This window comes from Methylobacterium sp. GXS13, from assembly GCF_001455965.1.
In the GTDB taxonomy this organism is placed as follows: domain Bacteria; phylum Pseudomonadota; class Alphaproteobacteria; order Rhizobiales; family Beijerinckiaceae; genus Methylobacterium.
Window position 1 is genome coordinate 106711 of the sequence record NZ_LKKO01000001.1, and the last position, 55220, is coordinate 161930.

Annotated in this window: 55 protein-coding genes, 1 tRNA gene and 1 pseudogene (2 of these 57 only partly in view); 33 read left to right on the forward strand and 24 right to left on the reverse strand. The window is 67.2% G+C overall.

Annotated elements, in window-relative coordinates; genetic code table 11:
- Positions 1 to 89: the 5' end (the start) of a universal stress protein gene (locus AO398_RS00630; protein WP_058190081.1), read on the reverse strand. Its footprint begins 727 nt before the window's first position; only the first 89 of its 816 coding nucleotides appear in the window; its start codon is at positions 87 to 89; its stop codon lies off the left edge, out of view.
- A gap of 165 nt (positions 90 to 254) precedes the next feature.
- Between AO398_RS00630 and AO398_RS00635 the strand changes: the two genes are divergently transcribed.
- From AO398_RS00635 to AO398_RS00665, 7 genes are all read left to right on the forward strand, one after another.
- Positions 255 to 1124, forward strand: a complete 870-nt coding sequence (locus AO398_RS00635; RefSeq protein ID WP_058190082.1) for a PRC-barrel domain-containing protein — start codon at positions 255 to 257, stop codon at positions 1122 to 1124.
- Positions 1125 to 1186: 62 nt separating this feature from the next.
- A complete protein-coding gene (locus AO398_RS00640; protein WP_058190083.1) occupies positions 1187 to 1756 on the forward strand; it encodes a hypothetical protein in 570 nt (189 codons plus the stop codon).
- 46 nt (positions 1757 to 1802) lie between these two features.
- Entirely contained in the window at positions 1803 to 2048 is a 246-nt protein-coding gene (locus AO398_RS00645) for a hypothetical protein (RefSeq protein WP_152997364.1), read from the forward strand.
- Positions 2049 to 2095: 47 nt separating this feature from the next.
- Positions 2096 to 2284, forward strand: coding sequence for a hypothetical protein (locus AO398_RS00650; protein ID WP_058190085.1), 189 nt, complete (start codon positions 2096 to 2098; stop codon positions 2282 to 2284).
- The gene (locus AO398_RS00655) at positions 2281 to 3861 is read left to right on the forward strand and encodes a PAS domain S-box protein (RefSeq protein ID WP_348272341.1); all 1581 of its coding nucleotides are present in this window, start codon (positions 2281 to 2283) and stop codon (positions 3859 to 3861) included. Before AO398_RS00650 ends, AO398_RS00655 begins: the two co-directional genes overlap by 4 nt.
- A gap of 116 nt (positions 3862 to 3977) precedes the next feature.
- A complete protein-coding gene (locus tag AO398_RS00660) occupies positions 3978 to 4199 on the forward strand; it encodes a hypothetical protein (protein ID WP_058190086.1) in 222 nt (73 codons plus the stop codon).
- Positions 4200 to 4364: 165 nt separating this feature from the next.
- On the forward strand, positions 4365 to 4532 hold the full coding sequence (locus tag AO398_RS00665) for a hypothetical protein (RefSeq protein WP_244498622.1): 168 nt from the start codon (positions 4365 to 4367) through the stop codon (positions 4530 to 4532).
- Positions 4533 to 4919: 387 nt separating this feature from the next.
- Here AO398_RS00665 and AO398_RS00670 read toward each other — a convergent pair whose 3' ends face one another.
- Together AO398_RS00670 and AO398_RS29230 are read right to left on the reverse strand one after the other, a co-directional pair.
- The gene (locus AO398_RS00670; protein WP_058190088.1) at positions 4920 to 6947 is read right to left on the reverse strand and encodes a hypothetical protein; all 2028 of its coding nucleotides are present in this window, start codon (positions 6945 to 6947) and stop codon (positions 4920 to 4922) included.
- 700 nt (positions 6948 to 7647) lie between these two features.
- Positions 7648 to 7758, reverse strand: a pseudogene (locus tag AO398_RS29230) (transcriptional regulator); the annotation flags it as partial.
- Between the two features lie 126 nt (positions 7759 to 7884).
- Here AO398_RS29230 and AO398_RS00675 point away from each other — a divergent pair.
- Positions 7885 to 8217: an NIPSNAP family protein gene (locus AO398_RS00675; protein ID WP_058190089.1), complete on the forward strand. Its 333-nt coding sequence runs from the start codon at positions 7885 to 7887 to the stop codon at positions 8215 to 8217.
- Positions 8218 to 8962: 745 nt separating this feature from the next.
- The gene (locus AO398_RS00680) at positions 8963 to 9487 is read left to right on the forward strand and encodes a hypothetical protein (RefSeq protein ID WP_058190090.1); all 525 of its coding nucleotides are present in this window, start codon (positions 8963 to 8965) and stop codon (positions 9485 to 9487) included.
- A gap of 396 nt (positions 9488 to 9883) precedes the next feature.
- On the opposite strand, the gene AO398_RS00685 is transcribed toward AO398_RS00680, so the two are convergent.
- Complete coding sequence (locus AO398_RS00685) at positions 9884 to 10084, reverse strand: hypothetical protein (protein ID WP_058190091.1); 201 nt, start codon at positions 10082 to 10084, stop codon at positions 9884 to 9886.
- 252 nt (positions 10085 to 10336) lie between these two features.
- On the opposite strand from AO398_RS00685, the gene AO398_RS00690 reads away from it, so the two are divergent.
- From AO398_RS00690 to AO398_RS00700, 3 genes are all read left to right on the forward strand, one after another.
- Positions 10337 to 10579: a hypothetical protein gene (locus AO398_RS00690; RefSeq protein WP_058190092.1), complete on the forward strand. Its 243-nt coding sequence runs from the start codon at positions 10337 to 10339 to the stop codon at positions 10577 to 10579.
- A 28-nt stretch (positions 10580 to 10607) separates the two neighbouring features.
- A complete protein-coding gene (locus AO398_RS00695) occupies positions 10608 to 10823 on the forward strand; it encodes a hypothetical protein (RefSeq protein WP_058190093.1) in 216 nt (71 codons plus the stop codon).
- A gap of 84 nt (positions 10824 to 10907) precedes the next feature.
- Positions 10908 to 12188, forward strand: a complete 1281-nt coding sequence (locus AO398_RS00700; RefSeq protein ID WP_058190094.1) for an O-acetylhomoserine aminocarboxypropyltransferase — start codon at positions 10908 to 10910, stop codon at positions 12186 to 12188.
- A 66-nt stretch (positions 12189 to 12254) separates the two neighbouring features.
- On the opposite strand, the gene AO398_RS00705 is transcribed toward AO398_RS00700, so the two are convergent.
- Positions 12255 to 12767: a hypothetical protein gene (locus AO398_RS00705; RefSeq protein ID WP_058190095.1), complete on the reverse strand. Its 513-nt coding sequence runs from the start codon at positions 12765 to 12767 to the stop codon at positions 12255 to 12257.
- Positions 12768 to 12771: 4 nt separating this feature from the next.
- Positions 12772 to 14559, reverse strand: a complete 1788-nt coding sequence (locus tag AO398_RS00710; protein ID WP_058190096.1) for an acyl-CoA dehydrogenase C-terminal domain-containing protein — start codon at positions 14557 to 14559, stop codon at positions 12772 to 12774.
- Between the two features lie 292 nt (positions 14560 to 14851).
- On the opposite strand from AO398_RS00710, the gene AO398_RS00715 reads away from it, so the two are divergent.
- Together AO398_RS00715 and AO398_RS00720 are read left to right on the forward strand one after the other, a co-directional pair.
- A complete protein-coding gene (locus tag AO398_RS00715) occupies positions 14852 to 18070 on the forward strand; it encodes an SEL1-like repeat protein (RefSeq protein ID WP_058190097.1) in 3219 nt (1072 codons plus the stop codon).
- A gap of 188 nt (positions 18071 to 18258) precedes the next feature.
- On the forward strand, positions 18259 to 18696 hold the full coding sequence (locus AO398_RS00720; RefSeq protein WP_058190098.1) for a DUF3429 domain-containing protein: 438 nt from the start codon (positions 18259 to 18261) through the stop codon (positions 18694 to 18696).
- A 163-nt stretch (positions 18697 to 18859) separates the two neighbouring features.
- Here AO398_RS00720 and AO398_RS00725 read toward each other — a convergent pair whose 3' ends face one another.
- Positions 18860 to 19090, reverse strand: a complete 231-nt coding sequence (locus AO398_RS00725; RefSeq protein WP_058190099.1) for a hypothetical protein — start codon at positions 19088 to 19090, stop codon at positions 18860 to 18862.
- A gap of 133 nt (positions 19091 to 19223) precedes the next feature.
- Between AO398_RS00725 and AO398_RS00730 the strand changes: the two genes are divergently transcribed.
- From AO398_RS00730 to AO398_RS00745, 4 genes are all read left to right on the forward strand, one after another.
- Positions 19224 to 19985 carry an autoinducer binding domain-containing protein gene (locus AO398_RS00730; protein ID WP_244498623.1) on the forward strand — a complete coding sequence of 254 codons (762 nt, stop codon included), beginning with the start codon at positions 19224 to 19226 and terminating at the stop codon, positions 19983 to 19985.
- A gap of 123 nt (positions 19986 to 20108) precedes the next feature.
- The gene (locus AO398_RS00735) at positions 20109 to 20732 is read left to right on the forward strand and encodes an acyl-homoserine-lactone synthase (protein WP_058190100.1); all 624 of its coding nucleotides are present in this window, start codon (positions 20109 to 20111) and stop codon (positions 20730 to 20732) included.
- Between the two features lie 14 nt (positions 20733 to 20746).
- Positions 20747 to 20914 (forward strand): hypothetical protein, encoded by a 168-nt coding sequence (locus AO398_RS00740; RefSeq protein ID WP_243956283.1) that lies wholly within the window; start codon positions 20747 to 20749, stop codon positions 20912 to 20914.
- A 286-nt stretch (positions 20915 to 21200) separates the two neighbouring features.
- Entirely contained in the window at positions 21201 to 22172 is a 972-nt protein-coding gene (locus AO398_RS00745; RefSeq protein ID WP_058190102.1) for an EamA family transporter, read from the forward strand.
- A gap of 22 nt (positions 22173 to 22194) precedes the next feature.
- Here the strand turns inward: AO398_RS00745 and AO398_RS00750 are convergent, their stop codons facing one another.
- Positions 22195 to 23409 carry an NADP-dependent isocitrate dehydrogenase gene (locus tag AO398_RS00750; protein ID WP_058190103.1) on the reverse strand — a complete coding sequence of 405 codons (1215 nt, stop codon included), beginning with the start codon at positions 23407 to 23409 and terminating at the stop codon, positions 22195 to 22197.
- A 197-nt stretch (positions 23410 to 23606) separates the two neighbouring features.
- Here AO398_RS00750 and AO398_RS00755 point away from each other — a divergent pair, with 197 nt between their 5' ends.
- Positions 23607 to 24380 carry an RNA methyltransferase gene (locus AO398_RS00755; protein ID WP_082643071.1) on the forward strand — a complete coding sequence of 258 codons (774 nt, stop codon included), beginning with the start codon at positions 23607 to 23609 and terminating at the stop codon, positions 24378 to 24380.
- Here the strand turns inward: AO398_RS00755 and AO398_RS00760 are convergent, their stop codons facing one another.
- Positions 24381 to 24563, reverse strand: a complete 183-nt coding sequence (locus AO398_RS00760) for a hypothetical protein (RefSeq protein ID WP_058190552.1) — start codon at positions 24561 to 24563, stop codon at positions 24381 to 24383.
- 110 nt (positions 24564 to 24673) lie between these two features.
- Here AO398_RS00760 and ccmA point away from each other — a divergent pair, with 110 nt between their 5' ends.
- Positions 24674 to 25309, forward strand: a complete 636-nt coding sequence (gene ccmA / locus AO398_RS00765; protein ID WP_058190104.1) for a heme ABC exporter ATP-binding protein CcmA — start codon at positions 24674 to 24676, stop codon at positions 25307 to 25309.
- On the forward strand, positions 25306 to 25974 hold the full coding sequence (gene ccmB, locus AO398_RS00770) for a heme exporter protein CcmB (protein WP_058190553.1): 669 nt from the start codon (positions 25306 to 25308) through the stop codon (positions 25972 to 25974). Before ccmA ends, ccmB begins: the two co-directional genes overlap by 4 nt.
- A 481-nt stretch (positions 25975 to 26455) precedes the next feature.
- Here the strand turns inward: ccmB and AO398_RS28005 are convergent, their stop codons facing one another.
- On the reverse strand, positions 26456 to 26836 hold the full coding sequence (locus tag AO398_RS28005) for a hypothetical protein (protein ID WP_152997366.1): 381 nt from the start codon (positions 26834 to 26836) through the stop codon (positions 26456 to 26458).
- Positions 26837 to 27525: 689 nt separating this feature from the next.
- Positions 27526 to 28299 (reverse strand): hypothetical protein, encoded by a 774-nt coding sequence (locus AO398_RS28010; RefSeq protein WP_152997367.1) that lies wholly within the window; start codon positions 28297 to 28299, stop codon positions 27526 to 27528.
- A gap of 275 nt (positions 28300 to 28574) precedes the next feature.
- Here AO398_RS28010 and rpsT point away from each other — a divergent pair, with 275 nt between their 5' ends.
- The 4 genes from rpsT (at position 28575) to AO398_RS00790 (ending at position 32920) form a co-directional block, all read left to right on the forward strand.
- Complete coding sequence (gene rpsT, locus AO398_RS00775) at positions 28575 to 28841, forward strand: 30S ribosomal protein S20 (RefSeq protein ID WP_058190105.1); 267 nt, start codon at positions 28575 to 28577, stop codon at positions 28839 to 28841.
- Between the two features lie 532 nt (positions 28842 to 29373).
- A complete protein-coding gene (gene dnaA / locus AO398_RS00780; protein ID WP_058190106.1) occupies positions 29374 to 30870 on the forward strand; it encodes a chromosomal replication initiator protein DnaA in 1497 nt (498 codons plus the stop codon).
- A 210-nt stretch (positions 30871 to 31080) separates the two neighbouring features.
- Complete coding sequence (locus tag AO398_RS00785; RefSeq protein WP_058190107.1) at positions 31081 to 32289, forward strand: acetyl-CoA C-acetyltransferase; 1209 nt, start codon at positions 31081 to 31083, stop codon at positions 32287 to 32289.
- Between the two features lie 121 nt (positions 32290 to 32410).
- Positions 32411 to 32920 (forward strand): hypothetical protein, encoded by a 510-nt coding sequence (locus AO398_RS00790; protein ID WP_058190108.1) that lies wholly within the window; start codon positions 32411 to 32413, stop codon positions 32918 to 32920.
- 33 nt (positions 32921 to 32953) lie between these two features.
- Here the strand turns inward: AO398_RS00790 and AO398_RS00795 are convergent, their stop codons facing one another.
- Positions 32954 to 33733 (reverse strand): EAL domain-containing protein, encoded by a 780-nt coding sequence (locus tag AO398_RS00795; protein ID WP_058190109.1) that lies wholly within the window; start codon positions 33731 to 33733, stop codon positions 32954 to 32956.
- Positions 33734 to 33846: 113 nt separating this feature from the next.
- Between AO398_RS00795 and AO398_RS00800 the strand changes: the two genes are divergently transcribed.
- Positions 33847 to 36045, forward strand: a complete 2199-nt coding sequence (locus AO398_RS00800; RefSeq protein WP_058190110.1) for a 3-hydroxyacyl-CoA dehydrogenase NAD-binding domain-containing protein — start codon at positions 33847 to 33849, stop codon at positions 36043 to 36045.
- Between the two features lie 21 nt (positions 36046 to 36066).
- On the opposite strand, the gene AO398_RS00805 is transcribed toward AO398_RS00800, so the two are convergent.
- The gene (locus AO398_RS00805; protein ID WP_058190111.1) at positions 36067 to 37041 is read right to left on the reverse strand and encodes a LysR substrate-binding domain-containing protein; all 975 of its coding nucleotides are present in this window, start codon (positions 37039 to 37041) and stop codon (positions 36067 to 36069) included.
- On the opposite strand from AO398_RS00805, the gene AO398_RS00810 reads away from it, so the two are divergent.
- Both AO398_RS00810 and AO398_RS00815 read left to right on the forward strand, forming a co-directional pair.
- Entirely contained in the window at positions 37025 to 38116 is a 1092-nt protein-coding gene (locus AO398_RS00810; protein WP_244498625.1) for an amino acid ABC transporter substrate-binding protein, read from the forward strand. The genes AO398_RS00805 and AO398_RS00810 overlap by 17 nt on opposite strands.
- Positions 38113 to 39198, forward strand: a complete 1086-nt coding sequence (locus AO398_RS00815; protein WP_348272342.1) for a GntG family PLP-dependent aldolase — start codon at positions 38113 to 38115, stop codon at positions 39196 to 39198. Before AO398_RS00810 ends, AO398_RS00815 begins: the two co-directional genes overlap by 4 nt.
- A gap of 6 nt (positions 39199 to 39204) precedes the next feature.
- On the opposite strand, the gene AO398_RS00820 is transcribed toward AO398_RS00815, so the two are convergent.
- From AO398_RS00820 to AO398_RS00830, 3 genes are all read right to left on the reverse strand, one after another.
- Complete coding sequence (locus tag AO398_RS00820) at positions 39205 to 40065, reverse strand: 3'-5' exonuclease (RefSeq protein WP_058190112.1); 861 nt, start codon at positions 40063 to 40065, stop codon at positions 39205 to 39207.
- Between the two features lie 70 nt (positions 40066 to 40135).
- Positions 40136 to 42565, reverse strand: coding sequence for an NAD-dependent DNA ligase LigA (gene ligA, locus AO398_RS00825; RefSeq protein WP_058190113.1), 2430 nt, complete (start codon positions 42563 to 42565; stop codon positions 40136 to 40138).
- A 65-nt stretch (positions 42566 to 42630) separates the two neighbouring features.
- Complete coding sequence (locus tag AO398_RS00830) at positions 42631 to 43845, reverse strand: MFS transporter (RefSeq protein ID WP_244498626.1); 1215 nt, start codon at positions 43843 to 43845, stop codon at positions 42631 to 42633.
- A 196-nt stretch (positions 43846 to 44041) separates the two neighbouring features.
- Here AO398_RS00830 and AO398_RS00835 point away from each other — a divergent pair, with 196 nt between their 5' ends.
- From AO398_RS00835 to AO398_RS00845, 3 genes are all read left to right on the forward strand, one after another.
- Entirely contained in the window at positions 44042 to 44734 is a 693-nt protein-coding gene (locus AO398_RS00835) for a 4'-phosphopantetheinyl transferase superfamily protein (protein ID WP_058190115.1), read from the forward strand.
- A 79-nt stretch (positions 44735 to 44813) separates the two neighbouring features.
- Positions 44814 to 44890, forward strand: a tRNA-Pro gene (locus AO398_RS00840).
- Positions 44891 to 45084: 194 nt separating this feature from the next.
- The gene (locus AO398_RS00845; protein WP_058190116.1) at positions 45085 to 46140 is read left to right on the forward strand and encodes a hypothetical protein; all 1056 of its coding nucleotides are present in this window, start codon (positions 45085 to 45087) and stop codon (positions 46138 to 46140) included.
- Between the two features lie 7 nt (positions 46141 to 46147).
- Here AO398_RS00845 and tgt read toward each other — a convergent pair whose 3' ends face one another.
- Both tgt and queA read right to left on the reverse strand, forming a co-directional pair.
- A complete protein-coding gene (gene tgt, locus AO398_RS00850; RefSeq protein WP_152997385.1) occupies positions 46148 to 47287 on the reverse strand; it encodes a tRNA guanosine(34) transglycosylase Tgt in 1140 nt (379 codons plus the stop codon).
- 11 nt (positions 47288 to 47298) lie between these two features.
- On the reverse strand, positions 47299 to 48363 hold the full coding sequence (gene queA, locus AO398_RS00855; protein WP_058190118.1) for a tRNA preQ1(34) S-adenosylmethionine ribosyltransferase-isomerase QueA: 1065 nt from the start codon (positions 48361 to 48363) through the stop codon (positions 47299 to 47301).
- A 97-nt stretch (positions 48364 to 48460) separates the two neighbouring features.
- Between queA and AO398_RS00860 the strand changes: the two genes are divergently transcribed.
- The gene (locus tag AO398_RS00860; protein ID WP_058190119.1) at positions 48461 to 48709 is read left to right on the forward strand and encodes a hypothetical protein; all 249 of its coding nucleotides are present in this window, start codon (positions 48461 to 48463) and stop codon (positions 48707 to 48709) included.
- Between the two features lie 323 nt (positions 48710 to 49032).
- Positions 49033 to 49920 (forward strand): cation diffusion facilitator family transporter, encoded by an 888-nt coding sequence (locus AO398_RS00865; RefSeq protein ID WP_058190120.1) that lies wholly within the window; start codon positions 49033 to 49035, stop codon positions 49918 to 49920.
- A gap of 60 nt (positions 49921 to 49980) precedes the next feature.
- On the opposite strand, the gene AO398_RS00870 is transcribed toward AO398_RS00865, so the two are convergent.
- The 6 genes from AO398_RS00870 to AO398_RS00895 all read right to left on the reverse strand — a co-directional run.
- Complete coding sequence (locus tag AO398_RS00870; protein WP_058190121.1) at positions 49981 to 51237, reverse strand: SfnB family sulfur acquisition oxidoreductase; 1257 nt, start codon at positions 51235 to 51237, stop codon at positions 49981 to 49983.
- Between the two features lie 49 nt (positions 51238 to 51286).
- Positions 51287 to 52402, reverse strand: a complete 1116-nt coding sequence (sfnG, locus tag AO398_RS00875; protein ID WP_058190556.1) for a dimethylsulfone monooxygenase SfnG — start codon at positions 52400 to 52402, stop codon at positions 51287 to 51289.
- Positions 52403 to 52607: 205 nt separating this feature from the next.
- Positions 52608 to 53378, reverse strand: a complete 771-nt coding sequence (locus AO398_RS00880) for an SURF1 family protein (protein ID WP_058190122.1) — start codon at positions 53376 to 53378, stop codon at positions 52608 to 52610.
- Positions 53375 to 53749, reverse strand: a complete 375-nt coding sequence (locus AO398_RS00885) for a DUF983 domain-containing protein (protein WP_058190123.1) — start codon at positions 53747 to 53749, stop codon at positions 53375 to 53377. The genes AO398_RS00880 and AO398_RS00885 overlap by 4 nt, the downstream gene beginning before the upstream one ends.
- Positions 53750 to 53899: 150 nt before the next feature.
- The gene (locus AO398_RS00890; protein WP_058190124.1) at positions 53900 to 54760 is read right to left on the reverse strand and encodes a cytochrome c oxidase subunit 3; all 861 of its coding nucleotides are present in this window, start codon (positions 54758 to 54760) and stop codon (positions 53900 to 53902) included.
- 142 nt (positions 54761 to 54902) lie between these two features.
- Positions 54903 to 55220 carry the 3' portion of a cytochrome c oxidase assembly protein gene (locus AO398_RS00895; RefSeq protein WP_058190125.1) on the reverse strand. The gene runs 294 nt beyond the window's last position, so the window shows 318 of its 612 coding nt (coding positions 295-612); its start codon lies off the right edge, out of view; its stop codon occupies positions 54903 to 54905.

Consider the following 55220-nt stretch of genomic DNA (forward strand, 5'->3'; position numbering starts at 1 on the left):
AACCGCCCGGCGAGGGAGGCCGCGAGCTGGATGCGGTCCGCCGCGGCGGGTCCGAGGTCCACGGAGACCATGATGCTGGCCACGTTCATGTCGGCACTCCGTCCTTGAGCCTTGGGATCGATGGCCGGAAGGAAGCACGGACGATGGTGGGTCGGCCTTGATCCAGAACAAAGTATCGAGGCGGCGGAGCGGTCAGACAGGAGGGGTGGACGGGGCGCACAGCCTTTGGGTGCCCGCCATCCCGGAAACCGATCATGCAACGGCCTGCCAGATCCATCGCCCTCGGGGCGGTCCTTTCGCTCTCCCTGATGGCCCCGCTCCGGGCCGCAGAGGAGCCGCAGGCCGGCCCCATGGCGGAGACGGAGGCCAAGCCGGCCCAGGCCTGCCTCGACCACCTCAAGGCGTTCGATGCCCGGATGGAGAAGGACGGCTACTGGCTCGGCGGGTCGGGCTACGGCTACGGCTATCCCCTCGGCGGCTACTGGTTCGGCGGCATGGCCGGGAACAACGGCATGGCGATGGGCGCCGCGTCCGCGATGATGGGGTACGCGAACGCCCGCCCCGGATACGAGGTCCGCGTGCTCCTCTCCGCCGCCGACATCCTGGCGCGTCACGGCAGGCAGCAGCCGTGCGAGGACGTGCTGGTCCAGATCCAGGCCAGCTACGACCAGTACAAGACCGGCATGCAGGGCCGTGACCTCCGGGTCGCGAACGCCCTGGGCTTCCGCAAGCAGGAGCTTTCGCTGGCGCAGCCGGTCGTGGGCCGGGCCGCCGCCTTCCGGTCGGACGACCTGCTCGGGAGCGAGGTGCGCACACCGGGCAACGTGGCACTCGGCAGCGTCGACGATATCGTCATGGGGGCCGAGGGCGGCGGGATCGCCTACCTCGTCGTCGCGCGCGGCGGCGTCTTCGGCCTCGGGGAGCGCCACGTCGCGGTCCCGTGGGACCGGTTCAAGGTCTCGCCCAACCTGAACATCCTCGTCCTCGACACGAGCAAGGACGCCATGGACCAGGCCCCCCGCATCGTCGAGGGCCGGTTCGTGAAGGCGGAGCCGTTCGCCCTGCAGACGGCGAAAGCGGACGCCTATTGGGGCGCCGCCTCCAAGACCCCGCAGGTCGATTGAGCTCGACCCCCTCGGCAGGCTCGCCCTGCCTCCCATCACCCAGCACACGATCGGATCCCACCATGCGTACGATGACGGCCCTGACGGCGACGTTCCTCGCCCTGACGACGATGACCACGGCCATGGCGCAAGCGCCGATGGCACCCTCCACGGATGCCGCGGCGACGATGCGGGAGGCCGGGCGCGAGGCGAACGAGGCCGCCGATGCGGCCCGCGAGGCGGCCCGGCTCGCGATGCAGGCCTCGAAGGCGGCGGTGAAGGGCGCCCCGAAGCAATCCGCCGACATGATCGGGAAGCTCGTCACGGACGCTGCGGAAGCCGCCAACCGGGCCGAGGCCAAGATCGCCGACGCCAACCGGGCCGCGGGCATGGCGGCCAACGCGTCGATGCTTAAGGCCGCCGATTCCGCGCGCAAGTCGGTCGCGGCGACGCAAGCTGCGGTGGAGAAATCGCAGGATGCCGCCGAGGCATCGCTCCGTTCGAACATGGCGGCCGTGCGCCGGGCCGCATCGGGTGCCCGCGCCGCCATCGCCAGGGCCGCCACGGCCACCGCAAACGCTGCCCGTGCCGCCCGCGAGGCCGCCAGGACCACCTGGGACCGCGACATGGCCCAGAACCAAGTCCGCGGCTGACGACGGCCGGACGCGGCTTCCGAACACCCCCTCAGGGAGAACGACCATGGCTATGAGCGAGATGGCACGGGCGTGCGAGGAGGCCGCGCACCAGCACGACCGGGCCGCCGCCCATTACCGGCATTCGGCCAAGCACCTTTCGAAGGGCGAGCATGCCGCCGCCGCGAAGGAGCGGGACCTCGCGCTCGACCACTCCGAGAAGGCCCGGATCGACGAGGTCGGCCTGCGCCCCGATGGGGTGGCCGACGACGGTCGGACCAAATCCGAGGCGGCCTGGCATTTCATGGGCTGACGGTTCCGCACCCCAGCCTTCCCGCGACCAGCGACAAGGAATTCCCCATGGCGAACCCGATGTTCCCGGAGCGACCCGATCCGACGTTTCCCGATCCGTCGCCGGCGCATCCGCCCAGTCCCGACCAGAGCCCGCTTCCAGAGCCGCGTGGCGTGCCGGACTACGGCCCCGAGGAGATGCCGCCGTCGAACGAGCCACTCGGCATCCCAGGTGGCGCTCCGCCGGAGATCGGATGACCGCCGACACCGAGGCTCCCCTGGCGCGGGGGCCGCCATCGACGTGCGAGTACGAGGCATCCTGCGCCCACGCCATCGAGACGTCGCTCGGCATCCAGGGCCTCGGCATGCATCGCGAGCACGACCGGATCGTCACGGAACTCGCCCGCACGGTCGATGGGGCGGACCCCTTCGCCGCTGCGGTGCGCGCCTCTCAGATGGCGATGGTGATCACCGACCCGCGCCAGCACGACAATCCCATCGTCTTCGCCAACGACGCGTTCTGCGCCCTCACCGGCTACGCCCGGGACGAGGTCCTCGGGCGGAACTGCCGGTTCCTACAGGAGCCGGAGACGGATCGCGTCGAGATCGGCCGCCTCCGCGAAGCGATTGCCGAGGGCGTCCCGGTCGAGGTCCGGTTGCTGAACCGGCGCAAGGACGGCGGGCTGTTCTGGAACAGGCTATTCGTCTCCCCGGTGTTCCAGGGCGACGACCTCGCCTTCTTCGTGGCCTCCCAGTTCGACGCCACGTCGGAGACGGCGCGGCTCGAACACTTGGAGACCGACCGCGAGGCATTGGAGCGGGAGGTCGAAAGGCGGACCCGCGACTTGTCGACGAGCGAGGAGCGCCTTCGCTTCGTGCTGGAGGCCGGACGACTTGGTTCGTGGAGCCTGGACCTTCACGACATGCGGTTCGCCGCATCCGAGACCTTCAAGGTCGTCCTCGGGCTCGACCCGGACGATTCTTTGGGCCGCACGGCCTACGAGGCCCTGATCCACGCGGACGACCGTGCGCGGCGGGACGAGGCGGTCGCCGCCTGCATCGCGGGGCACGGCGACTACGACATCGAGTATCGCATCGTGACGCCTGCAGGCGAGGTCCGGTGGCTCAAGTTCCGCGGAAGGCCGTTCTACGGCGACGACGGGGTGCCGTTCCGCCTCGCAGGCATCGCCCTCGACGTGACCGACCGCAAGCATGCGGAAGCACATCGGGCACTGTTGGCCAACGAGCTCAACCACCGCGTCAAGAACACCTTGGCGACCGTCCAGGCCATCGTCGTCCAGACCCTTCGGGCGAACCTCTCCCCTACCGAAACCCGGGACGTCATCCAGGGCCGCATCCACTCCCTGGCGGTGGCGAGCGACGTGCTGACCCGCGAGAAATGGGACGGTGCGACGCTGGCCGAGGTCGCAACGACCGCCCTGGCGCAGTTCCGGGCCGACGGCGACCGGCGTATCAAGGTCGGGGGGCCGGAGGTCATGCTGACGCCACGGCAGGCCCTGGCCTTCTCGATGGCCTTCCACGAGCTCGCAACCAATGCGGTGAAGTACGGCGCGCTGACCAACGGGGTCGGCCGCATCCTGCTCGATTGGGATGTCCTTGCCGGCTCTCCCTTCCGGGCCTTGCGCCTGACCTGGCAGGAGTTCGACGGGCCTCCGGTGAACCCGCCGACGCGGCGGGGCTTCGGCTCGCGCATGATCGAGCGGGCCCTGGCGGACGAGCTCGAAGGCCGTGCCGAGATCGACTACCGGCCCGATGGCATCATCTTCACCGCCCCGGCCCGTCTCCCGGAGGCCCCCGCAGGGTTAAGGGACTGACGCGACCCGGCTTGGGGGACGATGGCCGCTGCGGTCCTTGATCCAGCGCAAGGCGCGACCGCTCCGAAACGTGCATCCCGACCGGAGAATTTCCACCGCCCCCAAAAGGACACGACGTGATCATCGGCGAGACCATCGACGCCCTGACGGCGCAGCACAGACGGCTGCAGGAGATCCTGAGAGGGTTCGACGACGGCATCTGGTGGAACTCGGACGCCCTGGCGCAGCTCGACGTTGGCCGGATGAGCGCGCAGGTCGACCGTATTGGCGTGGCCCTCGACGAGATCGAGCGTCTCGCCACCGAGATCGGAAGACCGCGAACAGACCTGCCGTTCTGACCGGTCGGGTCCATCGGTTTTGATCCAGGTCAAGGCGCCCTTGGACGGGCTGGCGTCATATTCCCGCCGCCCCCCGAATACCGTGGGCATCAGGTAACTGACCAAATGCCGGATATCCGCGTATCGAAAGCCCTATGGCCTACAGGCTTGCTTCCCGAGGGTATCTTGGAGCGCTGGCTCGTCGAGGACGGGGCCGTGGTTCGCGAGGGCGAGGCATTGGCGGCGGCGCGGATCGGCAATGCCCTTCACGACATTGTCTCGTCCGCCTCGGGCCATCTGGCATGGATGGCGCCCGCGGGCGGGTTGATCGATCCGGGATGCATCATCGCGTAGGTCGACGCTGGATGACATGACCGCGGACGCCCTCGGTCTCCCGAGCGCGAACTTAAAACCGGAGCTTCTCGGACGCCCACGTCCAGTCCGTCTCGTCGGTCCCTATCGGCTGGGCTTGGGTAGTCTTTGTCGAGCATCGTGCGCCGGCGCGGGGCGGGAACCGGGGACTTCGGGCGTCCGACATTAGACGCTGTAGAGGCCCAAAACGTTGAAGCCGCTGCAGCATTGCTTGCGCCTAGCCATGTCGGGAGGCTGCCACAGGGCGCGTGTCCCGGTCGGCGCCACGCGGTGCCCTGACGTGACGACGCCCGCCCCGGCGGACCGGGATGGGCGTGTGGATGTGCTGCATCCGGCCCTGCTACAGGCGTATAGATCCTACCGCCTCCCCTAGGCAGCTACAAGACGGTGCCGAAGGCCGCCGCCGCCAGACGCTTCGCGGTAGAGTTCTACCTCGCGCTGGAGATACAGAGGCGGCAGCGGAACGGGCCTGGCAACCGCCCTGCGAGCCTCAGGGACGTCACGGCGCCCCCGACGCCTCGAACCACGGCGAGACAGCTGATGGGCCGCCTGAGCCGCCCTGGCGAGCTCCTCGCAGGCAGCGTCGACAAGCGCGCGATCCCCATCGGCGGGACGCCCCGACTGCAGGTCGCAGAACTCCTCGAACGGTTGCTCGATGCGGCCCTGGTCGACGACCGTCCACCACCACGTGGCCGTCGCCGTCTCGATGGTGGCGTGGAATGGTGTCGCCGAGATCACCCTGACTGTTCTGGCCTGGACCGCCGTGGGCTGTTCGGCAGGCTGCAGGGCGGCGGTGGGGGCAATGGCAGGGGGAGACCCTTCTGGGACTATAGAAGGCCGTGACACGAATGACGGGATTTCGACTGCCTCCACCTGGATGGCCTCCGGCGGCGCGTCCACCGTTTCGAGGGTGGCGATTCCGTCCGGGTGGGCGTCTGCCTCGGCGATCGCCCGCTCGACGCGGGACACGTTGCAATCGAGTTGTCGTGCGCACTCGGCGACCGTCAGCCCCGCGATGCGCATCCACCACGCCTGCCGGCCCATAAAGAGTCGGGCTTCGGCCTTCTCGTCGCGCGTCTTGCGGTCCGGGGAACGCAGGGCGCGGCTGCGGCGCTGGCGCTCTGCCGGCGTCAGCGCGGGCAGGCCTGCGGGGCGGAGAATCCGCAGGCCGATCTCCCGAGCCTCCTCGTCCGTGACGATGAGCTTCTCGGCGATCGTTGCTGGGTGGTAGTCATAGAAGGCGGGGCGAATGTCGCCCTCCCAATCGACGGTCTCGCCGGAGAGGTGCGCGAGCATCCCTCGCTCGACGCCTGACAACGTGCCCGCGAGTTCCCTGACGGGCTGCCCGACGAGCGGGCCAAGGTACTCGGCCCAGGACTGCGCGTCGCCACCCTCAGTCTGTGACAGCGCCACCGCCATCGCGAGGTACCACCAATCCCGTTTCTTATGCTCCTTGAACCAGGCGAACCCACGGTGCTCCAGAACCGCCATCAGGTCTTTGCGGATCAGCACCCACTTCGATCCGTACGCGCGGCGCGGACGCGACGCGCGAGGAGCCTGGATGGCGTTCGGGTTGGCCTCGCGCGCTGCCTTGCGTTCCTGGCGCAGTGCCCGGAGTTGGGCGCGCGTCAGGGGCAGTGCCGCATCGCATAGGCCGTTGAAGTCGACGGCGTGGATGTCGCCGATCGAGGCCGGCCACGCACAGCGCGCCATACGGCCGTTCTTCGAATTGATGCTGCCCCAAAGGCGCAGGACGCGGGCCGGATCGGAGGCGGCACGGTCGAGGCCGAGGTTCTTGAGGGTTCGCCACAGAGGCAGCATCCTCTCGGTCCAAGCCACTTCGTAGGCGTCCGGCTCGCGGCGCCCGCGGCGTGCGAACGGGTTGCCAGCGTCGTCGAGCTGGGGCCCGCGCAGCGCCTTCATCAATGCGCGCCACCGCTTCATGGCCAGCGCATTGAGGCCGCGCACGGTCCAGACGACGTGGCAGCCTGACCCCGAGTCCGTGATGTACGACGGGACCGGCAGGCCGGCGGCCGCGATGACGTAAAGGACGATCACGATGACCTCGTCCAACTCGTTCTCGGCGAATGGCAGCGGCTGGCCATGGCGGTCCACACCGCGGAAATCGAGGTCCCACCACGCACTGCAGACGGCCTCGACGCAGCCGGTATGGCGGCGGAAGCTGAAGCGATGCTGGGAGAGATACTGCGGGTCGGCGGCGGCGAGGTGCTCTCGCAGGGCGCGGCTGGAGTTCGCGACCATGCCCTCGATCCAACCCGCTGCGGTCTCGGATGCGAACGCGATGCGCCCTCGCGCGCCGAAACAGTGCGCGACGCCGATGTGCCAGAGCATCAGCGCGAGTCGGTCGGATGGGGACGGAAGGGGGGTGTCGGGCACGTGTAGCAGGATCCGCGGTGATGTCTCCAGAACAGCACTCCCGTCGACCTGAGCAGCAGACCATATTCGCAGGTTACCTACAAACGGTAGGGCTTGCGACGAACTGCTGAGGCCTCCCCACCCTCGGAAGCCACCAACCCGACCCCGGGACGTCCCGCCCCGAACGGAGGCGCCGCATGCCGATCGGCACGTCATGCCGGCGAATCGGTGGACGTGCGCGGGAGGCTCTCCATATCCTCCGAGCGTCACCTCGATCAGGACACGCACCGCCGCGCAGGCTCGGCCCTTTTGACGAGGGATGGCGAAGCGCGATGCGGACGACGGCTTGGACTGGCGCGGATGGTGCGCCGGCCCTGCTCAATAAGCAGTTAGGGTATAGACTTCTCCCGAGCGCGAGGCTGACGTCCATTTATCTCCTTCCTGGGACCTACCAGCCGCTACTACTCGGCGACTGCCGGCTGGAAGCTTGTCGGACTTCGATCTTTCTCTTGATGAACCTAGTCGTCGCCAAGACCCGCCGGCGGGTCCTTGCCATGCTTGGTCGCGGGTCACGATCCCCGCCGCGTTGGATCGCACTATGCGGGCCTCGTCCAGCCTGGCGTGCTTCCTGTGATGACGCGAGGCTTCGTCGGCAGAGGCTCGGGACGAGGAGGCACAGGGTTCGGCTTGCGGGGGCTCAGCGGCGTGGTCCCCATCATCCGAGCTCGGTTGCTGTCAGCGCCCGCCCGTCGATCAGGGCTGACAGGATGTTGGCGCACCTAGGATCACCGACGAGCGCACCGATTTTGGAGAGCGGATGACCGGACGACATTGGCCGATCCTACACCAGCTCCGAACTTAGCGCATCGCACGATGCTTCGGCCGGGACCAAAGCGTTCGCGGCTGACATGCGGCTGCGTCAGGTTCAGATTCCAGGCGAATGAGATGGAGAACGCGCATGCACACGCTCTGCCTACGCCACACCATCGGCCCGAACCGGATCGATGCTTTTCGCATCTATGTCGAGGATCAGACACCGGTAATGTGTGACTACGGCAGCCGCTTCGTCCGCTACTACCATTCGACCGACTTCGCGAGCCCGACGAACGTAGGCTACGGGCTGATCGAGTTCGAGACGCTTGCCCAGTACGAGCGCTACCGAGAGGTGCTGGCCGCCGCCCCAACGCATCGACGCCACGCCGCCGCGCTCACTGAGAACGGGGCGCTACTTGCCATCGACCAGTCGTTCATCCGGCACCGCGACTACGCCGAAGGATCGGCGTCGGCGTAAGGGGGGCCATGACGCGCTGACGATGTGACACATAAATTCATAAGTTTGTACCATGGCTTGAGTTTCGCACACCGTCCCCTGGCGAAACCTCAGCTCGACGTTAGACCCGGCGCGGGATCCATCACCCCGGTCGATGATCGAAACGTGCCGTGCCCGTGCGTAACAGGCCTAAAACGACGTGCCTTTACGACACGGCCTGTGTTTTCCGGTCGAGGCCGAAGGGACGGAACGGCGTCCCGCGCGCGACTCACAGACCGTGGACCCGACGTCCTCGGGGTTGCAGACGGCGCGCCGCCAGGGCTGACACGCGCCTCGGTCAGACGGACCAGGATGTCCCAGGTGCCCTCCGGTGCACCGCTCGGAAGTTCGGCCATTCCTCGCCTCCCTTCGTAACCAAGGCCCGACGTTAACTCTCCCGTGACCCGCCGTCCTTGATCCAGCGCAAGGCCGTGCCGGACAGCGATGGCACCCTGCCCCGGCAGGAGAGGCACCGGGATGACGCCAGCCGCGACCATGACCGATCCGCTACCCGTGCGGGACGCGGCAAAGGTGCCGGGATGGAGGGCGATCCTGCCGGCGCTCCCGCTCGCGGGCTTAGCATCGACATCGAGGACTGACATCCATGGCGTCGGGGCGGTCCCTGGCGCGATGCTGAACGACGTTCGCCTTGCCCTTCGGGCGCGTGGTTGGGCCCGGTACTACGCTTGGTACAATCAGAACGCGGACCCTCTGTAGGATCCTACCGATGCCTTGGATGGTCCGACTGCGCGCCCACGATGGCGGAGAGATCCTGGAGAGGGCGAGCTTCGGCTCGCCGTCCGCTGCCATGGACGCTTACAGGCTCCTGCTCCGCCGCGAGGACCTCATCGGCGAGCCGCTCACGGCCGTGTTCAAGCCGCCCCGCGGAGCGACCGGGAGCGACGGGAACACCTCTAACTGGTTCTCCCGGTTCGACCGCGAGCTCGGGCAAGGTCGAATCGGGCCGGACGACCCGCGTCTCGACCCGTTCGCCAATTCCAACGACGCCTACGGCGCGGTGAACAGCCCGGCGCCGAAGCCGCCGGCGCCCGTGGACTGGGAGGCGGACGGGCGCCCCTTCGCGGAGGTCCTCAAGGACTGGGCCCGGACCCGGGGCGGCCGGAACGCGGCGGCGGCCGTTCGGCGCGTGGGGCGCAAGACGTTCGACGGCTGGTGCGGCGGCCGGGGTGCGGCACAGGAGGCCATGGCCCGTCGCCTGATGACCCTGGCGGACCGCTCAGGCAGTCGGTGAGCCCGGGTCCGGAATGGGGCCGTAACCCCCCGAAACGGGGCCGATTGGGCTCGAACGGGATCGAACGGGGATGCACGGTTTCGCGCTAAACCGTTGGAGGGGTCGGCGGTCCCCTGGGACCGCCGACCCCGCGCCCTGCGTTGCCAAGGTTGGGGTCGAGGGTTCGAATCCCTTCGCCCGCTCCAGTTTTCCTTCCCAACCGGATCTTCGCAAAACGCCCGCATGGGCGTTTTTTGCTTTTCGGACTACCGAGTCTCGGTATCAAACGCCTTCGGTCCGTGACCCGGAACGGGCCGACTGCCTATTCTTCGACGCTTTCGGGGATCGGGATCCTGGCCAACCGAAATCCGGCGCCGAATTGCCTTTCTCTGCGAAGAGCCCGCGGCGGCTGCGGGCTCAGCCGCGTGTGCCGTCTGCGAAATGTTCACGGATCCAGCACTCCCCGGAGATCCGGGCACCGTTCTGCGTGACGAAGGCGTAGGGCGAGTGCTCGACCACCGCGCCGCCACCGGCCCGGATGATCCAGCGGTAGCACCGCGGATCGCTCGCGCAGGGAATGACTTCGACGCTGTGGGCGGGTATCAGACCAATCGACATGGCCTGTTAACGTGCCACACAGGATTTCCGCTCCAAGGCACTGCGCCGCACGGTTACTTAAGTGTGCAATCGCACGCTCGTACAAATTGCATCGACTGTTCGGGGACGACGAAGATCTGAGCGCCGCATCGGTTCGACCAGATGGTCGCACCCGGATGCGACCCGCCATTTCCTGACGTGGCTCAAAGACTTGCAAGACCGCCTCCGATCTCTTTCGTGGGTGAATCCCGACTCCGCAGCAGAGGACACGGCATGCCGATCAACGCGCTCAACGACCGCAAGAAGCTGTCAAGCGATTTCAACGAGGCCAACGACGCATTCATCGACGAGGTGCTGAAAGCCCTCCAGGCCGGGCAGATTCCGATGGATCTGGCCCGCGCCTACCTCGCGCATCCGGTCGCGATGATGCACACGGATGGTGCCCAGGCGGTAGCCAACTACTTCGACCGGATGCTTGCGCAGCGGCCGAACATCGACTGGATGCCCGGCGATTGATCGGCTCGGGCCGAGAAAGGGATAGCGGATGACCGTCGACGAGGTCGAAGACCTGAAGCGCGCGCGCGGCGCCTTGGCGCGACAGAGGAACGCCATCGCCAAGCGGCTGGGCGGCCTCGACGTCGCCCCGATTTCCATGGCCGAGGATCTAACCCGGACCCTGCTGGCGATCGAGGCCGTCGACCGCGCCCTGGTCGATGCCGGGCAGCCCCACGTCGATATCGGTGCGTCGCACGACGACTAGCCGGAGGGCGCCCGGCGCCCGCCACGACCTTGCGCACCGCTCCCGGGCGGGCATACAGGCGGAACGGTGCGAGGAGACCCGACCATGACCGACCGCCTGCCCGGCTTCAACACCCTGGCGATCCATGCCGGCGCCGCCCCAGACGCAGCTACAGGCGCGCGGGCGACCCCGATCTACCAGACCACGAGCTTCGTGTTCGACGATGTCGACCACGCCGCCTCGCTGTTCGGGCTCCAGGCCTTCGGCAACATCTACTCGCGGATCACCAACCCGACCAACGCCGTGCTGGAAGAGCGCATTGCGGCGCTCGAAGGTGGCACGGCGGCACTCGCCGTGGCCTCAGGCCACGCCGCCGAGTTCCTGACCATGCACGCTTTGATGCAGCCGGGGGACGAGTTCGTCGCCTCCAACAAGCTGTATGGCGGCTCGATCAACCAGTTCAACCACTCGTACAAGAACTTCGGCTGGTCGGTGGCCTGGGCCGACAACGACGACCCGGCCTCGTTCGAGGCCGCGATCACGCCGCGCACCAAGGCGATTTTTTGCGAGTCCATCGCCAATCCCGGCGGGGTCATCACCGATATCGCGGCGCTTTCGCAGGTCGCCAAAAAGCACAACATCCCGCTGGTCGTCGACAACACCATGGCGACGCCATACCTGATCCGGCCGTTCGAGCACGGAGCCGACATCGTCGTGCACTCGGCTACCAAGTTCCTGGGCGGCCACGGCAATTCGATCGGCGGCCTGATCGTCGACGGCGGCTCGTTCCAATGGGCGGGCGACGCGCGCTATCCGATGATGAGCCAGCCCCGGCCGGAATATTCCGGCATGGTGCTTGCCGAGACCTTCGGCAATTTTGGGTTCGCCATCGCGTGCCGGGTGCTCGGCCTGCGCGATCTCGGACCATCCCTGTCGCCGTTCAACGCTTTCCTGATTCTCAACGGCATCGAGACCCTGCCGCTGCGGATGCAGCGCCATTCCGACAACGCCCTGGTGGTGGCCAAGCATCTGGCGCAACACGACGCCGTGGCCTGGGTGAGCTATCCGGGCCTGGAGACCGATCGCTACCACGCGCTGGCGAAGCGCTACACGCCCAACGGCGCCGGCGCGGTCTTCACCTTCGGGCTGAAGGGCGGCTACGAGGCCGGCGTGAAGCTCGTCTCCAACCTGCAACTGTTCTCGCATCTCGCCAATATCGGCGACACCCGCTCGCTGGTGATCCACCCGGCCTCGACCACGCACCGCCAGCTCACCGACGCCCAGAAAACCGCCGCCGGGGCGGGGCCGGAGGTTGTGCGGCTGTCGATCGGGCTTGAGGATCCGGCGGATCTGATCGAAGATCTGGACGGCGCGCTGAGAGCGTGAAGCGGCGTCCGAAACCCGAGAACCTCGCCGTAGGGCTGAAAGTCCTTCGGCTACGGTAGCTTGCCGTCAGTGCTGACGGCGCCAGGCCTCCGTTTCGCGGACGGTCTCCTCGACCTCTTCGCGATTCGAACGCCAGCGATAAGCGCTTGGCAATTCGCGATTCTCCAGGAAGGCCGACATGATCGCGACGACGTCCCGCGTCGACAGCACCTCATTCGCCCGAACGGTCACCTGATAGCCGTTCGTCTCGATACGCGCGGGCTTCGCCGCGCCCTGTCCCGGCCTCCCGGCGACGAGATGCTGAAACGGACGACGCAGGTCCATGCCGCCGTTTCCATCTCGGACATACACGCGCCGCTCCACGGTGATCCGACTCTCGCCGGTTTTGGCGTCGCGGCCGCCCGCGGCCTGAACGTAGTCTCCCCATCCGTCGGGGCAGTCTTCCTCGAGGATCATGAACCCGCATCCGGCCTGCGGGCACAGCGCCGCGGCTGTCTCGGCGATATCCTCCGGGCGAGGCGCCCGGATCTTGAAATCTCCTTCGGCGGTAAGAATGAAGCGGCGTGCGCTGCCGACCATCCCGTCAGAACGCCTCATCCGCCAGCGCCATCGTGCTCTCCGCCCCGGCCTTGATCCGTGCCAGCCGCAGGCTCGTCTCCGGCAGCATCCGCTCCATGAAGAACCGGCCGGTGGTGAGCTTGGCCGACCAGCGCGGCGAGACTTCCTCGGCGTTCCGGGCGTGGGCTGCCTTGGCGATCCGCGCCCACATGTAGCCGAGCGCCACGAGGCCGAAGAGGTGCATGAAGTCGGTGGCGCCCGCGCCGGCATTGTCGGGCTTCGAGAACGCGTTCTGCATCAGCCACATCACGGCGCCCTGCAGGTCGTTCAGCCCGGCCTGAAGCGGCAGGGTGAACGGCGCCATCGCTGGATCCTCGCCATAGTCCTTCAGGAAGGTCTGGACCTCGCTCAGGAAGGTCATCATCGCCCGGCCGCCGTCCTTGGGCAGCTTGCGGCCGATCAGGTCCATGGCCTGGATGCCGTTGGCGCCCTCGTAGATCATGGCGATGCGGGCATCGCGCACGAACTGCGACATTCCCCATTCCTCGATATAGCCGTGGCCACCGAAGAGCTGCTGCGCGTCCACCGCGTTGGCGAAGCCGCGATCGGTCAGCACGCCCTTCACCACCGGGGTGAGCAGGCCGAGATGGTCGTCGGCGGTCTGGCGCTCCTTGGCGTCCTCGGACCGGTGCAGGATGTCCGCCTGCAGGGCGGTCCAGAGCATCAGGGCGCGGGCGGCCTCGTTGAAGGCGCGGATCTGCATCAGCGTGCGGCGGACATCCGGGTGGACCAGGATCGGGTCGGCCGCCTTGTCTGGGGCCTTGGCGCCGGTCAGCGCCCGGCCCTGGAGCCGCTCCTTCGCGTAGGCCACCGCGTTCTGGTAGGCGACCTCGGACTGGCCGAGCCCCTGGACGCCGACCGCGAGCCGCGCCTCGTTCATCATCACGAACATGGCGTTGAGGCCGCGATTCTCCTGGCCGACCAGCCAGCCGGTGGCGCCGTCGTAGTTCATCACGCAGGTGCTGTTCCCGTGGATGCCCATCTTGTGCTCGAGGGAGCCGCAGGACACGCCGTTGCGGGCACCCAGCGAACCGTCCGGGTTCACCAGGATCTTCGGCACAACGAATAACGAGATGCCTTTGGTGCCGGCGGGCGCACCCTCGATCCGGGCGATAACAAGGTGGACGATGTTCTCGGCAAGGTCATGCTCGCCGGCCGAGATGAAGATCTTGGTGCCGGTGAGGCTGTAGGAGCCGTCACCGTTCGGCACCGCCTTGGTCTTCAGGAGCCCGAGATCCGTGCCGCAATGCGGTTCGGTGAGGTTCATCGTGCCGGTCCAGGCGCCCTCGACCATCCTGGGCAGGTAGAGCGCCTTCTGCTGCTCCGTGCCGTGGACCAGGAGCGCCGCCATCGCCCCCTGGGTCAGGCCCGGATACATCCCCAGCGCGAGGTTCGCCCCCGAGGCGAATTCCTGCATCGCGGTGTTCAGCGTGTGGGGCAGCCCCTGGCCGCCGAACTCCTCCGGCACCGACAGGCCCATCCAGCCGCCCTTGGCGTAGGCGTCGTAGGCGGCCTTGAAGCCCGTGGGCGTGCGGACGCTGCCGTCGGCATCGCGGCGGCAGCCTTCGAGGTCGCCGGCCCGATTCAACGGGGCTAGGACCTCCTCGGCGAGCTTTGCACCCTCGCGCAAAACCGCCTCGACCACGTCCGGGGAGGCGTCGGCGAATCCGGCGAGATTGTCCCGGCTATGAAAGCCTAGGACATCGTTGAGCAGGAACAGCGTGTCGTCGACCGGGGCGCGGTAATGCGGCATGAACTGATTCCCCCTTGCCGGGCTGATCGACGGGTTCGGCCCGCCCGTTTGCAAGCATCTAAGCGCGCCATCGCGTCCGGAGCAACGGCTCCGCCGTCCCTGGGACGGGATGTATCGGGGGCCTGCACGCCTGCGCCGAGGATTACTGGGCCGGCCTCACCTTAACCGTGTGTTTACCAAGAAAGTTAAAGGTCCCCTCGAACGATCTGGCACCCGCGTTCCGTGGATACCGTCTTCCGGTCCCGTCCCGCGAACAGGATCAACGCCGAACGCTGCCGACGACAGGCCACCGATGACCCGCAACGCCATGCCGCAGCTCGACAGTTTCGACCCGGAGGTGCTCGACGCCGCCCGGGACGTTGCGGCGCGAGCGGGCGTCCCGCTCGAGACCTGGATCGCCTCGGTGGTGCCCCAGCAGCAGAGCGTGCAGGGGAATCGGCGCCCGCGTCGTCGCCCGCGCACCGAGAAAGTTGGCATCCCTGAGGATCGGCCCGACGCCGAGCTTCACCACGACCTTCCGGTTCCGGCCGCCTCTCTGTTCGAGCGGAAGTCCGAGTCCCGCCCGGACCACGGTACCGAATTTCAAAACCCGGGCTTCGCCGCCCTGATGAGCCGCATCGATGGCCTCAACCGGACCTTGGATGAGGAGCGGCGTTTAACCCAGGAATCCGAGGCCCGGCGTCTGGCCGAGATCGAGACTCGGATCGAGCGTGCTCTAAAGGCGACGCCGGTCCAGCAGGTGACCGAGCGTCTCGGCGATATCGAGCGGCGGATGTCGCAACTCGGCGAGCAATTCGCCTCCGCGCGCCCCGCAATCCGCCGCGGGCGCCCGGACGTGGTCGAGATCCGCAGCGCCGTCCAGGATATCCGCCACCGCCAGCGTGAGCTGTCGGAGGGCGTCGGCGAGCGTGCGTTGACGGCTGGCCAATCCGATGGCGGCGTCGTGGCGAGCATGCGCATGGACCTCGCCCGCCGCCTGGAGGCCCGTGTCGAGGAGATCACCGCACCGTCGGTCGCCGTGTCTGAACTCCAGCGCGAGACCGTGCGCCTGCGCGAGGCGATCAACCAACTGGCGACGAGCCGGGATGTCGGTGCTCTCGAACAGGCGGTGAACTCGCTCGCTCACGGCATCGAGCGAACGCAGGTCGGCACAGATCTCGCCGCCATCGCTGCGCCGATCGAGCAGGTCCGGGCGCAGGTCGAGCGCTTGGCTGAGCAGGTCGCAGAGAATGTTCATACCCGGGTGGCCGACGACGTCCGCCGATTGGCCGAGCGTCTCGACAGCGTCGCCGCGACCGGCCCGGCCGGTCCGGACGGGCATACGCTGGCCGGCCTGTTTGGCGAACTCGAAGAGATCCGCCGTCTGATCGGGGCCCTGGCCGGTCCGGAGCGCATTCAGGGTTTGGCGAACAGCCTGCAAGCCGTGAGTGCTCAGATCGCGCAGCTGCAGCGGACCGGCACCGATGCGAGCCTGCGCCCGCTTCTGGAAGAGATCCGCAGCGACGTCCGCACCGCCGCCCCGGCGGCCATCTCCGAGCAGATCCAAACGTTGGCCGACAAGGTCGACGGCCTCTACACGCGCGACCAGAGGTTCGACCGGGTCGGGGAGTCGGACGTGGCCCAGTCCGGCGACATGGCCTCGATCCACGCGATGCTGCGCAGCCTTGCCGAGAAGGTCGATCAGGTCGGCAGCCGCTCGGAACACGAGGGCCTCGACGCCCTGGAGAAGCAGGTCGTCACGTTGGCCGGCAGGCTCGATGCCCCCCGGGGTGGCGATCCGGCCCTGGCCGGCCTTGAGCGCACCATGGACGACCTGCTCCAGCAGGTCGCGGCCCTGCGCGAATCGGCGCCCAGCGAGGCCGCAGTCGAGCGTGCTGCACGCAATGCGGTGGCCCAGACGCTGCAGGGATCCAGCATCCCCAGCGCGGATCTCGGCGAGATCGGTCTCCTGCGCGCGAGCCTCGCCGACATGCAGGCGCGGCAGATCGCATCGGACCAGCGCCTTGGCGCCACCCTCGAAGGTGTGCAATCGGCTCTCGAACGCCTCGTCAATCGGCTCGGCCCGGTCGAAACCGCGAATGCACGGGTGCCGTCCCTCGACGAGCGCCTGATGGCCTCCACGAGCCCGGAGATCACCCGCGCCGCCGCGTCTGAAGCGTCTCGCTTGGCCGACGACCTGCTGGAGCCAGGGAGCGGGCGTCCGGGACGCGAGGCGCGCGCGGCTCGGGACACCACGACCCGCCGGGCTACGCGGGACCGCTCGACCGAGCCCGCCCGCGGCCGACCGGCCTTGGACGCGGGCGGCGAGACCGACATCAAGACCAGTTTCATTGCGGCGGCCCGTCGTGCCGCCCAAGCCGCTCAGGCGGAACTCGCTGCAGAGGCGCCGGCCGATCCCCGGGCCCTGCGCGCCCACAAGGGCGAGAGTGAGCTGACGGCGTCGGGGGAGAGCCGTTTCAATCGCCTGCGGGCCGAGATTAACCGCCGCCGCCGGCCGCTGCTGCTCGGGCTCGCCGCTATCGTGCTGGCACTCGGCGCGCTCCAGGCGATTAGCCTCCGCACGCCCGACGAGGTGTCCCGCCCCCCGGTCCAGACCTCCCAGGTCGCCCCTGCCCGCATCGAGCCTGCCCGGGAGTCTCGCCCGGAGGCTGCTCCGGAGGCGGCGGCACCCAAAGCGTCGATCGCCGATCCGGTGACCACGCAGGCCCTGCCGAGCGCCCCGCCTGCCGAGGCACGCGCGACACCCGCCAAGGCGGCGGTGCCCCAGGTCTCCGGCATGAACACGATGCAAGCCGATCTCGGCACCGTGCCGCCAGCCCTCGTCAAGGTGAAGCAGGCGGCTCTGGACGGCGACGGCGCGGCGATCTGGGATCTCGCAACGCGCGAGGCGGATGGCCGTGGCATGCCGCGGGACCTCGCTGTGGCGGCGAAGCTGTTCGAGAAATTGGCGGTCGCCGGCTATGCGCCGGCGCAGTACAAGCTCGCCGGCCATTACGAGAAGGGCTCCGGGCTGGTCCGCGACCTCGACAAGGCGAAGCTCTGGTACGGCCGCGCGGCCGAGCAGGGTCACGCCCGCTCGATGCACAATCTGGCGGTGCTGTACGCCGAGAACCCCGCCGCCAACGGCAAGCCCGACTTCGCGTCGGCCGCCTCGTGGTTCCGGCAAGGGGCCGAGTTCGGCGTCCGTGACAGCCAGTACAACCTGGCGGTGCTCTACGCCCGGGGCCTCGGCCTGACGCAGGATCTGGTGCAGTCCTATGCCTGGTTCTCGGCTGCTGCCGCGCAGGGCGACGACGACGCGGCCAAGAAGCGCGACGACGTGGCGAACAAGCTGAACCCAGCGGACCTCACCAGCGCCAAAAGCCTCGCCGCCACCTTTAAGCCGCGCAAGATCGACGCGGCGGTCAACGAGCCGCCCGCCCCGAAGGAGGGTATCACGGCGCCGATGTCGCTGCTCGGGGCGCCGACGCCGAACTCGACCACCTTCACGCCGCCGCCGCGCAAGTCGTAGCGGTCGGAGCCTGCGACGCCCGACGCATCACCCGCCGATCCGGCCCCGGTTGATCCGGGTGATGCTCTCTTTTGCCGCCCTGATCCCAGCTTGACCGCTCCGCCGCGATGCGGGAACGCTTTGTCCGGGCGGCACCCGCCCCCGTGAAAGAAGCGTAGCCGTTGCCTGTTCGGCGGCTCGGAGGATGGATGGCGCACCGGAACCCCGTCCCGATCAGTGCGCTCGTGCTCGGCGTGGCCGGCCTCATCCCGTTTTTGGGTTTCGCGGCGCTGGCGGTTTCGGGCACCGATGGCGGCCTCAGCAGCATCGGCCTGTCGCCGCGGACGATCCTGTCGGCTTACGGGGCGGTGATCGCGTCGTTCCTTGGCGGCATCCGCTGGGGCGCGGCCGCAGCCCGCAATTCCGGCAATGGCGATTACGTCATCGCGATCGTGCCGTCCCTGGTGGCCTGGGCGGCGATGGCCGCGCCGGCGCCCTGGGACCTGCGCGTCCTTGGTGCCCTCGTACTGGCCTGGGGTCTGATCGACCAGGACCTTCCACGCCGCGGCCTCGTACCTCTCTGGCTCGGCCGCCTGCGGCTCGTGCTCTCCGGCGTCGCTGGCGCTGCCCTGCTGGTTGCAGCGTAAAAGCCGTTCACAAAACGCTTTCTGCGCTGTCTCGGGCATAAGAGGACGCCCGGTAATCGGGCGTTTCGTGAGGTGCTGTAAGCCCCGGCTTATTCATTTTTCACTGACGCGCCGCTGACTGCGCCCGCCGAAGACAACGACCAACCGCTGGGCGGTGGAGCAATCAACTGTCTGCAGCCATCTCGCGGAGCAGCTTCAACACCGCGCCGCGGCGGGTCGGTGACTTGATCGCCCGGAACAGGGCCGCAGCCTCGTCGCATTGTGCCTCGCTTGGCCCGGACGGATCGACCATCGCGGACTCGACGCGGAAGAAATAGGACGGCGACACGTCCAGCGTCTCGGCGATGCGCTCGAGCAGATAGCGCGTGGTCGGTGGCGTCTCATCGTCGATCATTGGCTCGAAGCTCGCACGCGATCCGCGTCACATATCGAAGCCGAAGCGAGTTCGGCCTCGCAGAAGAGATTTCGCGGCCAACCTATCGCCGAAGCGCGGCAGATGCCATCCTCAGGTTGTGGTGGCCTGCGATTTGTCGCGCTACGTGCAAAATTTCGGGGCGAGCATGCCGCAATCGAAACATTTCGACAGGACATTCAATATCTTACGCGATCTCGATCGCGCCGCGACGCCCGACGAGATCGCCCGTCTGCTGGTCGGTGCGTTCGGACGCTATGGAATTTTATACGTCATGGCCGGCATCGTGCCGGAGCCGAATCTGCCAGCTCGCCGTCACGCCGGTTACGTTCTCGCCAGTACCATGCCGGAGGAATGGGCCCGCCGTTACGTTGCCCGCGGCTACGCCCTTCACGACCCAACGGTTCGCCGGCTTTGCACCAGCGCCACGCCGTTCGATTGGAGCGCCGTGCAGCCCGACACGGCAACAGCCGGCCGCGTCATGAACGAGGCCACCGAGTTCGGCATCCGGGCCGGCGTTACGATTCCGTTCGTGACCCTCGATGGCGAACCCGGCGGCATCAGCTTCTCTGGGGAGGCGATCGAGATTGAGGCGGCAGACCGAATCGCCGTCAATTTGGTGGCGACTTATGCCGTGGGCCAATTGCTGCTGATGAACAGCCGGCCTGTGCCCGGTGAACCAGTGCGTCTGTCACCCCGGGAGCGCGAGACTCTCCAATGGGCCGCCGAGGGCAAAACCGACGCGGAGATCGGTGTGGTGATGGGCATCACGGCGTCAGGGGTCGACTACCATCTGCGCTCGGCACGCACGAAGCTCGACACGGTCAACAAAGCGCACACCGTGGCGCAGGCTCTGCGGGCCGGCCTGATAACCTAGGGGTAGCGTCAAAACTCACGGTCGCAATTGTCGTCGGTCTTACACGCAACCCTACGGTTTTGCGTAGTACACACTCGACCGGCGACGCGGGACACTCACGGCATAGAGACGTGAGGTTGTTCCATGATTCATGTGGTTACCCCAGCCAACGCATCGCAATATAGCGATGCGATGGAACAGGTTTGGCGCCTGCGGCACGAGATCTTCGTTGAGGAGAAAGGCTGGACGGACTTGGCCCGGCCGGACGGACGGGAAATTGATCAGTTCGATACGCCGCAGGCGGTGCATTTCCTCGCCATGGAGGGCGAGAAGGTCATCGGCTACAGCCGACTCCTGCCGACCACCCGCCCGCACCTCCTATCCGACGTGTATCCGCAACTCTGCGAGGGCGAGCGACCGGCCGGGCCGCACCTTTGGGAATGGACCCGCCAGGGTGTGGCCCGCTCGCACCGCGCCCGGGGCCGGGTGGTCAATCCGGTCTCGATCGCGCTGCTCACCGGCATCGTGGAGTGGGGCATGGCGCACGGCCTCACTGGCCTGCTCCTGCAGATGCCGACCCTCTACATGATCCACGTCATCCAGTTGCATTTCCGTGCCCAGCCCCTGGGCCTGCCCGTTTTGATCGGTGGCGAGGAAATCATGGCCGCCACTGCCGCCTTCGACGAGCGCACGCTGGCACGCCTTCGCACGGTGCACGGCGATAGCCGTTCCGTTCTGGTCTCCGAGCCGGCCTACCTGGCAGCCTGATGAGAAGTTCTGACATGACCGATGCCCCGCTCGACACCCTCGCGGTGCAGTGCCTCACGGTGCGCGATCTCATCGATTCGGTCGGAGACCCGCTGATGCGGGCTGCGATCGACCTGCTGCTGATCGAGGTTGGCCGAGCACTGGCAGAGAGTTGCGCGCCGGATTTCCAGGCCGAAGCCTGATCGGACGGGGCCGTGGCACATCCCGCCGCGGCCCCTGCTTGAAAACTCCCCTCAAGAGCGCAGCTGGAGCTTGACCGTTCGCGAAACCGGCGCGAGTTGGATGCTGGGCCGATCAGCTATGATGGGCCCGAGTCTGGTGATTGAGATCGGGATGCTGTTCCCATGCTGCGACACCCGGCGGGCCCCTAGCAGAGGGGCTCTCGCCGGCAACACAACCGCTCCCCGGAAGTGATTGTGATCGCCGACATGCCAGCAACTGATTGCACGGGCGGCCGAGCGGCAGGCGATGTCTGACGCGTCACTCGGCGGAGAAGCCGATCGTCGCCGGGCAAATTCGAGCCGAATTGTCGCTTTCCTTCTCATGGCATTCATCTGGGGCGCCGGCTGGCTGCCGACGAAGCTCGCCATGGAGGTCTTGCCGCCGATCTTCTTCGCCTGCCTACGTTTCACGATGGCGGCTTTGGGGTTTCTTGTTTTTGCCCGGCTCCGGGGTTTTTCCTTGCGGGTCGAGCGACCGGGGCGCGTCCTTGCGGCTTCCCTGCTGATCACCACCGCCTGCTACGCTCTGGTGTTCTGGGGGCTGGCGCAGGCTCCAAGCGGCCTCGCTGCAGTGGTCAATCTCGGGCTTATGCCGATTTTCTTGATCGGCATCGGGGCAGCCTACGGGCAGGAGCCGATCACGCCGCTCCGGGTCGCCGCGATCATCTTCGGCCTCGCCGGCTTGGCGTTGCTGTTCTCCGGTCGCTTCGGCGCGAGCGGGGAGGGCGCGAAGGCTGTCTTCGGCCTCGCTGCGGTGGCGCTCGGCACGCTCGCCTATGCCTGGGGCACGGTGATCAGCCGGCCGATCGTTCGCGCAACACCGCCGGTCGTGCTGGCGTTCTGGCAATCCTGTCTCGGCACGCTGGGCCTGATCCCGATCTCACTGGCGGTGGAGGGCTGGGATCCAGGGCGCTTCGCCGCGCTCAGTGATCCGCGCGTCCTGCGGGGACTCGCCGTGATGGTCGGTGGCGGATCGCTGATTGCTTTGCCGATCTTCCTGATGCTGCTGCGCGACTGGGGCGCGTTCCGGGCCGGGCTCTATGCCTTCGTCAGCCCTGTCATTGCCGTCCTCATCGGCTACGCCTTCGCTGCGGAGCGCATCGATATGGCCGAGGCGGTCGGGATGGCGGTGACGTTGGCAGCGACCGCCCTGGCACTCGGCAAGCCCGGTCGGACCGCGACATGGGAACGGTGGGCGCCCCGGGGCACCCGCCGCTGAAACTTCGGCCGAAAGCGCCGTCTCAGACGCCCATCGCGGTTTTCAGGTTCTGATCGACCTTGTCGAGGAAGCCCGTGGTCGAGAGCCACTTCTGATCGGGGCCAACCAGCAGCGCGAGGTCCTTGGTCATGTGCCCGGCCTCGACGGTGTCGACGCAGACCTTCTCCAGCGTCGCCGAGAACTTGGCCAAATCGTCGTTGCCGTCGAGCTTGGCCCGATGCGACAGACCGCGGGTCCAGGCGAAGATCGAGGCGATCGAGTTGGTCGAGGTCTCGCGGCCCTTTTGGTGCTCGCGGAAGTGGCGGGTGACGGTCCCGTGAGCGGCCTCGGCCTCGACCGTCTGGCCGTCCGGGGTCATCAGCACCGAGGTCATCAGGCCGAGCGAGCCGAAGCCCTGCGCGGCGGTGTCCGACTGCACGTCGCCGTCGTAGTTCTTGCAGGCCCAGACGTAGCCGCCCGACCACTTCAGGCAGGAGGCGACCATGTCGTCGATCAGGCGGTGCTCGTAGGTGATCCCGAGCGGCTTGAACTTCGCCTCGAACTCCTCCTCGTAGACCTTCTGGAACAGGTCCTTGAACCGGCCGTCATAGGCCTTGAGGATGGTGTTCTTGGTGGACAGGTAGACCGGATACTTGCGGGCCAAGCCATAGTTCAGCGACGCACGGGCGAAGTCGATGATGGACTGGTCGAGGTTGTACATCGACATCGCGACGCCGGCGTCCGGGAATTTGAACACCTCCTTCTCGATGACGGTGCCGTCGTCACCCTCGAACTTGATCGTCAGGCGCCCCTTGCCGGGCACCTTGAAGTCGGTGGCGCGGTACTGGTCGCCGTAGGCGTGGCGGCCGATCACGAACGGCTGGGTCCAGCCGGGCACGAGGCGCGGCACGTTCTTGCAGATGATCGGTTCGCGGAAGATCACGCCGCCCAGGATGTTGCGGATCGTGCCGTTGGGCGACCGCCACATCTCCTTGAGGCCGAATTCCTGCACCCGCTGCTCGTCGGGCGTGATGGTGGCGCACTTCACGCCGACGCCGTGGCGCTTGATCGCCTCGGCGGCGTCGACCGTGACCTTGTCAGCCGTCGCGTCGCGGTGCTCGACGCCGAGGTCGTAATACTCGAGGTCGACGTCGAGATAGGGATGAATGAGCTTGTTCTTGATCTCGGCCCAGATGATCCGGGTCATTTCGTCGCCGTCGAGTTCAACGACGGGGTTCGCTACCTTGATCTTCGCCATGGACCGATGCCTTCTCGCGTTGTCCCCGCGCACGGCATGCAAGGGCCGTGCGGTCGCCCGCCCGGATATCGACCGGGTCCGTATCGCCCCGGCGACATAGCGCGGCCCTTCCGGCAGCGGAAGGCGCGGGCTGTCATCCGGCCGGCTTCGTCACCCGGCCCTCGACGGGCGGCCGCCGCCTGTGCCAGAGGGCCGGCATGACGACCCGAGACCCGCAAGACGAGCCGCCGCCGAAGATCACCGAGCTGCCGCCGGGGATCGCCCCGGTGGTGATCCTGGTGGAGCCCCAGCTCGCCGAGAATATCGGCATGACGGCTCGGGCCATGGCGAATTTCGGCCTGTCGGAAATGCGCCTCGTCAACCCGAAGAATGGGTGGCCGAAGAAGGGCGTGCGGGAGGCGGCCTCGGGCGCCACCCATGTCCTCGACCGGGCCACGATCTTCGGCAGCGTCGCCGAGGCGATCGGCGATTTGCACTACGTGCTCGCTACCACCGCGCGCGAGCGCGGGCAGATGAAGCGCGTCTTCGCCCCTGAGGCCGCCATGGGCGAAATGGTCGCCCGGGAGGGGCAGCGCATCGCGGTGATGTTCGGCCGCGAGCGTGTCGGGCTGACCAATGATGAGGTGTCGCTCGCCGATGCGATCATCACCTTCCCGGTCTCGCCGGATTTCCCGTCGCTGAACCTTGCGCAGGCGGTGCTGCTGGTGGGCTATGCGTGGCGCCAGGCCAGCGGGCGGGCGGTGCTGCCGTTCTCGGGGGAGTTGCTGTCGCCGCCGGCCACCCGCGAGGCGCTGGTGGCGCTGTTCGGCAGCCTGGAGACGGCTCTGGACGGCGCCGGCTTCTACCCGCCCGAGAAGCGGGAGATCATCGCCCGCAATATGCGCGACATGCTCCACCGCATGAGCCTGACCGAGCAGGATGTCCGCACCTTTCGTGGTGCATTGCGGGCCCTGACGCGCAAGGGGACCTGATCAGTCGGCCGCTTGCATATCCGGTGGCTTGCCGCCGCCGAAGCAGCGTCCCACCGCCTCCCAGAATGCCGCCTGTTCCTCGGGCGTGCATTGCGCCACCCGCGCCTCGACCAGCGCCCGGCCGGCCATCGCATCCGCATCGGCGGCGACTTCGGCTTCGGTCGGGTTTATCGCCTCGTTCATCGGAGCCTCCATACTCCCAGAAAAAGGCCGAGCGTAGCAGCACGGTTCCGTTGCCGGCCGCAATCAGGCATGGAAGCGCCGCGCGTCGGCGGAAGAGGGCGGGGTATCGGGTGCGGCTCAGCGTGGACAATCTCGCCTGCCGCCGCTCCGGGCGCCGCATTTTTTCCGGTCTGGCCTTTGCCCTCGGGCCCGGGGATGCCCTGGCGGTGACCGGGCGGAACGGCGCCGGGAAATCGAGTCTTCTCGCGATCCTGTCGGGCCGCCTGCGGCCCGATGCCGGGCGTATCGACGTGGACGAGGTGGGCGAGGCCAGCCTGCCGGAATGCCTCCACGCGGTCGGCCATCGCGACGGGCTGAAAAGCTCGTTGACTGCCGGAGAGAACCTGCTGTTCGCCCAAAAACTCCTCGGCGCGCCCCGCCTCTCCCCCCGGGATGCGCTGGAGCAACTCAGCCTCGGCCATGCCCACGACCTGCCGGTGGGCTACCTGTCGGCCGGCCAGCGGCGGCGCGTGGCCCTGGCGCGGCTGCTGGTCTGCGAACGCCCGCTCTGGCTCCTCGACGAGCCGACGGCGGCCCTGGACACAGCCTCGCAGACGTTGCTGGCCGGCCTGATGGCGGCGCATCGGGCCGGTGGCGGTCTCGTGATCGCCGCGACCCACCAGGCTCTGGGTCTCGATGGGGCGGCAGAGCTGCGCATCGAAGCGTCAGCCGCTCCGGAGCCCGAGCCGATGGAGGATTGGGCGTGACCCGTGCCATCCTCGCGCTGATCGCCCGCGACTTGCGCCTGGCTGGCCGGGTCGGAGGCTCAGGTGCCCTGTCGCTGGTGTTCTTCCTGATGATCGTGGCCCTGGTGCCGTTCGCGCTTGGGCCCGACCTCAACCTGCTGTCGCGGATCGGCCCGGCGATCCTGTGGCTCGCGGCGGTGCTCTCGACCCTGATCGGCCTCGACCGCCTGTTCCAAGCTGACGAGGAGGACGGCTCCCTCGAGCTGATGAGCGCCGCCCCGGTGCCCCTCGAAGGCGTGGTGCTCGCTAAGGTCACGGCGCATTGGCTGACCACGGGTCTTCCCCTGGCGCTCGCCTCGCCGCTCTTCGGTCTGCTCGTCGCCCTCGACGGCACCGCCATGGGCGCCACCGCGCTGACGCTGCTCGCCGGGACTCCGGCGCTCAGCTTCATCGGCGCGGTGGGCGCGGCGCTCACGGCCTCGATCCGCCGGGGCGGGCTGATTCTCGCGGTTCTAGTCCTGCCGCTGATGATCCCGAGCCTGATCTTCGGCGTCTCGGCCGCCCAGGCGGCGACGGGGGGCACGGTGCCGTTCCTCGTGCCGCTCGCGGTGCTGACAGCGCTGACGCTGATCGCCGCCGTGGTCGGGAGGATCTCGGCGGCGGCGGCGTTGCGCTGGCCGGAGTGATCGTTTGCTCTCAAGTGCTACGCACCGCCATTGCTCTGCGACATAGCGCTATCCTAGAGCCGAAATCTAATTCATCGGATTCGCGGCCAATATCTTCAACAGATAACCATGCCCTCCATCAATGCCTCCTGTTTCTCTGAATGTCGATGCCTCGACGTGATTGTCATCGAAGCACCCTATTTCGAGCCGCAATCTGTACAGAGTTCGCATCGACCCTGATCGTATTCGTCCGATCCCTCGCAAAACGGAATGCACTATCTGCCGCCTAAGGCTTTTAGCATGTCGAAGATTGCATGCTTTTCCATGCGCTTCTCTCCCCCGCGAGTCGATGCGGGTCCGTGGACGACACTGGAGACTTTGGCCAACTCCGGGTTGCCGCGACTATCTGGCTGCTGATCCCTCTATCGCGCTTATCTCTTTGCTGTTCGGATTGTGGCCGCTGTCGACGCTCTCGAATTGATACCTGTCCCTCAGGCGGCGATCATTGTTGATCCGGTCCGCCGGCGACCGTAGCGGGTGTGGCAGCTTTCTGAAATGGAAACGCTGTCGGCTGCCAGTGGCGACCGAGCTTGAACCGGTCTGCTTCGGTGCGCTCGTTCGCCCAAAGAAGCTTTACCAAGGCCATATGATCGCCTTCTTTCAAAGCGTCCCCTACTGCGAGGCCGCTGCGAAAATAGTCTGACATCGGTTCGCCATCGATTGCTGTTTGCTTTTCATGTTGTTCCTTGAAGCTCGGAGTGATCAACTCCCAATGCATTCTTGCACTCGCAAACTCGCCAAGAGCTGCCTGCGTGAAACACATCCAGATATGATCCTTGTGAAAACTGTAGCCTCTTGATTCTTGGGATAGGATGAAGGTCACGATTTTCTCGATCGAGTCTTAGGATCTGAGAAGGGGCAGAACTTCCGTCTCAATTTGCTCGACGAAATCGCCACGGATCATCAAGTCGTCCCAATCCCAGACTCCGTCCTGGCCGGCGGGTTTGAACCGACGGGATCGACCAATCAAGCCGATCGATCGACCATAGCCTCCGAAATCGAATTTGTCCCCCCGGATATATAACTCCGTTCGTCGCCATTCGAGCGTGAAGTATCCACGGCTTGGTCGGTTATGGATCCGTATCTGCCTAGCGATATGACCAACACTTTGAAGGCATATAAATTTGCCGCCAGTTAGAACGACATCTTGATTTCGATCTACCAGCGGAGCTAACAAATCTCGGATTTGCTGCGCCGGTGTAAGAATCAATGTGGCCATTTCCCTGGTCTCACCTGTATCATGATAAAATGCACGACTTCGGGAAACCTGCGTTTTGCCGCCTTGATTGTGTCGACGGCTTGTCGAGGGGTCCATCCCCTTCGGCCGGTTTTTGGATCGTAGATGCATGCAGTATCGATGCGAGCTCTTTCGAATACATTGGATTTCTTAATGCCAGGTAGGATAAAATTTTGATCCTTATTCCGTTCGGCTAGAATTAGTTCCGCAACATAGTTTGGGTATTTATTTTCATTGATAATCTGCGCGATCTTGACGTGAATCTTTGTACCCAACTACGTCGCGTTTGTGTATCCGCCTTGCGCTATCACACGCGCAGTTACCTCGTCCACGATCGCTTGCACTTCCCCATTTTTTGGACAAGCTTCGTCCATTTGAGCTTGGCTGAGCCGGCCAATCCAGATCGGCATACTCATTTGCGGATCGTCTCCGGTTTTATATTCTTGCGCTGTAAGCCCCAGAGCGGTGCCGTACCCGTCCTCCCGGGCAGAGAGATACGTCAGGAGTTGCAACCCAAGCTCGAAGGTTGCGATGACTGGGGCGGCAATCAGAGGTAGGGCAGGGGCCAGGGCAGGTTGAGCAAACGGTTCAGCGACGAGACCTGTCGGCGCGAAGGTGGTCCGCGACAGAACTTCACCCGTATTGCCATCTCGAATCGTCTGGGTTTCGCCGGATGTCTCGAAAATCCGGCTCTCGCCATCCGGCGCCGTGACGGTGTGTCGTTCATCGAAGGATTTTCGCCCGGCATGTACGCGGATCGAGAGGATGCGCGTCCCATCCTCGAGCGTCGTGCTGTCCGTGAGCGCGGGTGGATCCTGTCGGGACGGTCCGCTGGGTCGATCCTCTTGGAATGAGGCCCACTGAGCACCGATGGGAGCCGGCACCCACTCGCCGCCGTTCGGCTGTCCCGCTGGCGCGCGCGGCTGGGTCTCCCAATTTTTAGCCTGGAGCTGCCGCTGCAGGCGCATCAGCTTCGTCTCAAGGGTCAGGCCAGCCAGAACGTGGCGCAGTATGATTGCTTCGCTGTGCGCTTGAGATTCGTCACGCATGGTGGCCCCACCCCGCCATGCCGACCTGATGCGGCCGCAAGAACAAAGCAAGAACATAGGAAAAATGTCAGTATCAGGATGCGCGGCCCGACCGGCTCGATCCGGGATCTTCCGCGTTGACGAGCCGCATCGCGCTAACTATAGAGGCCGCTTCGCCGAGGGGCCGCGCTTTCGCGCGCGCTGCGTCTCGGCCATCGCCTGACAACCTGATGCGACGACCGATTTCCGGCTGAGCCGGCCCGTCGGCATCGCCCGACGAAGAGAACGAGGACTCCATGGCCAACACCGCTTCGGCCAAGAAAATGACCCGCAAGATCGAGAAGCGTACGGCGGTCAACCGCTCGCGCCGCTCGCGCATGCGCACCTTCGTCCGCAAGGTCGAGGAGGCGATCGCCACCGGCAACCAGCAGGACGCCCTGGCTGCCTTGCGGGCCGCCGAGCCCGAGATGATGCGCGCTGCCCAGCACGGCATCGTTCACAAGAACAATGCCTCGCGGAAGGTCTCGCGCCTGGCTGCCCGGGTGAAGGCGCTGGCCGCCTAGTCCGCCACTGCACCACTGGACGAGACAAAGCCCGGCCTTCGCGCCGGGCTTTTTCGTGTCCGCTATCCGGGTGAGCAATCAGCCATTCTGGAAACAGATCACCGCCGTTCGGGATGACGCACGAGGCCCCGGGACGGCCCGGACGTCGCGAAGCGTTAACCCTAGACCAGAATTTGGCACATTGCAGAGTCTAGGGGCCACGTGTAGCTTAACAGTAACTGACTGCGTTCAAGCAAAACCTGCCGATTTCGGGACATGAGCGAATCATCTCGATTCGCCAAGACTCTAACAAGCAGCTCCGCAGGGGCCGGCAACACTTGGGGTTGGGAATCTGAGCCGTCCCCACAAGTCCCACTGTTAAAGGAACTGTAGGTAATTGTTGATAGGCTCCTCCAATCGGCAAAAGTTCCTTGGCGGGGAGTTGACTCCATCCAAGGACTCTGTCCCGCCCGGTTATGCGGGACGCTGAGGGCGTAAATCGTGCGTACGCGCGGCCTGCGGGTTTCCGCCGGCGGCGTCGGGAGAGCCAGTGATGCGTGTCGACGGAACGGTGGCGAGCGACGACGAGAGTGGCCGCAGCGGCGGCAATACGGATTTCGGATCCGCCTGGGCGCGGGTGAAGCGTCGGCTGCGCGCCGAGCTGGGTGAGGACGTGTTCGCCAGCTGGTTCGCCCGTCTGGAGCTCGAAGGCGTCTCGGCCGGCACGGCGCGGCTGACGGTGCCGACGCGCTTCCTCAAGAGCTGGATCGAGTCGCACTACCTCGACCGCGTGCTCGGCACCTTCAAGGCCGAGGCCGAGGAGATCGCCCGGATCGAGGTCGGCGTGCGGGGTACCGGCGCCCCGGCCCGCGCCGCCGCGGTCGGCGTGCCGAAGGCCGGCCCGGCCAGCGGCCCGCTCGCCCGGCTCCACGCCACCAACACGCCGGCCCCAATGGCCCCAGCGGTGGCGACCGCCTCCGAGCAGCGCAACGCCGATGCCGGGGGGGACCTCAGCGGCACGCCGCTCGATGCGCGGCTGACCTTCTCCAGCTTCGTCATCGGCCGCTCGAACGCGCTGGCCCACGCCGCCGCCGAGCGGGTCGCCCGGCACCAGGGCGAAGGCGCACTCTACAACCCGCTCTACCTCCATGCCGGGGTCGGCCTGGGCAAGACGCACCTGCTGCACGGCATCGGCCACGCGGCCCGCGAGGCTGGGCGTCGGGTGATCTACCTGACCGCCGACCGGTTCATGTACGGCTTCGTCAACGCCCTGAAGACGCAGTCGGCGCTCGCCTACAAGGAGCGTCTGCGCGGCATCGACCTGCTGATCCTCGACGACGTCCAGTTCATCCAGGGTAAGTCGATCCAGGCCGAGTTCGGCCACACCATCAACGCGCTGATCGATGCCGGCCGTCAGGTCGTCGTCGCCTCGGACCGGCCCCCGACCGAGCTGGAGGCGCTGGACGAGCGCGTCCGCTCGCGCCTGGGCGGTGGCCTCGTGGTCGAGATCACGGCCCTGGACGAGGCGCTGCGCGTCTCGATCCTGTCGGCGCGGCTCGCCGCGGTGCGAACTGCGCATCCGGGCTTCGACGTGTCGCCACAGGTCGCGACCTACGTGGCCCGGGCGATCACCGCCAACGGTCGGGATCTGGAGGGCGCGGTCAACCGCCTGCTGGCGCACGCCACGCTGACCGGCACCGCCGTCACGATGGAGACCGCCGAGAGCGCCATCCGCGACCTCGTGAAGAACCGCGAGCCAAAGCGCATCAAGATCGAGGACATCCAGAAGCTGGTGGCCTCACGCTACAACGTCTCGCGCTCGGACATCCTGTCGGAGCGGCGCACCGCCGCCGTCGTCAAGCCGCGCCAGATCGCCATGTACCTGTCGAAGGTGCTGACCCTGCGCTCGCTGCCCGAGATCGGCCGCCGGTTCGGCGGGCGTGACCACACCACCGTGCTGCATGCGGTCCGCAAGATCGAGAAGCAGATCGGCGAGGATGCGGTGCTCGGCGACGAGGTCGAGCTCCTGAAGCGCATGCTGCAGGATTAGGATCCCGACGGGATCCAGGCCACCTGACTTCGCGACCGCGCCCGATCGAACCCCGATCGGGCGCGGTTCCGTTTCAGGCCCCTCTCAGGCCGGCCGTTTCCCCGGGACCTGGGATGGTGCGACGCGTATGGGCCGTGGCAGACTGGCGTCCAGCGACTCGGCCCGTTATGGCCGCGTCGCCAACAGGCAAGAACATGCTGGGGAACGCCGATGCCCGAAGCCTTCATCTACGATCACGTCCGCACGCCCCGCGGTCGTGGAAAGGCGGATGGCGCGCTGCATGAGGTAACGGCCCTGCGCCTGGCCGAGACGGCCCTGCGGGCGCTCAAGGACCGCGCCGGTCTCGACACGGCGCTGGTCGATGACGTCATCCTCGGCTGCGTCGACCCGGTGGGCGAGGCGGGGGGCGACATCGCCCGCGCCGCGGCCCTGGTCTCCGATTACGCCGACCATGTCCCGGGCGTGCAGATCAATCGCTTCTGCGCGTCGGGTCTTGACGCGGTGAATTTCGCCGCCGCGCAGGTGATGAGCGGCCAGCACGACATGGCGGTGGGCGGCGGCGTCGAATCGATGAGCCGCATCGGCATCGGCGCCTCGGGGGGCGCGTGGCCGGTCGATCCGGCAATCGCCATCAAGTCGTATTTCATGCCGCAGGGCGTCTCGGCCGATCTGATCGCCACCAAGTACGGCTTCTCGCGGGACGATTGCGACGCCTATGCGGTCCGCTCGCAGGCGCGCTCGGCCAAGTCCTGGGCGGACGGGCTGTTTGGCGGCTCGGTGGTGCCCGTGCGCGACGTGAACGGCATCACGTTGCTGGACCGTGACGAGCATATGCGGCCGGGCACCGACATGCAGTCGCTGGCTGCGTTGAAGGCCTCCTTCGTCCAGATGGGGCAGATGGGCGGGTTCGACGCTGTGGCGACGGATGCGCATCCGGACGTCGAGACGGTCAACCACGTCCACCATGCCGGCAACTCGTCGGGCATCGTCGACGGCGCCGCCGCCGTGCTCATCGGCTCAAAGGCGGCCGGCGATGCCGCCGGGCTGCGCCCGCGGGCGCGAATCCGGGCCTTCGCCAATATCGGTTCGGATCCGGCCCTGATGCTAACCGGTCCGGTCGATGTCACCCGCAAGATCCTGGCTCGGTCCGGGCTGAGTCTTTCGGATATCGACTTGTTTGAGGTGAACGAGGCCTTCGCGGCCGTGGTCCTGCGCTTCTGCCAGGCCTTCGATCTTGACCCTGAGGTCGTCAACGTCACCGGCGGCGCGATCGCCCTGGGCCATCCCCTCGGTGCGACCGGCGCGATGATCCTTGGGACGGTGCTGGACGAGCTGGAGCGAACCGGCAAGGAGCGCGCACTAGTGACGCTCTGCATCGGTGCCGGCATGGGCACCGCCACGATCATCGAACGGGTCTGAGCGAGACTGCGGCGTGGGAGCCGACGGGGCCCGCTCCCCAAAGCCGAGGAACGCTGCTAGAGGCGCGGATGACGTACGGCACGAATCCGGGCCGAACGATAACAAATTGGGAGTCGAGCCCTTGAACCGCCTGATCGCGACGCTCTGCCTGGGCGTCTCCATGAGCCTGCCGCTTGCCGCGCGCGCCGACGAAGCGTCGGACCGCGTTGCCGAGGCGACCGCGCTCGTCAACAAGACCCTGATCAAGAACCTCCAGACCGGCTTCAACGTCGCCCTGGAAAAGACCGTGGCGCCGATGCCGGAAGCGCGCGCCGAGGCCGTGCGCAAGGAACTCACCGACGAGTTCGAGAAGCAGCGCGGCATCATGATCGAGGGCCTGTCGAAGGAATATGCCCAGAAGTTCACCCTCGCCGAGCTGAAGCATCTCGACGAGATCTACGCCGATCCGACCTACCTCAAGTTCCAGACGATGAACGCCGACCCCAACTCCGCAGTGACGGCGATCTCGCAGAACTCGGTGACCAAGCTCCTCAACATGCTGGCGGTGGCCGCCGCCGCCGACAACACGCCCAAGCCCGGCGCGCCGCCGGTCTCGCCGCCGGCGGCTCCGCCCGCTCCGGCGCCGAAGTAGCCCATGCCGTCCCCCGCGAGCGATCGGCTGGCCTCAAGCCGCGCGCGCGGCCGCTTGGGGGGCGAAGCCTTCGACCGCGGGCAGCGCCTCCAGCCTTGGTTTGGCGAAGTGATAGCCCTGCATCAGCGTGATTCCGAGGCCGCGCAGGGCGTCCCGTTCCGCTGCTGTCTCGATGCCCTCCGCCAGCACGGTGACCCCGAGGGCCCGGGCGATGGCGATGATCCCCGTTACGATCGCGTGCCGGCCGGAATCGGTGTCGATGCCGCGCACCAGCTCCATGTCGATCTTGATGAGGTCGGGCCGGAAATTCGCCAGCAGGTTCAACCCGGCGAAGCCCGCACCGAAATCGTCGAGCGCCGTCAGGAAGCCCTGCCGGCGATAGGCGGCGACGATGCGCTTCACGTGCTCGATGTCTTGGAATCGCTCCTGCTCGGTGAATTCGAACATGATGCGCCGGTGCGAGAACTCAACCCGCCGGGCCGCCTCCAGCGAGGCGCGAATGCAGGCATTCGGCTCGTAGACCGCGTTCGGCATGAAGTTGATCGAGAGCCGCGTGTCGCTGTCCCGGGGGAACAGGCGTCCCGCCAGCTCGATCGCCTTCACGCGCGCAGCCTGATCGAACTGGTAGCGCGTCGCGTCGGTCACCCGTTCAATGATCGTGCCCGCCGGCTCGCCGTTGGGCCCGCGCACCAGAGCCTCGTAGGCCCAGACGTGTCCGGATCCGACATCGAGGATCGGCTGGAACGCCATCGTGAAGTCGAAATCGAGGGCGGCTCCGTCGCGGCATGCGCGGCAGCCAATATCCTTCGTCATGTGCCGAATCCGTCGGTACCCCCCGACCGGCGGATCATGCGCTCCAGCACTCAATGCAACCTTAACGTACAACCACCGGCTTTTAGACGGCGTGACTTTGGGAGGACGGCACCATGACGCTGGCGGATTTCCATTTTGAGATCGATTCAGACGGCGTTGCGATGGCGACCTGGGATATGCCCGGCCGGTCGATGAACGTGATCACCGAGGGGGTGATGGACCAGCTCGAGCAGATCATCGAGCAGGTCGCCAGCGATGCCGCCATCAAGGGCTGCGTGATCGCCACCGGCAAGGACAACTTCTCCGGGGGCGCCGACCTCACGATGCTGCAGGGGCTTGGCCGAGCTTATGAGCAACTGAAGGCCGAGCAGGGTGAGGAAGTGGCCATGCGCCATTTCTTCGAGGCGTCGCGCCGCCTGTCGCTGCTGTTCCGCCGGCTGGAGACCTGCGGGAAGCCCTTCGCCGCAGCAATCCAGGGTCTGTGTCTCGGCGGCGCCTTTGAGCTTGCCCTGTCCTGCCATCACCGGATTGCCTCGGACGATGCCAAGACCCGGGTCGGGTTGCCAGAGATCAAGGTCGGCCTGTTCCCAGGCGGTGGTGGCACCCAGCGCGTCGCCCGGCTGATGCAGACCGGCGACGCGCTCCAGATGCTGTTCAAGGGCGAGCAGATCCGCGCGCCGATGGCCAAGGGCATGGGCCTGATCCACGTGGTGGCGCCGCAGCCCGAGATCGTCGAGCGTGCCAAGGCGTGGATCCGCGACGGCGGCTCGGCGGTCGCCCCCTGGGACGTGCCGAAGTTCAAGGCGCCCTCCGGCAAGGTCTACTCACCGGCCGGCATGATGATCTGGCCGCCGGCCAACGCGATCTACCGCCGGGAGACCCACGACAATTACCCGGCCGCCAAGGCGATCCTGGCTTCGGTCTACGAGGGCCTGCAGCTGCCGATGGACCTCGCCCTGCGCGTCGAAAGCCGGTACTTCGCGCATATCCTGCGCTCGAAGGAGGCGGCGGCGATGATCCGCACTTTGTTCATCTCCATGGGCGAGCTGAACAAGGGGGCCCGCCGACCGAAGGACGTCCCGGCCACCAGCCTGCGGCGGGTCGGCGTGATCGGGGCCGGCTTCATGGGTGCCGGCGTCGCCTACGTCACCGCCCAGGCCGGGCTCGAAGTGGTGCTGGTCGACCAGTCGATCGAGGCCGCCGAGAAGGGCAAGGCCTACGCCCACACGCTGATCACCGGCCAGATCAACAAGGGCCGCGCCAAGACCGCCGATCGCGACGCGCTGCTCGGCCGGATCACCACCACGGCGGATTATGCCACGCTCAGCGGGTGCGATCTCGTGATCGAGGCGGTGTTCGAAGATCCGAGGGTCAAAGCCGAGGTGATCCAGAAGGTCGAAGCGGTCATTAGCCCCGACACGATCTTCGCCTCCAACACCTCGACACTGCCGATCACCGGCCTGGCGAAGAGCTCGCAGCGGCCGGAGCAGTTCGTCGGCATCCACTTCTTCTCGCCCGTCGAGAAGATGATGCTGGTGGAGATCATCAAGGGCGAGGCCACCGGCGGCGCGGCGCTCGCCACCGCCCTCGACTATGTGCGGCTGATCAAGAAGACCCCGATCGTCGTGAACGACGCCCGCGGCTTCTTCGCCAACCGCTGCGTCGGCGCCTACATCCTGGAAGGCCACAAGATGCTGGCCGAGGGCGTGCCGCCCGCGATGATCGAGAGCGCCGGGCGTCAGGCCGGCATGCCCGTCGGACCACTGTCGCTCAACGACGAAGTCGCTCTGGATCTCGTGCTCAAGATCGCCAAGGCCACCGAGGCGCAGGTGGGGGAGGGGGTAGTCGATCCCGCCCAGAAGTCGATCCTCACCGCCATGGTCGAGGGCCAGGGCCGGCTCGGCCGCAAGAACCGCAAGGGCTTCTACGATTATCCCGAAGGTGCGCCCAAGCGCCTCTGGCCGGGCCTGGCGGAGCTGCAACCGAACCGGCTCGACCCGGAGGCGGTCGATTTCAACGAGTTGAAGCAGCGGCTCCTAGTGGTGCAGGCGCTCGAAGCCGCCCGCACCGTCGGTGAGGGCGTGGTGACGGATCCCCGAGAGGCCGATGTCGGCTCGATCCTGGGCTTCGGCTTCGCCCCGTTCACCGGCGGGACCCTGTCCTACATCGACTTCATGGGCGCGGCGTCCTTCGTCGCGCTCGCCCGCGGGCTGGAGGTCAAGCACGGCCCCCGCTTCCGGGTGCCCGACACCCTGGCGGCCATGGCCGAGCAGGGCGGGACGTTCTACGGCGCGCAGAAGCGTGCCGCCTGATCCGTCGCGTCCGAACGCGCGTCAGCCCAGGATACGCCGGCCGTTCCCGATCGCCTCGGGAACGGCCGGCAGGGCGGCGTCGGGCAAATGGGCTAGTTCCTCGAGCAGGATCGCCCGCGCGCAGGCGCCGAATGCGCGCATCAGCCGGCTCCGCGTATGGTCGGGCGGGAACAGTAATGCGAACCGCACCTGCAGGGCCGGCGTGAACGGCCGGATGAGGATCGGCGAGACCTTCGCTTCCTCGTAAGCCGCCAGCGGGTTGATCAGGCTGACGCCGAGGCCCGCCGAGACGAGGGTACAGATGGCGGCGCCGAGGCCGGCTTCCGCGGTGATGGTCATCTCCACACCCGCCGTCTGGAACACGGCGTCGACGCGGCTGCGCAGGGCACTCGCGAGCGGGGAGGCCACGAAGGGGATCCCGCGAAAATCCTCCGGGCCGAGACGGGGGCGGGCACCGAGCGGGTGGTCCCGTGGCAGAACGGCGACGCAATCCATCGTGAGTACGTGTTCGAGCCGGGAATCCAGCGCGTCGCCGTAGAGCATTGTCAGGGCGGCGTCGCAGAAGCCGCTCGAGATCCAGCCATTGACGGTCTCGTCGTCGCCGGAATGAATCGCCACGGTTACGTCCGGGTGCTCGGCTTTAAAGCGGGCCACCGCGCGGGCGAGCAGGCCGCCGGCAAGCCGGGGCATGGCGGCGACCCGCAGCCGCTCGGCGCCGAAGGCGCGGATGCGCGCGGCCGCCGCCTCCAGGCTGGTCAGGCCGAAGAAGGCCCGATCGACTTCGGCGTGAAAGCGCGTGCCGTCGAGCGAGGGCGAGAGCCGGCTGCCGCTGCGATCGAACAGGGGCAGGCCGGTCATGGCCTCGAGCTGCGCGATCAGCCGGCTCACCTGCGGCTGCGAGGTATGGAGCTGCCGCGCCGCCTCGGTCATCGACCCCGCGGCCATCACGGCCCGGAATGCCTCGATATGCCGGAAGGTCATGCGCCGCTGGGCCATATCAAATCCGCATGGTCCGCAGGGAAATCGGAATTGGACGCCGGTTGATGGAGGCAGGATAAACATCCTCCGGCAAGCCGGCGAGTCCACGTTCGACTCCCGCACGGTGCCAGCCTCGGCGAAGCCAGGCTGGGTCGGTGCCCGAAAGTGGAGTGTTGGGGTGTTGAACAGGATCGCGTTGTTGCTGGCCGCCTCGCTGATGGTCGGAGCAACGACCCCATCGTCTGCGGAAGGCACGGGACGTCTCGATAAGCTCCGGTCCCTTGGGCAGATCAGCCTCGGATTTCCGGATGCGTCCCCTCCGTTCGGCTTCCTCGACGGCGACGCGAAGCCGATGGGCTATTCGGTGGAGATATGCGAGCACGTTGCCGAGAAGCTGAAGGTCGGCCTGGGCCTGCCGAAGCTCGAGATCCGCCACGTCCCGGTGATGTCCGCAACGCGGATTCCACTGATCAACAACGGCACGATCGATCTCGAATGCGGGACGGCGAGCAACCTGGCGGAGCGGCACAAGCTCGTCGCCTTCGCGCCGACGACCTTCGTGGCCCAGGTGGTGTTGACCGCCCGGAAAGACACACCGGTGGACGTCAACGATCTCGCATCCTTTCGCGGCAAGGCGATCTCCGCGCAGGCCGGCGGTGAGACCCAGCGCGTCGCCACTCGGATCAACGTGCGCGACAAGCTTGATCTCCGAATCATGCCCGCCAAGGATACTGGCGAGGTGTTTCTTCTCCTGGCTAGCGGCCGCGCCGCCGGGATGATCAACGATGACGCACTGGCCCATGCGACCGTGGCCGGTGCCAAGGATCCGTCGGAGTACAAGATCGGCGACAAGGGCCTCGAATTTTCGCCCTACGGTATCCTCGAGCCGAAGGACGATCCGGATTTCAAGGCTGCGGTCGACAAGGCTGTGATCGAACTGATTCAGGACGGGACCGTCGCCCGGCTCTACACGAAATACTTTCAGTCGCCGCTGCCGCCGAAGGGCATCAATCTCGACCTGCCGATGAGCGATGTATTGAGGCGCGCGCTCGCCAAACCGACCGATTCCGGCGACGAGGCCGACTACAAGTGAGTATTGCCGAGGTCCAGTCCGAGATCATGATGCCCGAGGAAATCGGCACGCGGCCGAATGTGGTCGACCTGCGCAGCGATACCGTCACGCGGCCCACCGAGGCCATGTACCAGCGGATGCGCGAGGCGCCGCTCGGCGATGACGGCCTGGAGGGCGACCCGACTGCGCGCGAGTTGGAGGTCACCACGGCGCGCATCCTCGGCAAGGAAGCCGGCCTCTTCGTGCCGAGCTGCACCATGGCGAATTTGCTGGCGATCCTGGCACAGGTCCAGCGCAGCGAGCAGATCCTGCTTGAGGCGCAGGCCCACATGCTCAACACCGAGCGGGGCGCCGCGACTTTCACCGGCACCTTCATGCTCGGGCTCCCAGGCGTGGACGGGGCCATGGACCTCGACCGGCTGGAAGATGCCCTTCGGCCCAGCGCCAGTCCGCTCCGGACCGCGATGGTCGCGCTGGAGACATCACACAACGCGGCTGGCGGCACCGTGCTGCCGCTCCTCCATATGGTGGCGGTGGCCGGCATGGCCTGGACGCGGGGCATCCGGGTTCATCTCGACGGCGCGCGCCTGTTCAATGCCGCGGCGCATCTCGAGGTGACCCCGGCCGAGATCGCCGCCCAGGTCGATACGGTCTCCCTCTGCCTGTCGAAGGGCTTGAGTGCACCGGCCGGTGCGGTGCTGGCTGGTCCCGCTGCCGTGATCGGGGAGGCGCGGCGGCTCCGGAAGATGCTCGGCGGCACCCAACGTCAGATCGGGATCGTGGCGGTGGCCGGCCTGGAAGCGGTCACCGCAATGGGCGTCCGGCTCGCCGAGGACCACACGACGGCCCGCCAGCTCAGCGAAGCGCTGAACGGCCTGGATCCGCGTCTCGCGGTGAGCATCCCGCAGACCAACATCGTCCAGGTCGATCTCACCGGGACCGGCCGCGACAGCGCCCGCTGGGTGAAGGATCTCGAAGCCGCCGGGATTCTGACCCGTCCGCTCGGCGAGCGGCGCCTGCGGCTGGTCACGCACCGGCATATCGGTTCGGACGATGTCGCGCGCGCGATCGCGGCGTTCCGGATCTGCCTCGACGCGGTCTGATGGCCATCAGGCGACGCGGACCTTCGCACCGAGCATGCGGGCGAGGAGTTCCACGTCGTCGGCGTTGTCGGAGATCAGGTCGGTGATATCTCCGACCTCCAGCGCCTTCACGTGGCGGCAGCGCATGCCGTAACGGCCGGCCGTACAGGTACAGCGCAGCTGCGGGCCGCCGGTCCGTTCCTCCAGCACGACATCGTAACGGTTGCCGGTCGAGCCCCGGATCGTGAAGCTCAGCGCTGAAGGGGCGGACGGGAAAGCGGCCAGCGCCCGATCGCTGATGGCCCCCGGAGCCCGGCGGGGGAGGGAGGGGCCGCCCGTCACCCGGGTGACCGGCACACCGATCGCCGCGGCGAGACCGTGCACGTCGGGGGTCTCTGTCTCCCGCATGGCCGCCAGGGCGATCGCCGCGCAGGCATAGGCATCCTCCCCGGCATCGTGATGCTCGAAGCGGATGCCGAGGCGCCGGGCGACCTTGCCGAGGCCGCACCCTTCCGGCGCCGGAAACACCCGCCGGGAGATCTGCACTGTGCAAAGATACGAAAGGGCTGGAACCGGCAGGCCGGCGCGGGCCAGGCCGGCGCGCAGAACGCCGATGTCGAAGCTGGCATTGTGCGCGAGGATCAGCCCGCGCGTCAGGTCGCCGAGATACGGCGCCATCACACCGGCGAAATCCGGCTGATCGGCGACGTTGGCCGGCAGGATGCCATGGACCCGGATGTTGCCCGGCGAGAAGCGCATGTCTGGCGGCCGGATCAGATGGCTTTCCCGCCGGACGATCCGCCCGTCCGCGATCCAGGCGAGCCCCACCGCGCAGGCGCTGTCGCGCCGCTCGTTGGCCGTCTCGAAGTCGAGGGCCAGGACCGTCATCGCGGGTGGACCATGCCGGGGAACGTTCTCGGGGTGTTCCAAACCGGTCTAAGCCTGCCGGAGTCGCGCTTCAACCCTCGGCCACCATCCCCAGCCAATCGTCTTCCGACACGACCCGAACGCCGTGCTTCTCCGCATCCTTCAGCTTGGAGCCGGCCCCGGGGCCCGCGACCACGAGGTCGGTCTTGGCCGAGACTGATCCCGAGACCTTCGCGCCCAACCGCTCGGCCACCGCCTTGGCCTCGTTGCGGGTCATCTTCTCCAAAGTGCCGGTGAAGACCACGGTCTTGCCGGCGAAGGCCGACGCCGCTTCCGGTCGCTCCATCGACTCGACGGTCACCTCTTCGAGCAGAGCCGCGACGGCGTCGGCATTATGCGGCTCGGAGAAGAACAGGATGAGCGCATCGGTCGCCACCGGGCCGATCTCGCCGTCATCGGCAAACAGCCGATAGGCATCGCCGGGCCGCTGCCCGGCGGCGCGGGCGAGGGCGGCCCGAACGGCATCGGCATCGCCGTAATGCGACAGCAGATTCTCGCGCTGGGGTGCGCTGAGGCGCGCACGCGGCGCGTCAGACGATGCGTCGTCGGGGAGACCGAGATCGAGCAGCCGGTCCCGGGTCATGCCGCCGACCCGCGGCACGGCGGTGAGCTCGACCCAGTCCGGACCGGGCTGCGCGGCGGCAGCTTCCGTGATGGCTGCGATCAGGGTCAGCATATTGGGGAAGCGCTTGGCGAGCGCCTTGGCGGTGGCTTCGCCGATCTGGGGGATGCCCAAGGCGAACAGCAGACGGTTCATGGGAACCCGGCGGCGGTCCTCGACTCCGGCCAGCAAGTTCTTGATCGCCTTGTCGTCCTCTTCGCCCTTTTTCTTCGCGGCCTTCTTCGGCGGCTCGGTGGCTCCGGCCTCGGCGCGCCGTTCAGCCGACAGCGCCTCGCGCCGCGCTACGACGGCAGCCTTCAGAGTCTCGAAATCGAGCCGGAACAGGTCGGCCGGCTGGTGCACCAGACCGGCCTCGAACAGCACTTCGATATATGTCTCGCCGAAGCCCTCGATGTCGAAGCCATTGCGCGACACGAAGTGCTTCAGCCGCTCGACCCCCTGCGCCGGGCAAATCAGGCCGCCGGTGCAGCGCCGGATCGCGTCAAGGCGACCGGTGCGCGGGTTGATCGCCCGCACGGCGCGGCTGCCGCAGGCCGGGCAGGTCTCCGGGAAGGCGAAGGGCTGCGAATCCGATGGCCGCTTGGTGAGGTCGACATCCATCACCTTCGGGATCACATCGCCGGCCCGGACAACGGTGACGGTGTCGCCGACGCGGATGTCGCGCCCGTCGCGGATCGGCTCACCGTCGGCGCCGACGCCCTTCACGTAGCCCTCGTTGTGCAGGGTCGCGTTGGAGACGACGACGCCGCCCACCGTCACCGGCCGCAGCTTCGCCAGGGGATTGAGGGAGCCGGTACGGCCGACATTGATGACGATGTCTTCGACGATCGTCGTGGCTTCCTGGGCGGCGAATTTGTGCGCCAGCGCCCAGCGCGGCGAGCGCGAAACGAAGCCAAGCCGCTTCTGCAATGCGAGATCGTCCACCTTGTAGACGACGCCGTCGATGTCGTAGCCGAGCCCCGCGCGATCCGCCTCGATCTGACGATAGTGATCGAGCATCGGTTCGATGGCGGTGAAGGTCCGCGTGAGCGGGTTCACCGGCAGGCCCCAGGCGGCGAAACGCTCGAGAACACCGGATTGGGTGTCAGCGATCGGGCCTGATAGCTCGCCCCAGGCATAGGCGAAGAACTTCAGGGGGCGCGAGGCAGTGATGCCCGGATCGAGCTGGCGCAGGCTCCCGGCGGCGGCGTTGCGCGGGTTGGCGAACAGCGGCTTTCCGGCCGCCTCCTGGCGCGCATTGATCGCCGCGAAATCGGCATGCGACAGGTAGACCTCGCCGCGCACCTCGCAGACCTCCGGCCATCCAGAGCCTCCCAGGACCGCCGGGATGTCCCGGACCGTGCGGGCATTGGCTGTGACGTTCTCGCCGACCTCACCGTCCCCGCGGGTGGCCGCTGTCTCCAACTGGCCGTTCACGTAGCGCAGCGACAGGGACAGGCCGTCGATCTTCGGCTCGGCGGTGAAGGCGAGGGGAGTCTCCTCGGGCCAGCCCAGAAAGCGCCGGACGCGGGCCACGAACTCGGCGACCTCCTCGGCGTCGAAGGCGTTGCCCAGCGACAGCATCGGCACCGCATGCCGAACCTTCGCGAATTTCTCCGAGGGCTTTGCGCCGACCGTCGTGCTCGCCGCGCCGGTCCCGGCGAGATCGGGGAAGCGGGTCTCGATCTCTTCCAGTCGGCGGCGGAGGCGGTCGTATTCCGCATCCGAAATCTCGGGTGCGTCTTCCTGGTGGTAGAGTCGATCGGCCTCCTGGATCGCCTCCGAGAGCCGCGCATGCTCGGTGCGCGCCTCCTCAGCGGTAAGGTCGAGGTTCGGCGTGTCGGGCTTCGCGGCTGGCATGGGGGCGTTCTAGCGCATCGCGGGCCTGACGGGAGCCGGTCGCGGCGCGGCATCCCCGCTTTCCGTCATTGGCGGGACGCGAGCAGATCGCCGCGCCCGACCAGCAGCAAGGCGCCCAGGAATACGGTTGCGACGACGGTGCTCAAGCCCGCCAGCGGCATCACCGCGGCAAGCCAGCCCGACAGCGCCGTGCCGGTGACCGAGCCCAGATTCATTGTTGCCATATAGACTTCAAACTGCGTCGCCGCGCCGGCCCTCCCGCGGCTGGCCTGGAGCAGGGCCGGCATCAGCGCGACGATCAGCAATCCCGGCATCGCATTGGTCAACGCCAGGATCAGGGGTGCGGCCGATCCCAGCAGCCCGGCGGCGATCAGGGCAGCGGTCAGCATGAAGCTTACCACGCTTGCGAGGAGCAGGGTCCGCAGGGGCCGTACCGGCCCGACCCGGTCCGACCACACTCCGATCGCGAAGGCGCCCGCCGTGCCGCTCACGAGCGCCAAGCCTGCTTCGAGCCGAGACAGGGTCGCAGGGTCCCAGCCCCGGCCCTGGAGCAAGTCGATCGAGAAGGGCAACTCGAACAGCCCGAGGGCAGCGTCGAGGCCGAAGCAGAGGGCGAGCAACTGCAGGGCGCGCTTCCGCCGCAGGGCCAGGCCGAGGCGGCGGATGAAGCGCAAGAACGCGATGCGCCGCGGCGGCGGTCCGCGCCGCTCAAAACTCCCGACCGCATCGCCGGGTGCTTCGCGCACGAGAATCATCGGCAGGCTCGCCAGGATGCCGGCCGAAAGCAGAGCGGAGAGGCTCACGGTGAGCCCGTAGCCGGACAGCGTCCATCCCAGACCGGCGGCGCTGAGGCTGGTCCCAGCGACGAACCCGGCCCGGGTGCACGCGCTGACGCGGCCAAGCTCGGCCGCCGGGACGTGGTCCATGATCAGCCGATCGCAGGCCGTGTCGAGCAGTGAAGCGAACAGGCTGTGGACCAGGAAAGCGAAGCCGAGCAGGCCGATCTGATCGACCTTCAGCAGCAGCATCAGGGCGATCGTTGCGTGACACCCAAGGATGGCCGCCACCGCGAAGGGCCGGCGTCGGCCCATGCGATGATCGCCGGATCGATCGACCAGCGGACCCCACAGGATCGGCTGTAACGTCCAGGGCAAACCGGCCAGGGCAAAGTGAAACCCGACCTCCGTGGCGGAGACGCCGTGCGCGGCCAGGTGATTGGCCAGGGCGGTGAGCGAAAATCCGGCGATCAGGCCCTGGTAGAGATAGGTCGCGAAGAACACGCCATACCGCGCACGCCGCCCTGCGAGATTCGGCGCCAGGAGCCTTCGACGATAGGACCTGGCGCTCAGATCCGGGGGCACTTGCCGGTCCGGTGCTGCACGACGAGGCTCCTCTTCTTGCCACCCCGGGACCCGAACCCGTGTCGCTCCGTCTCAAGCACCTTACGGTCAGCCTGTATCCGCCGGGAGGCGTCGCGTGAGCGCGGCCGAAGTTTGGGTCGTCGATCTGGCGCTGTCTTTGGCGCAGCTCGAAATCTGCGGCACCGTTCTCGATGCATCGGAGCGGGAACGAGCCGTGCGCTTCCTGCGTCCCGCCGATCGTGCCCGGTATCAGGCGAGCCATGCAGCCCTCCGGCTCATCCTCGGCGAAGCCCTCGGCCTCGCGGCAGGTGACATCCGCTTGGAGGTCAGCGCCGCGGGCAAGCCCGCGCTCGCCGACGGTATCCTGGACTTCAACCTGTCGCATTCCGGGGGACGCGCCCTCGTCGGCCTCGCCCGCGGCGCGGCCATTGGCGTCGATGTCGAGGAGATGCGGCCCATCCCGGATGCCCTGCGGATCGCCGGTGCGCATTTCTCACCCGACGAGGCTGCAGCCCTGTCAGCGCTGCCACCGCATGCGGTCAGTGCCGCTTTCTTCGGCCTGTGGACCCGCAAGGAGGCGGTGGTGAAGGCTTTGGGGACCGGCCTGTCCCTGCCCCTGGATCGATTCAGCGTCAGCGTTCCGCCGACATCCGCGCGCCTTCTGCGCATGGCTGACGGCGGCACGTTCACCCTCGCTGACATCAATGCCGGAGCCGGTTACGCGGCCACGGTCGCGGTGCTGTCAGGACAGACCGAGATCGCAATTCGGCATCTCGGTCACGGTTGGCCGAACCGCCTGCGCAGATAGATCAACACCGGCCTTGCGGTACGGGAAAGGCGCGGCTATAAGCCCGCTGCCGGCAGTTGCGGACACGCAGTTCGGCCTTCGGAGTGTAGCGCAGTCTGGTAGCGCACCACGTTCGGGACGTGGGGGTCGCAGGTTCAAATCCTGCCACTCCGACCAAGCTCTCTTTTGAGCAGAGGTCTTCCCGCTTTACTTGGCAACCTGAATCTCGTTCCTTGGAACGGGCCGGCGCCTTTGGGTCGAGCGTGCGGACAGATCCGCGCCGCCACGACCTTCCTGGGACCAAGCGTTCGGTTCTCCTCGACTCCGAATGACGGCGACGGCGTCCATCGAAGTTTGTATGTGGCCTGCCCATGGCCTCGGAAACACAAGCCGGTCCCATCCACGCCGAGACCGCGCCTGACGCATGGGCGGTTTTCTCGCGCCTGTTTCTGATCGGCGCGGCCTTCGTCGGGCTTGCCGCGATCATCGCAACGGCGCTGCTGGACCCGTACGGCCTGCGTGCGGGCCCCGGGCATCCACCGGGCCCGATCATGGACACCAATCAGCGGCTGTCCTACCCGCAGATCGCCCGCGGCGGCGATTTCGACGCTGCTGTGTTCGGGACCTCGACGGCACGCCTGCTCGACCCGACCGCCCTCGATGCTGCCTTCGACGCGCGATTCGCCAATCTGGCAGTGAATGCCGCGACGCCGGACGAGCAGATCCGTCTGGCCCAACTCTTCCTCGAACACCGAGCCGTAAAAGCAATTGTCTTCAGCCTCGACACGACGTGGTGCGCCGCCGATCCGCCGGCTCGCACAGCGAACGCATTTCCGGATTGGCTGTACGAGCCTGGGACACCCTGGGGCGTCCTGCGCCAGTCCAGCCTGCGCTCGCTCACGATCGCGGCGCAAACCGGGCTCGCACGCCTGGGCCTGGCGCAGCCGCGGATCCGCTCCGACGGTTACGCGGTCTTCACGCCGCCGGAGGCGCTGTACGATCCCGTACGCGCCCGCGCCCACATCCGAGCCGGCACTCTCGATCCGGCCGCCCCGGCCGACCGATCGGACGCACCCATGCCGGCCCTTACACAGCTTGAGACGCTTCTCAGGCGCGTCCCGGCGGGCGCGCTGAAGCTCATCGCCCTCATGCCGGTACATGCGGCGGCGCAGGGCGCCCCCGGATCGCCGATCGGCCGACGGGAGGCGGCCTGCAAGGCTCGGGTTGCGGACATCGGCGCGAAAAGCGATGCCGTCGTCGTGGATTTCCGGATGCCGTCGCCCGTAACCACGCAGGATACGAACTACTGGGACGCGCTGCATTACCGCCTGCCCGTGGCCGCGCGGATCGTGGCGGATCTGAAGACGGCCGTCAGCACCGGTGCCGATGACCCGGCGGGAATCTACCGGGTTCTCGCACGCCCGTGACGCCGCCTTATCCAGCGGCGGCGCGCTCGGCTCGTGCCCAGCCTTCGCGCGTGGCGCTGCAGTAATCTGCGAACCGCCCGTCCCGGATCGCCGCCCGGGCCCCTGCCATCAGATCCTGGTAATAGGCCAGGTTGTTCCAGGTCAGCAGCATCATCCCCAGGATCTCGTTCGAGCGGACGAGATGGTGGAGGTACGCCCGGGAATAGTCGCGTGCGGCCGGGCAGGTCGAGGTCTCGTCCAGCGGCGCCGTATCCTCGGCGTGGCGGGCATTGCGCAGGTTGACCCGACCGTTGCGGGTATAGGCGAGGCCGTGGCGGCCGGCCCGGGTCGGCATCACGCAATCGAACATGTCGATGCCCCGGGCGACCGCGCCCAGGATGTCGTCCGGCGTACCGACGCCCATCAGGTAGCGCGGCTTGGCCTGCGGCAGGTGCGGCTCCACGGTCTCGATCAGGGCGAACATCACCGCCTGCGGCTCACCCACCGCCAGGCCGCCCACGGCGTAACCCTTCAGATCGAGGTCGGTCAGGGCGCGGGCACTTTCGACGCGGAGCGCCGGGACGTCGCCGCCCTGAACGATGCCGAACATCGCCTTACCTGGCTGCTCGCCGAAGGCCACGCGGCAGCGCTCGGCCCAGCGCAGGGACAGATGCATGGCCTTCTCGATCGCCGCGTGCTCGGCGGGCAGGCGCACGCACTCGTCGAGCTGCATCTGGATGTCGGAGCCGAGCAGACCCTGGATCTCGATCGAGCGCTCCGGGCTCATGTGGTGGGCAGTGCCGTCGATATGCGAGCGGAAGGTCACCCCCTGCTCGTCGATCTTTCGCAGGGCCGAGAGTGACATCACTTGGAAGCCGCCGGAATCGGTCAGGATCGGCCGGTCCCAGTTCATGAACCGGTGCAGGCCGCCGAGCCGGGCCATCCGCTCGGGGCCGGGGCGCAGCATCAGGTGGTAGGTGTTGCCCAGCACGACGTCGGCGCCCAGTTCCCGGACCTGACCGGGATACATCGCCTTGACGGTGGCGGCGGTGCCCACCGGCATGAAGGCCGGCGTGCGGATGTTGCCCCGCGGCGTCGCGATCGCGCCGGTCCGGGCGCTGCCGTCCTGCCCGTGCAGGGTGAAGCCGAAGGGCGCGGTCTCGGTCATGGCAGGAACGGTCATGAGATGTCCGTGCGCGGGCCCGGAAACAGCAGGCTGGCGTCGCCGTAGGAGTAGAAGCGGTAGCCGCTTCGGATCGCGTGCGCGTAGGCCGCCCGCATCGTGTCGAGGCCCGAGAAAGCCGAGACCAGCATGAACAGGGTCGAGCGCGGCAGGTGAAAGTTCGTCACCAGCGCGTCGATCGCGCGGAACCGGTAGCCGGGCGTGATGAAGATGTCGGTCGGCCCCGAGAAGGCCGAGAGCGTGCCGTCGGGGCTCGCGGCGCTCTCCAGCAGGCGCAGCGCCGTGGTGCCGACCGCGACGATCCGGCCGCCGGCGGCCCGGACGGCGTTGAGGGCGTCGGCGGTCTCGGCGTCGAGGATGCCGATCTCGGCGTGCATCCGATGGCCGTCGGTATCGTCCGCCTTGACCGGCAGGAACGTCCCGGCCCCGACATGCAGGGTGACGTGGTGGCGTTGCAGGCCAGCGGCGTCGAGGGCGGCCAGCAGTTCATCCGAGAAATGCAGGCCCGCCGTGGGCGCCGCCACAGCGCCGGGATGGCGCGCATAAATGGTCTGATAATCGGTGACGTCACGGTCGTCGGTGGCGCGCTTGCCGGCGATGTAGGGCGGCAGGGGCAGGGCGCCTTCGAGGGCGATCTGGGTGTCGAGCGCGGCGCCGGCCCGGTCGAAATCGAGGGTGATCTCGCCGGCCTCGCCCTTCGCGAACACGATGGCCCGAAGGTCGCCGAACTGAAGCGCATCGCCCACGGTCAGCCGCTTGGCTGGCCGTGCGAAAGCCCGCCAGCGCGCCGGTGTCTCGCGCAGATGCAGCATCACCTCGGTGCGCTGGCCCGGAGCGCCAGGGCGGGTGCGCACGCCGTTGAGCCGCGCCGGGATCACCCGCGTGTCGTTGAACACCAGGGCATCGCCGGCCCGGAGCGCGCCGGGCAGATCCCGCACGCTGCGGTCCGCGAGCGCCTCGCCCGGGCACACGACGAGAAGCCGCCCGGCATCGCGCGGCTCGGCCGGACGCAGGGCGATACAGCTCTCGGGCAACTCGAAATCGAACAGGTCCACGCGCATCGCCGGCTGCCTGCACCGAACGGCACACGGTTTCAACCTCGGAACCGGTTCGCGGCCCTGCCGGTTCTCGCCTCACCGCAGCGGGAGACGCTTGAACATGCCCTGGTACGCCGTGCGACCCCGCGATGCTGCCGACCCGCGCTGGCCGCTGCCCGGGACCGAGGAGATCGTGCTGAAGGCCGACGATCCCGCAGGCGCCCGGGCGAAGTTCGAGGAGGCCTATCCGAGCGAGCCGTTCGGGAGCCCGGCAATGCCCGTACCCAATTCCGGGACCGGCAGCTTCCGCGGCGATGCGGACGGGCTGATCGTGGCCGAGACCGGCGAGCCGGCGTCACCACGGGACTGAGCAGCATGGTCAGGACCAGCCGTACCCGGCGCATCACCCTCGACGGCCAACTCGTGGGGTACTGGGACAGGGAGGCGGCGCGTCTTGCAACGATGGCAGCCGCATCGCGTTTCGCGTGGCAGAAACGACGTTTGTCGCGGAAGGCCGCCGAGGCACAGGCGAAGGCCGATCGAAGCCGGCAGCGCGAGGCGGATCGCGGCCAGGCCATGCCACCGGCAGAGGCATAGCCGAAGCTAAAATTTATTCGCCAGCGTCGAAGCTTTGCCGTGGCCTGAGGCAAGCTGCATCCCGTATGGGCACGTCGACTCGTAATCGGCGTACTCATGGACCGGACCCAGAAAGCAGCCCTCCTCAGCGCCGGCATCGGCCTCGTGGTCACCGCGCTGAAATTTTATGCCGCGTGGCTGACCGGCAGCCTGGCGCTCTACTCGGATGCGCTCGAGAGCATTATCAACGTGGTCGCCGCCGTCGGCGCCTTCGTGGCGCTGCGCGTGGCCGCGCGTCCGGCCGACGCGGAGCATCCCTACGGGCACCACAAAGCGGAGTTCTTCTCCGCCGTGATCGAGGGCGCGCTCATCGTCGTCGCGGCGGTGCTGATCCTGCGGGAGGCCTATTTCGGCCTGCTCGCCCCAAAACATCTCGACGCGCCGGCTCTGGGCGTGGCGATCAATCTCGGGGCTGGGGCCATCAACGCCGTTTGGGCCTGGGCATTGATGCGCTGGGGGCGCGCCTGGCGCTCACCGGCCCTGGTCGCGGATGCCCGGCATGTCTTCGCCGACGTAATCACGTCGTGCGGGGTGCTCGTGGGCGTCGTCGCCGTCTGGCTGACCGGCTATCCGGTTCTCGACCCGGCGGTGGCCGGGCTCGTGGCGCTCAACATTCTCTGGTCCGGCTTCCGCATGGTGCGCGAATCGGTTGACGGCCTGATGGATCGGGCGGCCTCACCCGACATGGTCTGCGAGATTCGCGCGCTGATCTCCCGTCACGGCGAGGGCGCGCTGGAAGCCCATGACGTCCGGACACGCTCTGCCGGGCAGGCGACGTTCATCGATTTCCACCTCGTGGTCCCCGGCAGCATGACCGTCGAGGCGTCCCATGCCATCTGCGACCGCCTGGAAAGTGCCCTGGAAACCACGATACCGGGGGCTGTCGTCACCATTCACGTCGAGCCGGGCGAGGAAGCGAAGGCGCGAGGCTTGCCGGTTCTCTGAACGCTCGGCGCTTCCGGGGAAATGTCCGGAGCGCCGGCGACGCCTCTTCGGGATGCTTTGTCAGCTCCAGGCGTGGAACGGTGGGACGACGCCGTTCAGCGCGTGGTTGCCGATGATCGCGACCTTCCAGCGGACTGGATCGTGCAGGGTGTGGGTCCGGGCGTTGCGCCAGTGCCGGTCGAGGTTTTCAGTGGCGAGCGTTGAGCGGGTGCCGGACAGCTCGAACAATTTGTTGGAGGCGGCCAAAGCGACGTCGGTGGTCAGCACCTTCGCTTCGGCGACGGCGAGCTGCGCGGCGGCGACGCTCTCTGCGTCCGGCCGGGCCACCGCGGCATCGAGGGCAAGCCCGGCCTTGTCGAGCAGGGCTTCGGCCGCATGCTGGCGGATGGTGAGATCGCCGACCGCCTGGATCGTGTAGGGGTCGGCGGAGGCGCGCTCCTGCCCGCTGTCGATCCAGGGTCGCGCCTTCTCGCGCACGAAGCGGATCGTGTCGGTGAGGGCCTCGCGCCCGATGCCGGCATCCACCGCCGCCTGGATGATCTGGAAGATTGCCCCGTCGGCACTCGGCGCCTCGTAGCCCCGCCAGGCCGGAACCAGGTGAGTCTTCTCTACCCGGACATCCTCGATCAGCACCGTGCCGCTCGCCGTCCCGCGCTGGCCGAAACTCGACCAGTCATCGATCACCGTGAGCCCCGGCGCATTCCGCTCGGCGATCGCGTACCAGGCCCGCCCCTCGGCATCGAGGGCGACGATCGGTACGAGATGCGCCAGAAGCGCTCCGGTCGCATAGAATTTCTGTCCGCGCACGATGACGTGGTCGCCGTGATCGGTGAACCGCGTGTCGAAATCGGCCGCCCGCTTGGTCCCCCGCTCGGAAAACGCGTTGCCGAACCGCGTGCCGCGCAGGACTTCCCCGAACAGCAGCTGCTTCTGCGGCTCGTCCGCGACCGTACGGATCGCCGCCACGATCCCCAGGTGGTTCTGCACGATCTGCCCGATCGCTGGATCGGCTGCCGAGATGATCGCGATGACCTGCGCCAGGGTCCTGTAGGAGACCTCCGGGCCACCATAGGCCTTAGGTACGTTGATCGACCAAAGACCGCTCTGGGAGAACGCGTCGAGTTCCGCCAGCGGCCGCGTGTGGTTTCGGTCGCGCTCAGAGGCCCCGAGGCGGAACACGGTGGCAAGGCGGTGGGCGATTGCCAGCGCGCCGGCGTCGTCGCGGATCACGTGGGCCGGGGAGGGCGACCGCGCCGGGCCGAGAACGGCCTGACTTGGCTGGGGGTCGAGCGTGCGCGCATCGACGGCGATGTTCATGGCTCACTCCGATAGAAGAGGAAATCTCGTCACGGTCTCAGGCCGCCGATCAGGCCGCCTCGGCGCGCTTCTCGCGCGCGGCTTCGAGTGCCCGGACCCGTGGGATGACGTGGGTACCGAAATACGCGACCTCTTCCTGGAAATGCAGGAAGGCCAGCAGCGCGAGATCGGCGCCCGCATCCTTGAGGGCAAGGATCCGTTCCGCGATCTGGTCCGGCGTACCGATCAGGTTGGTCTTGAAGCCGTCGTTGTACTGGACGAGGTCGTTGAAGGTCGATTTTGCCCAGTTGCCTTCACCCTCGGGCGACGCCTTGCCGGCATTCTTCGCCTCGTGGCCGAACGCCTTCACGGCGTCGGGGTCGGCATGCTCGATGATTTCCTGGAGGACGGCACGGGCTTCTTCCTCTGTGTCGCGGGCGATCACGAAGGCGTTGACGCCGATGCGTGGGCGGTTGCCGCTCTCGGCGGCCTTCGACCGGATGTCATCGACTTGGGCGCGGATGTTCTCCGGTGTGTTGCCGTTGGTGAAGTACCAATCGGAGACGCGGGCCGCCATGTCGCGCGCCGCCCGGGACGAACCGCCCTGGAAGATCTCCGGCAACGGATCGGCAGGCTTCGGCTTGAGCGTGTAATCCGTGTAGCGGTAGAAATCGCCCCGGAAGGTGAAGTTGTCCTGCGTCCAGATTCCCCGGAGGCTACGGATGAACTCTTCCGAGCGGCGATAGCGCTCATCGTGATCGAGCCAAGGCTCGCCGATCGCCCGAAATTCGCCCGAGAACCAGCCGGAGACGATGTTTACGGCGATTCGGCCGCCAGTGAGCTGGGAGATGGTCGCGATCTGCTTGGCCGCGAGCGTGGGATGCCAGGGACCTGGCAACAGCGCGGCGATGACCTTCAGCCGGGAGGTCGCCGCCAGCAGCGCATGACTGAACGCCACCGATTCGTGTTGGTACTCAGCGCCGTAGCCAGCGGTGAATCGGATCTGGGTCAGGGCGTAGTCGAAACCGGATTCCTCGGCGATCTGCGCGAGGCGGCGGTTGTAATCGGCATCCCAGCTCGTGCGCTGCGGTATCTTGCTGATCACCAGGCCGCCGGAGACGTTGGGCACCCAATAGGCGAAGCGGATCGGATCAGGCGACGGCTCTTCAACAAAACGGACGGTCATGGCGCGCACCTCGTTCGCGCGGAGTCGTTGCTCCGCGGTGTCTTCGAAGGATCGCAGCAAACTGAATACAAGATCCAGACTTACGCGATCGCTCAGGAACACGCAAAGTATTCTGGCTCAGGTGCGATCGGTCAAAGGAACGCGATGCCGTTTTGCAGGCCTCACCGGCGGCATTCTTCTGCGTAAGCAGGTGTTGAACGCGGTTTTATTCTTTTGCCATACCAATGGCGTCCGAATCGTGCAGACGGCGATAGGCGAACACACTGAAGACGCCGAGCAGGCACGCCGCGAGAGCGAACCACGTGAAGGCGTATTGCAGGTGATTGTTCGGGATATCGACCTTCAATTGGCCGCCTCGCGGCCAGGTGGTCTGGCCCGGTCCCGCATCCGCCTCGATCAGGTAGGGCGCCGCCTGGGCGATCCCGCGCGCTGCGGCGATGCCGCCGACATCGCGGTTGAACCACTCCCCGCGCGTCGGATCCGCCTCCGGCACGAACATTCCACGCGCCTCGCTGGCACGCAGGATCCCGGTGACCGTCGTCGGACCTTCGATCAGCCCGTCCCGGCGATCGGCCTGCGCCTTCAACTCAGTCGGTACGAAGCCGCGGTTGATCAGGACGGTGCCGCCATCCGTTAGCTGCAATGGCGTGATGACGTAGTAGCCCTGCAGCGCTCGGCCGGGCGTCTCGCCGGCCGCCAGACCGTGGACCAGGGTTTCGCGATCGTTGGCAAAACGGCCTGATACGCGGACGTGGCGGAACTCGTCCCGTGCGGGATCCCAGGCCTCCGCCGCGGGTGGCGCCACCGGCTCGGCCTGGGTCTGCCGAACGATCCGGGCAATCAGCTCTTCCTTCCAGCTTTTGCGCTCGATCTGCCAGATCCCGAGGGCCAGAAGGATCGCCAGGGCGATCAGGGAAGCGAGACCGGGCGCGATCAAGTCGCGCCACGCGGCCGCACGCGGCGTGGATCGGTTCACTGTTCGAAGCGTCCCTGCTCAGCCTTGTTGCTGTACTGGAGGGCAATCAGCATACCCTTGAGCGGTCGAACCAAAATCAGGCTCAAGCCGATCGACAGGGTCCCGGCCACCAGTGCATGGACCCAGATCGGCGGCTCGTAGGTAATCTCCAACCACAGGGCCAAGCCAACCACCAGCAGGCCCACGATGGACATGACGAAGAAGGCCGGCCCGTCCGCGGAATCGAAGGCCTCATAGTCCAGGCCGCACGCTTCGCAGGAGGGGCGAAGGGTCAGGTAGCCCTTGAAGAGATGTCCCTCGCCGCAGCGCGGACAGCGGCCGCGCAGGCCCGTGGGGACGGGCGGCGGTTGCGGAAAGGTTCGTTGGTCCACGTGAACACTCCAGACCGGTCCGGAAGACCGCATGCGCGCCGTCACCCGGCCGCCGTCCTCGATATGGGGATCCTGCTGAGTCGGACACGAAAAAGGGCGGCCTAAGCCGCCCTTTCACAGACCCGCCATGCGGTGACGGGATGGCGATGCTCAGTGAGCGGCGCCGTGGAAGACCCCCGAACCCCAGACGTAGATCGCGGCGAACAGGAACAGCCAGACCACGTCCACGAAGTGCCAGTACCAGGCGGCGAACTCGAAGCCGAGATGCTGGCGCGACGTGAACTGGCCCGCATAGGCGCGGAACAGGCACACTGCCAGGAAGATGGTGCCGATGATGACGTGGGCGCCGTGGAAGCCCGTCGCCATGTAGAAGGTCGACGAGTAGATGCTGCCCGAGAAACCGAACTCGGCGTGGCTGTACTCGTAGGCCTGGCAGGCCGTGAACAGCACGCCCAGGATGATCGTCAGCCACAGGCCGTATTTCAGGCCCTTCCGGTCATTGTGCAGCAGCGCATGGTGCGCCCAGGTCACGGTCGTGCCGGAGGTCAGCAAGATCAGCGTGTTGAGCAGCGGCAGGTGCCAGGGGTCGAACGCCTCGATGCCCTTGGGCGGCCAGACACCGCCGGTGAATTCGACACGGGACGCCTGGATCGGATCGACGGTGTAGAGCGCCGCCTCGAAATAGGCCCAGAACCACGCGACGAAGAACATCACCTCGGAGGCGATGAACATCATCATTCCGTAACGATGATGCAGCTGGACGACGCGGGTGTGATCGCCGGAATTGGCCTCGTGGGCAACGTCCTTCCACCATGCGAACATGGTGTAGAGCACGCCGATCGAGCCGACGCCGAAGATGTAGGGGCCCGGGGTCAGCGTTCCGATCTGGAGGCTTTTCATCCAGAACACGGCGCCGAACGCCATGAGGAAGCCCGAGAAGGCACCCATCAACGGCCACGGACTCGGGCTCAAAATATGGAAGTCGTGATTCTTGGCGTGCGCCTCGGCCATCGTCCCGTCGCTCCTCACCCTGACGCCCCGCGCCGTTCCCGGCATCCGGCCTATCGCTCTTTTGGCCAGGCACCACAGACAGGGCACCCAAGCTTGTCCGCACACTTAGTCGGTGCCGACCTCTGTTGTCACGCGTTCGCGATCAGAAATCGCGCTTCGTGCCCGAAGCCCCTGTGGTCGCGACCGCCGCACTCACCGGCTGGCCGTTCTTCGAGGCGAAATACGTGTAGGACAACGTCATCTCGGAAAGATGCGCGGTGTTCGAATCGTCCCGGACGGCCGGGTCGACATAGAACACGACCGGGACATCCAATGTTTCGCCCGGCTGCAGCGTCTGCTCGTTGAAGCAGAAGCAGGCGATCTTGACGAAATAGCTGCCCATCAGGCCAGGCTGGACGTTGAAGGTCGCCACGCCCGTCGACGGCTTGCTGCTCGTATTCTGGACCCGAAAGAAGACCGT

What these genes read in the sequence shown, in the direction of transcription:
- AO398_RS00715 (WP_058190097.1), top strand. Translation starts at nt 14,852, where the DNA reads ATGACCCGCAACGCCATGCCGCAGCTCGACAGTTTCGACCCGGAGGTG.
- sfnG (WP_058190556.1), bottom strand. Translation starts at nt 52,402, where the DNA reads ATGACCGTCCGTTTTGTTGAAGAGCCGTCGCCTGATCCGATCCGCTTC.
- queA (WP_058190118.1), bottom strand. Translation starts at nt 48,363, where the DNA reads ATGCGCGTGGACCTGTTCGATTTCGAGTTGCCCGAGAGCTGTATCGCC.
- AO398_RS00650 (WP_058190085.1), top strand. Translation starts at nt 2,096, where the DNA reads ATGGCGAACCCGATGTTCCCGGAGCGACCCGATCCGACGTTTCCCGAT.
- AO398_RS00795 (WP_058190109.1), bottom strand. Translation starts at nt 33,733, where the DNA reads ATGACGAAGGATATTGGCTGCCGCGCATGCCGCGACGGAGCCGCCCTC.
- ligA (WP_058190113.1), bottom strand. Translation starts at nt 42,565, where the DNA reads ATGCCAGCCGCGAAGCCCGACACGCCGAACCTCGACCTTACCGCTGAG.
- AO398_RS00695 (WP_058190093.1), top strand. Translation starts at nt 10,608, where the DNA reads ATGACCGTCGACGAGGTCGAAGACCTGAAGCGCGCGCGCGGCGCCTTG.
- AO398_RS00820 (WP_058190112.1), bottom strand. Translation starts at nt 40,065, where the DNA reads ATGACGGTCCTGGCCCTCGACTTCGAGACGGCCAACGAGCGGCGCGAC.
- AO398_RS00725 (WP_058190099.1), bottom strand. Translation starts at nt 19,090, where the DNA reads ATGATCGACGATGAGACGCCACCGACCACGCGCTATCTGCTCGAGCGC.
- tgt (WP_152997385.1), bottom strand. Translation starts at nt 47,287, where the DNA reads ATGACCGAGACCGCGCCCTTCGGCTTCACCCTGCACGGGCAGGACGGC.
- AO398_RS00760 (WP_058190552.1), bottom strand. Translation starts at nt 24,563, where the DNA reads ATGAACGAGGCGATAAACCCGACCGAAGCCGAAGTCGCCGCCGATGCG.
- AO398_RS00890 (WP_058190124.1), bottom strand. Translation starts at nt 54,760, where the DNA reads ATGGCCGAGGCGCACGCCAAGAATCACGACTTCCATATTTTGAGCCCG.
- AO398_RS00705 (WP_058190095.1), bottom strand. Translation starts at nt 12,767, where the DNA reads ATGGTCGGCAGCGCACGCCGCTTCATTCTTACCGCCGAAGGAGATTTC.
- AO398_RS00655 (WP_348272341.1), top strand. Translation starts at nt 2,281, where the DNA reads ATGACCGCCGACACCGAGGCTCCCCTGGCGCGGGGGCCGCCATCGACG.
- AO398_RS00755 (WP_082643071.1), top strand. Translation starts at nt 23,607, where the DNA reads ATGACGACCCGAGACCCGCAAGACGAGCCGCCGCCGAAGATCACCGAG.
- AO398_RS00700 (WP_058190094.1), top strand. Translation starts at nt 10,908, where the DNA reads ATGACCGACCGCCTGCCCGGCTTCAACACCCTGGCGATCCATGCCGGC.
- AO398_RS00785 (WP_058190107.1), top strand. Translation starts at nt 31,081, where the DNA reads ATGCCCGAAGCCTTCATCTACGATCACGTCCGCACGCCCCGCGGTCGT.
- AO398_RS00750 (WP_058190103.1), bottom strand. Translation starts at nt 23,409, where the DNA reads ATGGCGAAGATCAAGGTAGCGAACCCCGTCGTTGAACTCGACGGCGAC.
- AO398_RS00645 (WP_152997364.1), top strand. Translation starts at nt 1,803, where the DNA reads ATGGCTATGAGCGAGATGGCACGGGCGTGCGAGGAGGCCGCGCACCAG.
- AO398_RS00735 (WP_058190100.1), top strand. Translation starts at nt 20,109, where the DNA reads ATGATTCATGTGGTTACCCCAGCCAACGCATCGCAATATAGCGATGCG.
- AO398_RS00865 (WP_058190120.1), top strand. Translation starts at nt 49,033, where the DNA reads ATGGACCGGACCCAGAAAGCAGCCCTCCTCAGCGCCGGCATCGGCCTC.
- AO398_RS00635 (WP_058190082.1), top strand. Translation starts at nt 255, where the DNA reads ATGCAACGGCCTGCCAGATCCATCGCCCTCGGGGCGGTCCTTTCGCTC.
- AO398_RS00740 (WP_243956283.1), top strand. Translation starts at nt 20,747, where the DNA reads ATGACCGATGCCCCGCTCGACACCCTCGCGGTGCAGTGCCTCACGGTG.
- AO398_RS00810 (WP_244498625.1), top strand. Translation starts at nt 37,025, where the DNA reads ATGCGCCGCTGGGCCATATCAAATCCGCATGGTCCGCAGGGAAATCGG.
- AO398_RS00860 (WP_058190119.1), top strand. Translation starts at nt 48,461, where the DNA reads ATGCCCTGGTACGCCGTGCGACCCCGCGATGCTGCCGACCCGCGCTGG.
- AO398_RS00640 (WP_058190083.1), top strand. Translation starts at nt 1,187, where the DNA reads ATGCGTACGATGACGGCCCTGACGGCGACGTTCCTCGCCCTGACGACG.
- AO398_RS00870 (WP_058190121.1), bottom strand. Translation starts at nt 51,237, where the DNA reads ATGAACATCGCCGTCGATGCGCGCACGCTCGACCCCCAGCCAAGTCAG.
- dnaA (WP_058190106.1), top strand. Translation starts at nt 29,374, where the DNA reads ATGCGTGTCGACGGAACGGTGGCGAGCGACGACGAGAGTGGCCGCAGC.
- AO398_RS00745 (WP_058190102.1), top strand. Translation starts at nt 21,201, where the DNA reads ATGTCTGACGCGTCACTCGGCGGAGAAGCCGATCGTCGCCGGGCAAAT.
- AO398_RS00675 (WP_058190089.1), top strand. Translation starts at nt 7,885, where the DNA reads ATGCACACGCTCTGCCTACGCCACACCATCGGCCCGAACCGGATCGAT.
- AO398_RS00805 (WP_058190111.1), bottom strand. Translation starts at nt 37,041, where the DNA reads ATGGCCCAGCGGCGCATGACCTTCCGGCATATCGAGGCATTCCGGGCC.
- rpsT (WP_058190105.1), top strand. Translation starts at nt 28,575, where the DNA reads ATGGCCAACACCGCTTCGGCCAAGAAAATGACCCGCAAGATCGAGAAG.
- AO398_RS00690 (WP_058190092.1), top strand. Translation starts at nt 10,337, where the DNA reads ATGCCGATCAACGCGCTCAACGACCGCAAGAAGCTGTCAAGCGATTTC.
- AO398_RS00680 (WP_058190090.1), top strand. Translation starts at nt 8,963, where the DNA reads ATGCCTTGGATGGTCCGACTGCGCGCCCACGATGGCGGAGAGATCCTG.
- AO398_RS00720 (WP_058190098.1), top strand. Translation starts at nt 18,259, where the DNA reads ATGGCGCACCGGAACCCCGTCCCGATCAGTGCGCTCGTGCTCGGCGTG.
- AO398_RS28010 (WP_152997367.1), bottom strand. Translation starts at nt 28,299, where the DNA reads ATGCGTGACGAATCTCAAGCGCACAGCGAAGCAATCATACTGCGCCAC.
- AO398_RS00685 (WP_058190091.1), bottom strand. Translation starts at nt 10,084, where the DNA reads ATGTCGATTGGTCTGATACCCGCCCACAGCGTCGAAGTCATTCCCTGC.
- AO398_RS00710 (WP_058190096.1), bottom strand. Translation starts at nt 14,559, where the DNA reads ATGCCGCATTACCGCGCCCCGGTCGACGACACGCTGTTCCTGCTCAAC.
- AO398_RS00845 (WP_058190116.1), top strand. Translation starts at nt 45,085, where the DNA reads ATGGCCTCGGAAACACAAGCCGGTCCCATCCACGCCGAGACCGCGCCT.
- AO398_RS00800 (WP_058190110.1), top strand. Translation starts at nt 33,847, where the DNA reads ATGACGCTGGCGGATTTCCATTTTGAGATCGATTCAGACGGCGTTGCG.